Annotated in this window: 45 protein-coding genes and 3 pseudogenes; 33 read left to right on the plus strand and 15 right to left on the minus strand. The window is 60.7% G+C overall.

Annotated features, from left to right (window positions below; genetic code table 11):
* From AC0L2Y_RS27385 to AC0L2Y_RS27440, 12 genes are all read left to right on the plus strand, one after another.
* On the plus strand, positions 1–903 hold a 903-nt coding region (locus AC0L2Y_RS27385; RefSeq protein WP_473560766.1), incomplete at its 5' end, for a type VI secretion system baseplate subunit TssF.
* Positions 867–1,928 (plus strand): type VI secretion system baseplate subunit TssG, encoded by a 1,062-nt coding sequence (tssG, locus tag AC0L2Y_RS27390; RefSeq protein ID WP_473560768.1) that lies wholly within the window; start codon positions 867–869, stop codon positions 1,926–1,928. The genes AC0L2Y_RS27385 and tssG, both read left to right, overlap by 37 nt.
* The gene (tagH, locus tag AC0L2Y_RS27395) at positions 1,925–3,400 is read left to right on the plus strand and encodes a type VI secretion system-associated FHA domain protein TagH (RefSeq protein WP_473560769.1); all 1,476 of its coding nucleotides are present in this window, start codon (positions 1,925–1,927) and stop codon (positions 3,398–3,400) included. The genes tssG and tagH (AC0L2Y_RS27395) overlap by 4 nt, the downstream gene beginning before the upstream one ends.
* Before the next feature lie 3 nt (positions 3,401–3,403).
* A complete protein-coding gene (tssJ, locus tag AC0L2Y_RS27400; protein WP_473560770.1) occupies positions 3,404–3,859 on the plus strand; it encodes a type VI secretion system lipoprotein TssJ in 456 nt (151 codons plus the stop codon).
* 39 nt (positions 3,860–3,898) lie between these two features.
* Positions 3,899–5,233: a type VI secretion system baseplate subunit TssK gene (gene tssK, locus AC0L2Y_RS27405; RefSeq protein WP_473560771.1), complete on the plus strand. Its 1,335-nt coding sequence runs from the start codon at positions 3,899–3,901 to the stop codon at positions 5,231–5,233.
* 4 nt (positions 5,234–5,237) lie between these two features.
* Entirely contained in the window at positions 5,238–6,560 is a 1,323-nt protein-coding gene (gene icmH / locus AC0L2Y_RS27410; RefSeq protein WP_473560772.1) for a type IVB secretion system protein IcmH/DotU, read from the plus strand.
* Position 6,561: 1 nt separating this feature from the next.
* Positions 6,562–10,098, plus strand: coding sequence for a type VI secretion system membrane subunit TssM (tssM, locus tag AC0L2Y_RS27415; protein ID WP_473560774.1), 3,537 nt, complete (start codon positions 6,562–6,564; stop codon positions 10,096–10,098).
* Positions 10,080–10,622, plus strand: a complete 543-nt coding sequence (gene tagF / locus AC0L2Y_RS27420; protein WP_473560775.1) for a type VI secretion system-associated protein TagF — start codon at positions 10,080–10,082, stop codon at positions 10,620–10,622. Before tssM (AC0L2Y_RS27415) ends, tagF begins: the two co-directional genes overlap by 19 nt.
* Positions 10,622–11,728 (plus strand): DUF2169 family type VI secretion system accessory protein, encoded by a 1,107-nt coding sequence (locus tag AC0L2Y_RS27425; protein ID WP_473560778.1) that lies wholly within the window; start codon positions 10,622–10,624, stop codon positions 11,726–11,728. Before tagF ends, AC0L2Y_RS27425 begins: the two co-directional genes overlap by 1 nt.
* Positions 11,725–12,750: a beta-ketoacyl synthase N-terminal-like domain-containing protein gene (locus AC0L2Y_RS27430; RefSeq protein ID WP_473560780.1), complete on the plus strand. Its 1,026-nt coding sequence runs from the start codon at positions 11,725–11,727 to the stop codon at positions 12,748–12,750. Before AC0L2Y_RS27425 ends, AC0L2Y_RS27430 begins: the two co-directional genes overlap by 4 nt.
* Complete coding sequence (locus tag AC0L2Y_RS27435; protein WP_473560781.1) at positions 12,747–13,766, plus strand: PAAR-like domain-containing protein; 1,020 nt, start codon at positions 12,747–12,749, stop codon at positions 13,764–13,766. Before AC0L2Y_RS27430 ends, AC0L2Y_RS27435 begins: the two co-directional genes overlap by 4 nt.
* Positions 13,767–13,796: 30 nt before the next feature.
* Positions 13,797–14,693, plus strand: coding sequence for a hypothetical protein (locus AC0L2Y_RS27440; RefSeq protein WP_473560783.1), 897 nt, complete (start codon positions 13,797–13,799; stop codon positions 14,691–14,693).
* Here the strand turns inward: AC0L2Y_RS27440 and AC0L2Y_RS27445 are convergent.
* From AC0L2Y_RS27445 to AC0L2Y_RS27455, 3 genes are read right to left on the minus strand one after another with little or no spacing between them, the layout of a single operon-like run.
* Positions 14,681–15,028, minus strand: coding sequence for a hypothetical protein (locus AC0L2Y_RS27445; protein WP_473560784.1), 348 nt, complete (start codon positions 15,026–15,028; stop codon positions 14,681–14,683). The two genes, AC0L2Y_RS27440 and AC0L2Y_RS27445, sit on opposite strands and share 13 nt — an antisense overlap.
* Positions 15,028–15,453: a DUF6484 domain-containing protein gene (locus AC0L2Y_RS27450; protein ID WP_473560786.1), complete on the minus strand. Its 426-nt coding sequence runs from the start codon at positions 15,451–15,453 to the stop codon at positions 15,028–15,030. The genes AC0L2Y_RS27445 and AC0L2Y_RS27450 overlap by 1 nt, the downstream gene beginning before the upstream one ends.
* A 14-nt stretch (positions 15,454–15,467) precedes the next feature.
* Positions 15,468–17,798, minus strand: coding sequence for a type VI secretion system Vgr family protein (locus AC0L2Y_RS27455; RefSeq protein WP_473560788.1), 2,331 nt, complete (start codon positions 17,796–17,798; stop codon positions 15,468–15,470).
* A gap of 280 nt (positions 17,799–18,078) precedes the next feature.
* Here AC0L2Y_RS27455 and tagH (AC0L2Y_RS27460) point away from each other — a divergent pair, with 280 nt between their 5' ends.
* The 3 genes from tagH (AC0L2Y_RS27460) (at position 18,079) to tssM (AC0L2Y_RS27470) (ending at position 24,518) form a co-directional block, all read left to right on the plus strand.
* Entirely contained in the window at positions 18,079–19,134 is a 1,056-nt protein-coding gene (tagH, locus tag AC0L2Y_RS27460; RefSeq protein ID WP_473560790.1) for a type VI secretion system-associated FHA domain protein TagH, read from the plus strand.
* Positions 19,135–19,591: 457 nt separating this feature from the next.
* Positions 19,592–20,932 (plus strand): type VI secretion system protein TssL, long form, encoded by a 1,341-nt coding sequence (gene tssL / locus AC0L2Y_RS27465; protein ID WP_473560833.1) that lies wholly within the window; start codon positions 19,592–19,594, stop codon positions 20,930–20,932.
* A 22-nt stretch (positions 20,933–20,954) separates the two neighbouring features.
* Positions 20,955–24,518, plus strand: a complete 3,564-nt coding sequence (gene tssM, locus AC0L2Y_RS27470; protein ID WP_473560791.1) for a type VI secretion system membrane subunit TssM — start codon at positions 20,955–20,957, stop codon at positions 24,516–24,518.
* A 111-nt stretch (positions 24,519–24,629) separates the two neighbouring features.
* Here the strand turns inward: tssM (AC0L2Y_RS27470) and AC0L2Y_RS27475 are convergent.
* Positions 24,630–24,926: pseudogene (locus AC0L2Y_RS27475) on the minus strand (RES family NAD+ phosphorylase); the annotation flags it as partial.
* Positions 24,923–25,528 carry a DNA-binding protein gene (locus AC0L2Y_RS27480; protein ID WP_473560792.1) on the minus strand — a complete coding sequence of 202 codons (606 nt, stop codon included), beginning with the start codon at positions 25,526–25,528 and terminating at the stop codon, positions 24,923–24,925. The gene AC0L2Y_RS27480 and the pseudogene AC0L2Y_RS27475, both read right to left, overlap by 4 nt.
* A 338-nt stretch (positions 25,529–25,866) precedes the next feature.
* Here AC0L2Y_RS27480 and AC0L2Y_RS27485 point away from each other — a divergent pair, with 338 nt between their 5' ends.
* The 4 genes from AC0L2Y_RS27485 (at position 25,867) to AC0L2Y_RS27500 (ending at position 32,059) form a co-directional block, all read left to right on the plus strand.
* Positions 25,867–26,640 carry a PP2C family protein-serine/threonine phosphatase gene (locus AC0L2Y_RS27485; protein WP_473560793.1) on the plus strand — a complete coding sequence of 258 codons (774 nt, stop codon included), beginning with the start codon at positions 25,867–25,869 and terminating at the stop codon, positions 26,638–26,640.
* A 5-nt stretch (positions 26,641–26,645) separates the two neighbouring features.
* Positions 26,646–29,210: a serine/threonine-protein kinase gene (locus tag AC0L2Y_RS27490; protein WP_473560794.1), complete on the plus strand. Its 2,565-nt coding sequence runs from the start codon at positions 26,646–26,648 to the stop codon at positions 29,208–29,210.
* A gap of 108 nt (positions 29,211–29,318) precedes the next feature.
* On the plus strand, positions 29,319–29,729 hold the full coding sequence (locus tag AC0L2Y_RS27495; RefSeq protein WP_473560795.1) for a DUF1036 domain-containing protein: 411 nt from the start codon (positions 29,319–29,321) through the stop codon (positions 29,727–29,729).
* On the plus strand, positions 29,726–32,059 hold the full coding sequence (locus tag AC0L2Y_RS27500) for a M23 family metallopeptidase (protein WP_473560796.1): 2,334 nt from the start codon (positions 29,726–29,728) through the stop codon (positions 32,057–32,059). Before AC0L2Y_RS27495 ends, AC0L2Y_RS27500 begins: the two co-directional genes overlap by 4 nt.
* Before the next feature lie 207 nt (positions 32,060–32,266).
* On the opposite strand, the gene AC0L2Y_RS27505 is transcribed toward AC0L2Y_RS27500, so the two are convergent.
* Entirely contained in the window at positions 32,267–32,767 is a 501-nt protein-coding gene (locus AC0L2Y_RS27505; protein WP_473560797.1) for an OmpA family protein, read from the minus strand.
* Here AC0L2Y_RS27505 and AC0L2Y_RS27510 point away from each other — a divergent pair.
* Complete coding sequence (locus AC0L2Y_RS27510; RefSeq protein WP_473560798.1) at positions 32,766–32,927, plus strand: hypothetical protein; 162 nt, start codon at positions 32,766–32,768, stop codon at positions 32,925–32,927. The genes AC0L2Y_RS27505 and AC0L2Y_RS27510 overlap by 2 nt on opposite strands.
* Before the next feature lie 63 nt (positions 32,928–32,990).
* Positions 32,991–33,584 (plus strand): DUF6931 family protein, encoded by a 594-nt coding sequence (locus AC0L2Y_RS27515; RefSeq protein WP_473560801.1) that lies wholly within the window; start codon positions 32,991–32,993, stop codon positions 33,582–33,584.
* Between the two features lie 800 nt (positions 33,585–34,384).
* On the opposite strand, the gene AC0L2Y_RS27520 is transcribed toward AC0L2Y_RS27515, so the two are convergent.
* The 5 genes from AC0L2Y_RS27520 to AC0L2Y_RS27540 form a co-directional block, all read right to left on the minus strand.
* Positions 34,385–34,594, minus strand: a complete 210-nt coding sequence (locus tag AC0L2Y_RS27520; RefSeq protein ID WP_473560803.1) for a hypothetical protein — start codon at positions 34,592–34,594, stop codon at positions 34,385–34,387.
* A gap of 538 nt (positions 34,595–35,132) precedes the next feature.
* Positions 35,133–35,489 carry a hypothetical protein gene (locus AC0L2Y_RS27525; RefSeq protein WP_473556558.1) on the minus strand — a complete coding sequence of 119 codons (357 nt, stop codon included), beginning with the start codon at positions 35,487–35,489 and terminating at the stop codon, positions 35,133–35,135.
* A gap of 643 nt (positions 35,490–36,132) precedes the next feature.
* On the minus strand, positions 36,133–36,690 hold the full coding sequence (locus AC0L2Y_RS27530; protein WP_473560805.1) for a dihydrofolate reductase family protein: 558 nt from the start codon (positions 36,688–36,690) through the stop codon (positions 36,133–36,135).
* Between the two features lie 440 nt (positions 36,691–37,130).
* Complete coding sequence (locus AC0L2Y_RS27535; RefSeq protein ID WP_473560807.1) at positions 37,131–38,384, minus strand: caspase family protein; 1,254 nt, start codon at positions 38,382–38,384, stop codon at positions 37,131–37,133.
* Positions 38,385–38,395: 11 nt separating this feature from the next.
* The gene (locus AC0L2Y_RS27540) at positions 38,396–39,505 is read right to left on the minus strand and encodes an OmpA family protein (RefSeq protein WP_473560809.1); all 1,110 of its coding nucleotides are present in this window, start codon (positions 39,503–39,505) and stop codon (positions 38,396–38,398) included.
* 533 nt (positions 39,506–40,038) lie between these two features.
* Between AC0L2Y_RS27540 and AC0L2Y_RS27545 the strand changes: the two genes are divergently transcribed.
* The 5 genes from AC0L2Y_RS27545 to AC0L2Y_RS27565 all read left to right on the plus strand — a co-directional run bounded on the left by AC0L2Y_RS27545 (position 40,039) and on the right by AC0L2Y_RS27565 (position 44,434).
* Positions 40,039–40,965 (plus strand): NAD(P)/FAD-dependent oxidoreductase, encoded by a 927-nt coding sequence (locus AC0L2Y_RS27545; RefSeq protein WP_473560811.1) that lies wholly within the window; start codon positions 40,039–40,041, stop codon positions 40,963–40,965.
* A gap of 106 nt (positions 40,966–41,071) precedes the next feature.
* Positions 41,072–41,392 (plus strand): hypothetical protein, encoded by a 321-nt coding sequence (locus AC0L2Y_RS27550; protein WP_473560812.1) that lies wholly within the window; start codon positions 41,072–41,074, stop codon positions 41,390–41,392.
* 568 nt (positions 41,393–41,960) lie between these two features.
* A complete protein-coding gene (locus AC0L2Y_RS27555; protein WP_473560813.1) occupies positions 41,961–42,644 on the plus strand; it encodes a PAS domain-containing protein in 684 nt (227 codons plus the stop codon).
* Positions 42,530–43,750, plus strand: coding sequence for a PAS domain S-box protein (locus AC0L2Y_RS27560; RefSeq protein WP_473560814.1), 1,221 nt, complete (start codon positions 42,530–42,532; stop codon positions 43,748–43,750). Before AC0L2Y_RS27555 ends, AC0L2Y_RS27560 begins: the two co-directional genes overlap by 115 nt.
* Before the next feature lie 399 nt (positions 43,751–44,149).
* On the plus strand, positions 44,150–44,434 hold the full coding sequence (locus AC0L2Y_RS27565) for a DUF982 domain-containing protein (RefSeq protein ID WP_473560815.1): 285 nt from the start codon (positions 44,150–44,152) through the stop codon (positions 44,432–44,434).
* A gap of 500 nt (positions 44,435–44,934) precedes the next feature.
* Here the strand turns inward: AC0L2Y_RS27565 and AC0L2Y_RS27570 are convergent, their stop codons facing one another.
* Positions 44,935–45,276, minus strand: coding sequence for a low affinity iron permease family protein (locus AC0L2Y_RS27570; RefSeq protein ID WP_473560816.1), 342 nt, complete (start codon positions 45,274–45,276; stop codon positions 44,935–44,937).
* Positions 45,277–45,728: 452 nt separating this feature from the next.
* On the opposite strand from AC0L2Y_RS27570, the pseudogene AC0L2Y_RS27575 reads away from it, so the two are divergent.
* The 4 genes and pseudogenes from AC0L2Y_RS27575 to AC0L2Y_RS27590 form a co-directional block, all read left to right on the plus strand.
* Positions 45,729–45,890, plus strand: a pseudogene (locus AC0L2Y_RS27575) (DUF2269 family protein); the annotation flags it as partial.
* Between the two features lie 269 nt (positions 45,891–46,159).
* Entirely contained in the window at positions 46,160–46,888 is a 729-nt protein-coding gene (locus AC0L2Y_RS27580) for a hypothetical protein (protein ID WP_473560817.1), read from the plus strand.
* Positions 46,885–47,280 carry a phage holin family protein gene (locus tag AC0L2Y_RS27585; RefSeq protein WP_473560818.1) on the plus strand — a complete coding sequence of 132 codons (396 nt, stop codon included), beginning with the start codon at positions 46,885–46,887 and terminating at the stop codon, positions 47,278–47,280. The genes AC0L2Y_RS27580 and AC0L2Y_RS27585 overlap by 4 nt, the downstream gene beginning before the upstream one ends.
* Positions 47,277–48,191, plus strand: a complete 915-nt coding sequence (locus AC0L2Y_RS27590; protein WP_473560819.1) for a hypothetical protein — start codon at positions 47,277–47,279, stop codon at positions 48,189–48,191. Before AC0L2Y_RS27585 ends, AC0L2Y_RS27590 begins: the two co-directional genes overlap by 4 nt.
* Before the next feature lie 176 nt (positions 48,192–48,367).
* Here the strand turns inward: AC0L2Y_RS27590 and AC0L2Y_RS27595 are convergent, their stop codons facing one another.
* A complete protein-coding gene (locus AC0L2Y_RS27595; RefSeq protein WP_473560821.1) occupies positions 48,368–49,180 on the minus strand; it encodes a hypothetical protein in 813 nt (270 codons plus the stop codon).
* A complete protein-coding gene (locus AC0L2Y_RS27600) occupies positions 49,164–49,967 on the minus strand; it encodes a M20/M25/M40 family metallo-hydrolase (protein WP_473560823.1) in 804 nt (267 codons plus the stop codon). The genes AC0L2Y_RS27595 and AC0L2Y_RS27600 overlap by 17 nt, the downstream gene beginning before the upstream one ends.
* Positions 49,968–50,250: 283 nt before the next feature.
* Between AC0L2Y_RS27600 and AC0L2Y_RS27605 the strand changes: the two genes are divergently transcribed.
* The 3 genes and pseudogenes from AC0L2Y_RS27605 (at position 50,251) to AC0L2Y_RS27615 (ending at position 51,951) form a co-directional block, all read left to right on the plus strand.
* On the plus strand, positions 50,251–50,643 hold the full coding sequence (locus AC0L2Y_RS27605) for a GFA family protein (RefSeq protein WP_473560825.1): 393 nt from the start codon (positions 50,251–50,253) through the stop codon (positions 50,641–50,643).
* Positions 50,644–51,221: 578 nt separating this feature from the next.
* Positions 51,222–51,527, plus strand: a pseudogene (locus AC0L2Y_RS27610) (alpha/beta fold hydrolase); the annotation flags it as partial.
* On the plus strand, positions 51,451–51,951 hold the full coding sequence (locus AC0L2Y_RS27615; RefSeq protein ID WP_473560835.1) for an alpha/beta fold hydrolase: 501 nt from the start codon (positions 51,451–51,453) through the stop codon (positions 51,949–51,951). The pseudogene AC0L2Y_RS27610 and the gene AC0L2Y_RS27615, both read left to right, overlap by 77 nt.
* Positions 51,952–52,361: 410 nt before the next feature.
* On the opposite strand, the gene AC0L2Y_RS27620 is transcribed toward AC0L2Y_RS27615, so the two are convergent.
* The gene (locus AC0L2Y_RS27620) at positions 52,362–52,847 is read right to left on the minus strand and encodes a YciE/YciF ferroxidase family protein (RefSeq protein WP_473560827.1); all 486 of its coding nucleotides are present in this window, start codon (positions 52,845–52,847) and stop codon (positions 52,362–52,364) included.
* Positions 52,848–53,668 lie beyond the last annotated feature (821 nt).

Genomic DNA, 53,668 nt, shown 5'->3' on the forward strand with positions numbered 1-53,668 from the left:
CCCCCCCCCCCCCCCCCCCCCAGCGCGGGCTGGGCTCCCCCGCCCCCCCCCCCCGGCGCGGTTAACTTAAATATTTTGGGGGGGGCGGGCGCCCCCCCCCCCCACAGCGAGGGGAGCGACGCCGCAATCCCGGAGCTCTTCAGCCTGGGACAGAACCGCGGCAGCGGTTGGGTTTATTCCACCGAACGGCGCCCACGCCGCCCGACGGAGGAGGAACGGCGCGACGGCCTCACCCGCACTTCATACACCGGCGACGACGTTTTCCTGGCGATTTCACGTCCGGCGGAAAGTCCAGCGAACCGGCCGCTGAAGCGCGTCGACATCGTGGCGCTCTGCACCAACCGCGATCTGCCGATTCTTGACGACAACCCTACCTTGACTCTGGAAGCCGGCGATCCGGTCGAAACGATCCGGCTTCTCGGCGCATTGCGCCCGCCTCGCCCAGCCATCCCCGCAGCGCTGCCGGCGGGCGCGGCGGGTGAATCGCGAGCCGACAATCTCGCCTGGCGGCTTGTGGCGCAGCTCGCGCTCAACTTTCTAAGCCTTGCAAAGGAAGGTCGCGGCGTCGATCCGCTGCATGCGCTGCTTGAGCTTTACGCCGACAGGGGAGACCCGAGCCTCGCCCGCAATGTGCACTCGATCGTGCGCATCGACTCCCGGTCGGTCATCGAACGGCTGCAGATCGATGGGCCGATGTGCTTCGGACGAGGCACCGAGGTGACATTGCATGTCGATCAATCGGTTCTGGCGGGGCAGAGCACCTTGCTGCTTTCGGCCTTGCTGGCACGGCTGTTTGCCCGTCATGCCGGAATAAACGGCTTTGTGCGAACCCGCACATGGCTGCTGCAAAAGCAGGAGGATGTGCCATGGCCGATGACGCCCGGCAATCGCTACCTGATCTAGACAAGCCTGGCCGGTCAGAAGTGCTGTCGGATGCATTCGACTTCTTCGAGTTGTTGCGGCGACTCGAACGAAGAGGCGGGCTGTTCGGCTATTCCGGCCCGCCGGAGCGCGAGCCCTCGCGGCTCGGGCAGCATGTCCGTCTCAGCTTTTCCGCCAAGGACCTGGCAGAATTCCGCGAAGCGACTGACAAAGCGCCCGCTCGGGTCACGGTCGCAAACATTGGTCTGATGGGACCTGAAGGTCCGATGCCCCTGCATTTGACGCGCTGGGTACTCGATCGCCTGTCGCAACGCTGGTTCACCGGCGCCGATGCGCAGCAGACCAGCGACACGACGTTCGTGGACTTCGTCAACATTCTTCAGAACCGCATGATTGCGCTGTATTACAGGGCGTGGGCGGACGCCCATCCGGCGGTTCAGGTCGAGCGCCCGGTAGGTGGGCGCGTTCGCGCCATGCTTGAAGCCATGGCGGGAATAGGGCTTCCCGGCACCCACAATCCCGAACTGGACGCCGTGAAGCTGCGCCAGGCCGCCTCGCTTGCCAATCAGGTCGACGGCCCCGAGCGGCTGACGCTGTTCCTGGCTGAGGCGTTCAAGGTGCCGGTCCAGATCAGGGAGTTCATCGCTGCCTGGATGACCATACCAGCCGCGCTCCAGACCCGCCTCGGCAAAGCCTACGCAGGGCTCGGTCGGGGAGCGACGATCGGTCCGCGCGTCTTCAACCGTCAAAGCAGGATCGAGCTTCGCGTCGGCCCGCTGGGCTATGAAGAATTCAAGGCGTTCCTGCCGGGCGGTCAACGCCTCAAATTGTTCAAGCAAGCCGTTAGCGACATGGTCGGCGAATCGCTCGACGTCGATCTGCGCATCGTGCTGGCGCGCGATGCCGTTCCGCCGCCGCGTATCGGAACCGTGCAACTCGCCCGGACCGCGTGGCTTGCGCGGCCCGCTGAAAGGGGCGATGCTGACGACATGCGGCTGCGGACATTAGTCGGCTGGCGGCAGGAAGGGGCGGAGGTCGCGGCATGAGTCTGCTGCTGACGCTGGAGCAAGGGCCACGCACCCAGGCGGTACGGCAGACCCGGCTTGACGAGGGGGAACTGGTGATCGGCCGCAGCGCGGACGCTGGCTGGCAGATCGACGATCCCGACATGTTCGTTTCACGCGCCCATTGCAAGATCACTGGTGGGCGCGACGGATATTTCGTCACCGATACGTCGAGCAGCGGATTGTTCATAGACGACTCCGACAGCCCGCTCGGCGCAGGCAAGTCGACGCGTCTTCGCAATGGCATGCGGCTGAGACTGGGCGATTACATCGTGCATGTCGATCTGCAGACGTCGAGCGCCCAAGCAACAGCAGCAGCCGCAGCGCTAGCTCCGGAGCGCTCACCGCCGGCGTCTCGGGCGCCGGTCAGCATCGGCCGTGACGATTTCTTTTCAGCCGCCGTGGAAGAGGAGCCGCAGCCGCCACGTCCAGCCGAGCTGCCGAACCCGTTCGAGCAGCCGATCCCGGGAGCGTTCGAGCGCGCCAATTCCAGACAGCGCAGCTCGCCTGCTTTCGACGACCCGTTCAGCCTCGATCCGGTCGCAACACCGGTGTCCAAAGGCACCGCAAACTATCCAGAACCAGCCAGCGTACCCAAGCAGACAGACCCATTTGGCCTCGAGTCGGAATCGTTCCCCAACGGCGCTACGGAGCCCGCGACGGCAAAGCTGCCGGAATTCAATGACGACTTCGGTTTTGGTCCAGCCGCGGCGCCCAACCCGGGAAGCGGCGCCGGCTCAACCGGGCAGCGGGAGCGCGACGCCCAGCCACTGCAAGCGGCCAATTCCTTGGACCTGCCAGTGCGAGCGGCAGATGTCCCTCCCCCAATGCGGGCAGGCGCAGCCGCCAGCCCCGCCCGCCAGCCGCCTGCGAGACAGCACGCCGACATGGCGCTTCGCACCGCATTCCTGCGCGGCATGGGCATCGCGGAAGCCGATTTTCCCGGGCGCGACGCCGTCGCCGAGATGGAGAAGTTCGGCCGCGAATATCGGCTTATGATGGAAGGATTGATGCAGCTGCTGCGCAAGCGCGCCGAAGAAAAAGGAAATGCCCGCGTTGCCCAGACAATGGTCGGAGCCTCCGAAGTCAATCCACTCAAGTTTCTGCCGACGGTCGACGACGCAATCGTGACGCTTATTGCCGAACGCAGCCCCGGGTTTCTCGCCGGCGAAGCGGCTATCGCGGATGCAGTTCGCGACCTCGCACAACATCACGTGCGCGCCTGGCGCGGCGTGCAGGCCGCCCTGCGGCGGATGGTCGACCGTTTTGAGCCGGCAGCCATCGAAGAAGAGCTGAAATCGAGTTCCGCGATCGGCACGCTGTTGTCGGGCGGGCGCGGCGCCAAGCTGTGGGAGCTCTACCAGAAACGCCATCGTGAAATAGCCGAGAGCGCAGAAAAGAGCTTTCTCGGCGAAATCGGCGCCGATTTTCGGGATGCATATGAGGAGGAGTAAGACATGATCGATCGACGCGAATTTATCGTTGCCTTGGGTGCGACCGGGCTGCTTACGGCCTGTCAAAGCGCCGGGCCGCCAAAACCGTCGGTCATCACCGTGAAGCTGACAGGAGCGGCCGGCATGAACCCTGGACCAGGTGGCGGCGACCGGCCAGTGACAGTGCTGGTCATGCGGCTGCGCAGCACCGGTAAGTTCAACTCCGCCGACTACTTTGCCTTGCAGGGGGATGCCGGCTCGGCACTGGCAGGCGATCTGATCGGGTCCGACCAGATTGCCGTCGGGCCTGGAAAAACCGCGACCAAGACCATTACAGTTGAACCGGATGCGACGTCCCTGGGCTTCGTTGCACTTATCCGTGAGCCTGGCGGGCGAAACTGGCGGACCACCAAATCGGTTTCGCCCGGATCAAACTTTACGGTCAATGTCACACTGGGCAGCGGCGGCATTTCCGCCTGACGGCCAAGGCAAGGGGAGCTCGATGCAGAGAGTAGCCGGATGAGCGATGCAAACAGGGTGCTGTGGTCCGAGGGCCTTTTTCTGCGGACCCAGCATTTCCAGCAGCAGGATCGTTTCTTTGAGGCGACTGTGCGCGGCGCGTTGCAGGCCGGCCAGCTGCATACGTTCGGCTTTCAGCAATTGACGCTGGATAAGGCATTGCTCGATGCCGGCCAGATCTCGATCCTGTCTGCACGAGGCATTTTCCCGGACGGAACCCCCTTCTCCATTCCGGATCTGATGGACGCGCCGCGTCCGCTGCCGGTCACCCCGGATACAGGCGCCGGCCCGGTGCTGGTCGCCTTGCCGCTCGAGCCGGCCGGCGGGGTTGGCTTCGATCCCGCGCATGCGCCACCCAGCGGTGCGCGCTATCATGGACGGATCGTTTCGGTGCGCGATGCCGTCCAGGGCGGTTCAGACCCCGAAGAAATCGAAATCGCCCGGCCGCAATCGCTGTTGCTTGCACCAGGCAAATCGGTCGGCGGCTATACCGCCCTGCCGATAGCCGACATCAAGGGGATTCGAGCCGATGGCGGCGTTTCGCTGGACGAGACGTTCCTGCCACCGGCCCTGGTTACCGGTGCAGTGGCCTGGTACCGGCAACTGCTTCTGGAAGTTGTCACAGGCCTCGACCAGATCGCCGAGGCGCATGGCAAGATGGTCATGGGCGGGCCCGGGCGCAGCGTCGAAGACCTGTTGATGCTCAACCTCGCCAACGCGGCGCGTCCGCGACTGGCCCATATGCTGGCGCAGGATGTTTTCCATCCGGCCGAACTTTACCTGGAACTGGTCGGGCTTGCCGGTTCGATGGCGACCTACGGCTCGAGCGCGCGACGACTGGGCGAGCTGCCGGCTTACGATCACATGGCGCCGGGCCCACCGTTTTCGGCGCTGGCGGATGCGTTGCGCTCACTGATCCTGAGCCTGCGCTATATCGAGCCGAAATCGCGCGCGCTGCCCGTCATGCGCCATTCGACGAACGTTTGGAAAATCCGCATCGACAATCCGAAGCTGCTGCTGGCCAGCCGGATCGTTATCCGGGTCGGCTCGGAACTGTCGGAGGACGCGCTACGCAAGATATTCGTCAACCAGGCGACCGTAGGCTCGGCGGATGAGTTCGAGGGCCTGTGGAAGTCCCGCCTGCCCGGCATCCCGCTGAAACCGCTTCATTCGCAACCGCGCGAGATTCCTTACGACGGCGATCGGCTGTGCCTCGAGCTCGATCAGAAAAGCGAGCACTGGGCATCGCTGCTCGGTGCCCCAGGCTTCGTCATTGGCGTTTCGGGTGTACTGCCGAGCGAACCGCAGGTGGACTGCTATTCGGTGAACAGGTGAAACCATGAGCCGGGATGATCCTTTCGGACTGTCGGAGGATCGCGAACGCACTCGCATCAGGCTGACCGGCACGCCGATGCCGCGGCCGATGGCGGCATCCTTGCCGGGCGGGCCGGTTAAACGCTCGCGCACCCACCCGAACGGCCTTGTCAACGCCTTCGCGCCCCTGCTCGAGTTTGCGCCTGAGCTTGAAAGCGCGCTGCCACCGGAGAATCCGGAAGTGTTGCGCACCCGGCTGCTCGAAGAACTGGTTCGGGCACGTGACACGGCAATGGCGGCGGGGTCATCGATGGAGCGTGCCGATCAGGCAGCCTGGGTGGTGGCGGCCTTGCTCGACGATCTGGCCCTGAACACGCCCTGGGGCGGGGCCAGCGCATGGCCGCGTCAGCCGCTTGTGGTCATGTTGCGCGGCGATGTCGACGCCGGCACGCAGTTCTTCACACGGCTCGACGAACTGGAACGCCATCCGAACCGAGACCGCGAATTGCTGGAACTTCAGTATGACTGCCTGGCACTCGGTTTTCGCGGCAAGTATCGCGTGCCCGGCCGGTCGGGCGATCGCTCGCTCAATGCCGTTCGTGTGGCCGCGGCACGTTTCCTGCGCGATGCCGACGCCGAGAATGCGCCGCTGTCGCCAAACTGGAAAGGCGTCATCGCATCCGACGAGCCGCAGCGCTTCATCGTTCCGATCTGGGTGATGGCCTTGGCGGCGGCGGTCATCGCCACCGCGACCTATGTCGGGCTCTCGATGGGACTAAGCAGCCAGGCGGTGGAGCTTTCAGCGCTGGTCCGCGCCTTGCCGCCGCCGACCCGCGGCGACATCAGCCGCGTGTCGCCAGCCGTCGATGTCCCGCCGCCGGAGACCGTGGATTTCGCGCTGCTGCCCGAATTTGAGGTCGGCGCGCCGGGCAATCTCAGATCGGCTCTCAGCGGCACGGAGAGCGTTTCGCTGGCCAAGCTGGTCATCCAGGCCTCCAATCCTGAACTGTTCCAGTCATCGCGGCCAACACTGACGGAAGGATTCGAGCCGCTGATCGGCTCGATCGCCAAGGTGATCCTGGCCAATCGGGACCTGATCGGCAACATCACCGTGGTCGGACATACGGACGGCGTGCCTCTGCAAAGAACCAATCCGCTGTCGACCAACCAGCGACTTTCCGAGGCTCGCGCCCAGACCATTGCCGACATGCTGGTGCAAAACGGAGTGCCGCAGGAACGCGTCCATGCCGAGGGCCGGGCAGCCACGGATCCAGTGGCCGATGACGGCACGCGCGAGGGCCGGGCCCTGAACCGGCGCGTTGAGGTGCTGGTCGAAAAGAGGCTGTGAGATGTTCATCCTGCGCTTCCTCTGGGCGGTCCTGACATCGCGCTGGCTGTGGACACTGATTGGCATCACGCTGCTTTCCTTTGTGATCTGGGTATTCGGGCCGATCGTCAGGGTCGGCCCCTACGACCCTTTCGCCTCCGACAATGTGCGCATCGTCATCATCGCGCTGCTGGTCATCTTCTGGCTGATCTGGCTGATCGCTGCCCAGCGTCGGGCGATCCGTGCCAACCGTATGTTCGTCGCCGAAATCGCCGCGCCGGCGGTAGAGAAGCCACTCAGCCCCGGCGAAGAGAATGTCGCTGCCGTCGGAGCCAAGTTCGGCGAGGTCATGGCCGAGTTGAAGCGCCGCAAACTGGGCGGTCGCAAGTTCCTGCGCGAGATGCCCTGGTACGTGATCGTCGGACCGCCGGCCACCGGCAAGACCACAGCCTTGCGCCAGTCGGGGCTGAATTTTCCGATCGACCTGACCGACGACCTGCAAGGGGTCGGCGGCACGCGCAATTGCGACTGGTTCTTTTCGGAGAGCGCCGTTCTGATCGACACTGCAGGCCGCTATGTCCAACAGGAGAGCCAACCCGACGTCGACGCGGTGGAGTGGCTGGGCTTCCTCGACCTTTTGAAGAAGCACCGGGGCCGTCGCGCGCTCAACGGTGTGATCGTCGCGCTTTCGATCGATGTGCTTTCGGAGGGCGACGACGCCATCAAGGCGCATGGCCGCAAGATCCGCCGTCGGCTGGCCGAGCTCAACGACCGCCTTGAAATCCGCCTTCCGGTCTATCTGATGTTGACCAAAGCCGACCTGATCAAGGGGTTCGAGCCTTTCTTCGGCGGTTTGTCGACGCCTGCGCGCGAGCAGGTCTGGGGGACTACGTTCGCACTCGACGCGCATGTCGATGCAAAGACCATCGAGCGGGAAATCGCGACGTTAGCAACCGAGCTCGAGCGGCGGCTGGTGCCGCGGCTGGAAGACGAAGACAAGCTTGCTGCCCGCGCAGAAATCTTCAGGTTTCCCGCCCAACTCGCCAGCCTGTCCGAGCCGATCCAGGTACTGATCGAGGCGATGTTCGGGGAAAGCCGGTATGAGGAGGCCGCCTGGCTGCGTGGCCTTTATCTGACGTCTGCGACCCAGGAAGGGGCGCCCATCGATCGGCTGACCGCGGCGCTGTCTGCCTCCTTCGGCCTTCCGCCGCGCCGGGCATTGGCCGCGCCGCGTGTCGAAAAACGCAGCTTCTTCCTGAAGAACCTGCTTACAGAAGTCATCTTCAAGGAAGCCGGCCTCGGCACCTTCGATCCGCTGGCGCAACGCCGCCGCGCCTGGATGTGGCGTGGCGCGGCCGCCGCATGTGCCGCAGCCGCCCTGCTGGTCAGCGGCTTGTTCACCTGGTCCTATTACGACAACCGCAACGCGATCACGGCCCAGGCAAGCCAGTTCGAGGCGCTGCAGACGCCGCTGACCTCGGCGGCGGCAAACCCGGCATCCGTAGAACAGCCTGCGATCGATGGCGCCCTCAGTGCGATGGATGAAGTCGCAAATGCCCGCACCCCGCCGCCTGGCGCGGCACAGGATTTGCTGGGGCCATCAGCCTCGGCGGAACTGGTGCGGGCGCAGACCGACACTTACGATCATGCTTTGCGCAACGTTCTCGAGCCGCACATGGTGGCGCTGCTCGAGGCGACGATGTGGCGGCAGATCCGCGATCCGGACTTCATGCTTGGCGCATTGAAGACCTATCGCATGATGACCGGCCTTTCTCAGATGGATCCAGACTTCGCCCAGAGCTGGTGGGTCAACAGTCTGCCTGAATTCGCCGCGGCTGCCCCCTTTCCGACAGCTGACGCCGAACAGCACCAGCTTGCCGCGATCCGTCGCATGGCGGTTGACGCCAGTTATATCGCTCCGGACCAGGCCCTGGTTGCGGAGGCACTGAAAACCGTCTGCACGATTTCCTTGCCGGCGCGTGCCTATAAACAATTGCTGGCCGACCCGGCGGTGACTGCGCTCAAGGAATGGATTCCTGCCAACTTCGCCGGCCCCAACGGCGCCAAGGTCTTTGCGCGGCGTTCCGACAAGACGCTTAGGGTCGGCATTTCGGGAGCGTTTACCTATGCCGGCTTCCATGACGCCATTCTCGACCGGGTCGAGGATGTCGCTGCCCAGGCAGCACTCGACCGGGCGGTGTTCGCCGGCGGTTGCTCGGAAAATTCCGAAACCTCGGTGTCAGCGCTATCAGAGGATATTCTAAAGCTTTATTACGACGACTACATCGCGCAATGGGACAGCTTCCTGCGCGACATGAGGCTGGCGCCATTGACCGATCTCAACGTCGCCAGTGAGAACCTCAAAGACCTTTCAAGTGCCGACTCCGCGCTGAAGCGCCTGGTCACCGCGGTGGTCCAAGAGACCGAGCTTACGCGATCCGATGAAGCGCCGGCAAACGACAAGGCAGCGGCGGCAGGTGGCTCGAAACTGCTTGGCAAGCTGGGCAAGCTTGGCAAGATCGTAAAAACCGGAGCAAAGCTTTTGCCGCGTGCCGGCTCCGCCGACGAGGTGGATCTTACCGGCAGTCTGGTGGCCGAGCATTTCAAGCCGCTCAAGGGTGCCATCGCCGAGGTCGACGGCCAGCCGCCGGCGCTCGACGCCGCCATTGTCGCGCTCACCGCACTGTCCAACGTGCTGCAGACGGTGACAGCCAATCCCGATCCTCAGGACGCCATCAAGAAGCAGGGCGGCCTCGCCGAACTGACTGGAGCGGTTGCCAGGCAGGCGCAGATCCTGCCCGACCCGATCGATGATTGGTTGGGCGGTATTGCCGGCGATACCAGCGGCCTGACGCAGAAGGCGGTCACCTCGGAGCTCAACGCCATCTGGCGCGCCGATATCCTGCCGTTCTGCCAGGCAGCACTCAACAACCGCTATCCTTTCAGCCCTGACAGCGCCGTCGACGTCAATGTCCGCGACTTCGCCCGCCTGTTCGGACCGGCAGGGCTGATCGACACCTTCATCAACGACCATCTGATCAGCTATGTCGACACGTCAGCGCAGCCATGGAAATGGCGCGCCGATTTCGGCCTCGACCCGTCGGCACTGGCCGCGTTCGAACAGGCAAGGCGAATCCGCGATGATCTTTTTCCGGGCGGTACAGGCCCGCTGATGAGCTTCACGCTCGAACCGAAGGACCTGTCGCCCAATGTCGCGCGCGTGACGCTCAACCTCGATGGCCAGAACCTCGTCTACTATAACAATGCAACAAGGCCGCAGCCGATGACGTGGCCCGGCAAGGACGGCACAGGCGTCATCTCGCTTGCCTTCCAGCCGATCGATGGCTCGCCCGAGATCTTGCTGAACGAGACCGGCAGCTGGGCGTGGCTGAGAATGTTGCGCAGCGGTCGCTTCACCGGCACCTCGCTGTCGGACGTCTACAGCCTGCGCCTGGGCACCAAAGGCATGTACGCCGATTTCCAACTCAAGGCGGCAAGCGTCGAGAACCCCTACAATCTTCAGATGTTCAAGAAGTTCTCATGTCCGCCCCAGATATGATCCTGGCCGGCTTTTACGGCAAGATGCCCGCTACCGGCGATTTTGTCACGCGGCGACTGCCAGGTGATTTTGTTCGCGCCTGGGACCGCTGGCTGGCGCAGCATGTCGTCCCGCTTATTGGCTCGGAATCCTGGCCGCGCGGCACGGCGCTGCGGTTCCTGACCGGTCCGGATTTTTTTGGCGCATCAGCAGGCGTCATCGTGCAGAGCGCCGACAGAGTTGGCAGGCAGTTTCCGTTGAGCGTCGTCGCGCTGCTTTCCGAGGCTCCCGTCGAGCTTGCCTTTGGCGATGCGTGGTTTGCAGAGATCGAAAAGGTGGCCATCGCAGCCCAAGGCGGCAAGCTGACGCCGGACGAATTGGATGGCGCGCTTGCTGCGCTGCCGGTGCCGCAGGTTGAGCCGGGCGAAGAGCTCATCAGCGATATGGTGATGTGGACAGCGCGTTCGGACATATTCGATATTGATCCGCTGTCTCCGCAACTGACGCTGGAGCAGATCTTCGTCACAAGCTGGGAGACCGGCTGATGGAGATCTGGAACCAGATGGGCTATCCGCACCAATTCACCATGGGCATGGACAAGGCCGGTCATGAGTGGATCGTCGTGGTGGTGAAGGGCACGTTCGACTTTCCCGCGATGCCTGGCGGGCCGGTGCGAAAATCGGCGGAGCAAGTGCCACTCGTCTTTGCCGACATCCAGACGGGAGAGCCCGGCTACTCGGCCACACTTTGGGAAACCGACTTCGCTTTTCGCAAGCTGCGTTGTGATGTGATCGCCAATGGCTTTGCGTACGCGCCGGGGGGGCGCCCAGCTGAACGTGTACCGGTCGGCATCAAGGTCGGCAATTGGTCGAAATTGTTCGAAGTCGTCGGCCACCGCGAGTGGCGCGCCATCGGACCGGTATTTACCTCCACCGCCCCGCAGCCATTCCTGAAACTTCCTATCTCATATGACGTCGCCTGGGGCGGCGTCGACAGACTAGACCCGGAGGACAGACTCCCCGCCAGCTACAGGTACAATCCGGTCGGATCGGGCTGGTCGCGAACTAAAAATCAGCGTCTCATTCCCGGCCTGCGGCTGCCCAACACGCAAGCTGTCGGCGAAGAAATCCGTTCGCCGTTCGGCGACTACAAGCCGATGAGTTTTGGCCCGATGGGACGCGGCTGGCCCGGACGGATCGAATATGGCGGCACCTACGATCAGGACTGGATCGACAACGTTTTTCCCTTCCTCCCCCCAGACTTCGACGAGCGGTACTTCCAGATGGCGCCTCCGGACCAGCAGATCGATCTGCCGAGAGGCGGCGAGCAGGTGCAACTGGTGAACCTGACGCCTGAGGGGCGGGTCAGCTTTCGGCTGCCCAGCACTGGGTTGCAGATGACGCTATTCAAGGGCGGCGAAAAGTCATACGACGGCATCGCTCAATCAGACACAATTCTTTTCGATCCAGAGAACAGACGCTTTTCACTGGTGTGGCGCGTGTCGCAGCGCATACAGCGCACCATTCTGGATTTCTCCGAATGCTGGATCGGCCCGCCGACCAGAGGAATGCTGAGGGCTCGCCTAACCGGCAAGCGCTACATCCGTACGTTCGATCTGCCGCCAAAGGACGACGAGGCCGACGCGGCATGAACGCAAGCCTAGAGATTGCCTCCGTGGGCATGGTTACGGCTGTCGGCCTCGACGCGCCGTCCTCTTGTGCGGCAATGCGAGCCAGACTGGATGGGTTCCAAGAGACGCGATTCCTCGGTCTCTCAGGGGATTGGCTAGTCGGCGCTCCGGTACCTCTTCCGCGTAATTGGATTGGAGAAAAGCGCATGGCTCATCTGCTGGCCGGCGCGATCTGTGAGGCCATAGCCGGTTTCCCCGACGCCCGCGATCAGTCCACAGTCATTTTGTGCCTCCCGGAACCGGAGCGAGCCGGAATACCCATTAACGATACTGCTAAGCTCATCAGCCGAGTGTCGCTCGCCGCTGAAATTGATCTAGCTGGGCGCACGCGTGTGGTTGCGCACGGGCGCCCCTCTGGCCACGCCGCGCTTGACCATGCTCGAAGGATGCTCGCGTCCGACGAAGCCCAATGCGTGATCATCGCAGGCGCGGACAGCTATCTCACAGCAGGTGCGGTCGGGCACTATCTCGCCGAACACAGATTGCTGACGGCTGACAATCCGAATGGCTTCATCCCCGGCGAGGCAGCGGGAGCCGTCGTTTGTGTGAGATCATCAACGAATGGATTTCGTTTGTATGGTCTTGGCCTCTCTCGCGAGACTGCCTCGATCTATAACTCAAACGACCTCGCCTTGCGCGCCGAGGGAATGACTTTTGCGTATCGCGCCGCCCTCGGCGAAACCGGCATTGAAATGAACCAGGTTGGTTACTGCATATCTGACCTCATTGGCGAACAGTATTGGTTCAAGCAGACAGCCCTAACTTCAATCAGATTGCTGCGAGGCCGCCACGAGTTCCAAGACCTTTGGTCTCCCGCAGAATCACTTGGCAACATTGGTGCGGCGGCCGTTCCGATCATGATTGGAATGGGTTGGACTGCAGCGACTAAGGGCTATGCGGCCGGTACCCCGGTTCTTATCGAGGCCTCTTCCGATGCAGGTGCCTGCGGAGCCGCTGTTTTTGCCGCAAAGAGAGTAGCATGACAGTGTATGCCAACGGACTTGAGATCGCGTGCAAGGCGCAGACGAACCAAGTCGTTGCGGCGTTTCCTTATGTTTGCTTCACGCCTCCGCAGACGCCAGCAACTCCGCCAGGCGTGCCGGTTCCCTACCCGACGTTCGGCATGGACGACGACACCGACAACGGCACCAGCACTGTCAAGATCGGCGGGACAACCGTCACCCAGAAGAACAAATCCTACTACACCAAATGCACGGGCAATGAGGCGGGTTGCGCCCCGAAGAAAAACATCATCACCTCGGTCAATCGCGGCAAGGAATATGCTCACGCATGGTCGGGGAACGTCAAGATGGATGGAGAGCCGATAAGTCGTTTTTCAGACATCTCGAGCAACGATCACTCTTCGCCGAATGCAGGAGGCCCACCCTATCCGAAGATCGGCCGCATGACGATGACGCCGGAGAACTGTGCTAAGATTCTCGCCGACTTTAAGCTTTCCATTCACAAGCACAGGGACAGCACCTGTAAAGAGACCGAAAACTCGGAACATTTTATGGAGAATCAATTTCTGCAGGAGGAGAGCGCGCGAGGCGGAATTGGCGGAACATTCGACCAGTTCAAAAATTATAATGAAGGCGATGCACCGTGCATCTGCATGGACGCCTATAAGAAAAAGAAAGGCGTCGAGAAGAAAAATTGGCCAACCGAGGGCACGGACCATCATGCTAAGTCGGCTGACGTACGGGCGTTCATAAAGGATTGCAAATCGACACCGACAATTGGAAAGGCGCTTCGGGCATGCTGCGAAGCCGTAGTCGACAACCATGGTCCGACCGCGGGACTGCGGCAAGGCGATAAGAACGATCAGGACAAAGCAGAGCAGATCATGCACTGCCTGGAAACGGTTTTCATTGAGCATCTCGTTGAGAAGATCAACGAACGGCGGGCCGAAGAGGGGAAACGGGGTACCACGGCGGAAACAGTCCGTGAGATGAAGATCGGCCGCGAAGTTAATCCGACCGTGGGCAAGATGTGGTAGTAGCGACAACAAGTGAAGTGCGAAAATGTAATGGCAAGATTAGATCCTGAAGACGTTCGCGCCGAAACGGTTCAAGCCTGGATCATCGATGATCAGTACATTCGCGTCATGTGCCAGCTTACAAATAGTGCCATGTCGTCAGCGCAGGCGCGAGTTTACGAGATCCGACTCGGCCGACCGGATCAAAGCCGGATGATTTTTCATTATGATGATCTCATGCCGTCTTTCTGGTCTGACAATGGTCCGTTCTGGATGGCGCTCGAGTCCGGCTCGCGAGTGCATTCTAGTCTCGGTCAACTAGACGACGTGACGGGGGGCAAGAGCGGTACAGAAGTGTCGCTCAGACGCTTATGGGGATTAGGCAAGGACTTGGTTCTGGCAGTTGGCAAAGGCGGCACCTATCGATTCGATGGACAGATGTGGAACTCGGAGAAGCTGCCTACTCCCCACATCCTCTTAGATGTTCACGGTTCGGCGCCGGATCGAATCTTTGCCGTCGGAAATCGAGGTGTGCTGGTCGAGTTTGACGGTCAGAAATGGGCCGCCCACGATACCGCCCTGCACAACCGGCTGCACGCGGTCTGCGCAGGCAGCGACGGTGCAATCTATGCAGGCGGCGACGACGGGACCTGCTTCCGGCTTAGTGGCGAGGAGCGCACCGACTACGCTGCGGGGGAGTCAACTTTTTACAGCATATGTGAATTCCAGGGGAAGCGCTATTGGGGCGATGACGAGTACGGCGTGTTCCTTCAACAAGGCAACGGACTCATCCCATTCAAGGAAATAGAATTCGCTTACTACATGACCTCCAGCGACAATTATATGGTTGTTACAAGCGGCAGTGAGATGTTCCTTTTTGATGGCACTAGTTGGCAAAAATATGAGTACCGACATGATGGAGCGGATTGGAGGTTCTACTTAGTTTGAAGTGACGCATTCATCGCTATGAAGGTCCTCACTTTTTCTAAATCTAGTTCGTTTACCGGTATTGCCTGCTTGGCTTCTAGCATCCGCACCACAAAAAGCTCGCCGGCTTCAGGAAATTCCTGGTAGAGGGCGGCGGCTATCTTCCTCCCCTCCTCACCCGATACTCTTAGCCCGTCCAAATGGGCTTCCAGCCTCGCTACCAACCTAGCGAGCCGCTCTTCATCCATGTCAGGATTTTCGGCCGGATGCAGTAGATGGTGGTCATAGACGGTCCACAAAAAAGCAGCCATCTCGGCATGCTGTCGGACAATTTCGGGCAGGACCGGCGCTTTCATCAGTTCAAATTCACCGAACCGCCACGAATGCGGTTTGCAGCACTCGCGTGGCTGACAAGATACGTGCCGCGGATGGTGATGCGGCCGTCCTTCTCCATGATGATGGTCGCCTTGCCGCAGCGCAGTTCGATCCGCTCGTCCGCAGTGATGCGGACGCTTTGGCCGTCTCGTACCACCTGCGGCGAGGTAGATTTGCGCGACGGTTCCACGATGCGGCCCAAAATCAGCGGCCGTCCCGGATCGCCCTGCTGAAACAAGAGCGCCACTTCTGCGCCGATCATTTCCGAGCTAAGCTCAACGAGGCTGAGCGCCGGAATGGCAGTCTCCTTCTGATTGCCGAGAAAAACCACCAGCGGCCCGTCCTCGCCAAAACCGAGGAAGACGCCGATCACCACCCCTTCTATGCGCTCTAAGATCTTTGTCATATCAAGCCCTCCGCTCAATTCTGTTTTATTTCCGAGCCTTTCATCGTGATGTCGCTTGACGCTTTCATGTTGATCTTTCCCGAAGCTCTGACGGATATGTCCTTGCCCTCGATCGAAATCGTGCCATCCTTTTTCATTGCGATTGCCGCCGAGCCGCACTTTATCACGATCGAATCGCCGGCTTCGATCAGCAAATCTTTGCCGATTTTGATGACCCCGTCCTCGCCTACCTCAACCGCGCTGCCTTTGGCTATCTTGAGCGCCCGGGAACCACCGACTTCGGTCGCATCGTCCTCAGCAATCTTGGCCGATCGCCCAGCCCCAATATCGGTGCCTTGATCCTTCGCGATCTTGATCGTCTGGCCGGCGCCTATTTGGACGCTCTGGGCAGCAGCGATCTTCCAGCTGTCCGCTGCCCCGATGTCGTGGCTCTGCGCCGAACCTACGGTGACCGCCCGCGTCGCACCGATGGTGTTCGTCTGCGCCGCGCCCACGGTTCTGGTCTCGGTGGCACCCACGGAGTCGACACGCGCCGCACCCACGGTGATGGTCTGGATGATCGCCACCGTCTGGGTGTGATTGGCGCCAATCGTTTCGGTAGAGTTGGATCCAATATTGATCGTCTCGTTCGAACCGACGGTTAGCGAGCGGTTCACACCTACCGTCTCGGTGTCGTTGTTGCCAATATTCGTTGTCTGGTCGACGCCGACTTTGACCGTCTTGTTGTTGCCGACGTCCTCGTCGAGATTGTGGCCGACGGAGTGTTTGGCGTCGTGGTCGATGCGGTCGGACTGATCGTGCTGAACCAGCTTGTTACGGTCGTGCTTGATCAGAAGGTGATGGTCTTTCTGCGCCTGGAAGTTGACCAGCTCGGAGCCGGCCTTGTCCTCGAACATCAGCTCGTTGTAGCCACCGCCACCTTTCGATGAATCGGATTTCCAGCCGGATTGCGTAGCGTTACCGGGCAGACCGTAAGGCGGCATCTGCGCGGCGTTGTAGACCCTGCCGGTAATGATCGGAAGGTCCGGATCTCCTTCGATGAAGTCGACGATGACCTCCTGCCCGATGCGCGGTATCTGAATAAAACCCCAGCCGCTCCCGGCCCAGGTCTGCGAAACCCGCACGAAGCAGGAACTGTTCTGGTCCTTCTTGCCCAACCGGTCCCAATGAAACTGGACCTTCACCCGCGCATACTTGTCGGTGAATATCTCCTCGCCGGACGGACCGACCACCGTCGCCGTCTGGGGACCGCGCATGATCGGCCGTGTCGTGACCCGCGGCGGACGATAGGGCAGGGCCGTGGGTGCCACGCCAAGGACCACCTTGAAGTTCTCGCTGTCGACGTCGGCATGGGGTCTGTAGCCAGGGTCAAAGAGCCTGTATTCGGCACTGACCACCAGATACTCCTGGTTCTGGTCCTCGCGCGGAAAGCCGTCCAGCTTGAACGTGCAGCCTGAGTACAGGCCGCGCACTGTTCCAACCGCGGCGATGCGCTGGTGCACCGCCTGGATTTCCTCGCGCCGGATCGCCGCCAGGCTGTCGCCGCGGCCCACTTCCAGATGCGCGCCGGGTTGCCGATAATTCTCCCCCGCGGCCAACTTGTGACTGAACGGCTGGGCCGACTTGGCCATCAGGTCGGCGCCCGGTTTCTTGAAATCATAATCGGTATGGACATAGGAGCCCGGCCGCACCGAGCTGCCCGGGATCCATTCGGTGATATATTCGATATCACGCCGAGAGCCCTGCCCCTCAAAGTGGTAAGGCACTTTTTCATAGCCCGGCGCTGGCTTCAGCTTGCTCATCGCATCGGCGAGCACAAGGGTGTGCTTGCCCTCGCCATGCTCGAAGAAATACAGGATGCCTTCGTGCTCGAGCAGCCGCTGCACGAAGTCGAGATCGGTCTCGTCGTACTGGACGCAGTACTCGCGCGGCGGATAGGACCCTTGCAGGCGCTTCTCGTATCTTGCCGTGCTGTATTTGGAAAATACCTCTTCAACGATTTCGATGACGCTCATGTTCTGAAAAATGCGGCAGTCCGTCGTATTGCCGAGAAACCAGAGCCATGGCCGGACGACTGCTTCGTAGTAGGCCAGCCGGTCCTCGATCCGGGTAAGGCGAAAGTCCGACACGATGCCGCTGAACCAGCGCTGGGGGTCGGCTTCACCTTCGATGGAGACGGGGCCACCCAGCATCTTCAGCGGATCGATATCGGGGCTGGGGCTTACGAACCCGACCGTGTAGGCCAGACAACGGCTGATCTCATCTCGCCCGACGAGATGTGTGAAGGTCAGCAGCTCAGCGCCAACTGGCGTTTGCACCACCGTGGCGCGTTGTTCACTCGGCATGGGTCGTGCCCCTCCTGGGCCGGCAGCCAGCGCGGCGGATTTGAGGATCCTGTTCAGGAACTCGAAATCACATCAGACCTCGATGGTTGCCAGTCCATGTCAAGCGTACCACAAGTTTGTTGTGCTGGCCAAAGCGGACCATCAAAGGTTGGCCTAGTCTGCAGAGTCGGGAGTTCGCTCTTTCCATTGCGCCACGTGATGCGAATTTGGGGTTAGCCACTCTAAAAACATGGAGTATCGTGTCGGCAAGGCCGCCAGCGATCACACAGGCGATTTTCGCATGTTAATCAGTCTGCAGATCAGCAATGTCGATGCCCTGCCCACTGGCGTGGCGCCTGGCTACCGATCGCGTAATCGCACCTTCAAAATCGGCCGCGAACATTGCGACTGGATCTTGCCTGATCCTGACAAGTTCATCTCAGGCCGGCATTGCCAAATCCGATACGAGGCGGGCGCGTTTTGGCTGCACGACATTTCGCGCAATGGCACTTTCGTCAATGGATCGAGCCAACGCGTCACCGGTCCGCGCCGGCTAGACCACGGCGACAGGCTCCTGGTCGGCCGCTACGTCATCTTTGTATCGATTGACGACGAGCATGCGACGCCAAGTCATCCGGAGGCCGACCGAGGTTCGACGCAACGACACATGCCGGTCGCGGCCGATCGGCTGCTTGGTTCCGGAGGCGAGCCTCTTTTCAGTTCGGCAGAGCGATGGCTCGGGCAAGCACCGCCATCGACATCATCACTGCCTAGGGCCGTCCCCTCGACGACAGACGAGGTGCTGCGGGAAATTGCAATCGGCGCAGGCATCTCGCCGGAACTGTTTCAATTGCGTGATCCGCATGAAGTCGCTGCCGAAATCGGCGCAGTGCTTCGCACGGTGGTCGAGCAACTGGCCATGCTGCTGAAGGCACGTGCGGCTGCAAAGACATTGGCCAAGAGCCCACACCGAACGATGATAAGCTCCGCTGAAAACAATCCCCTCAAATTTGTCCCGGGGACCGACGACATACTCGAAATCATGTTCGCACGGCGCAGGGCCGGCTATCTCGATGCCAGGCGCAGCGTCGAGGACGCGTTCCGCGATCTCAAGGCGCACGAATTTGCCACCTATGCCGCCATGCAAGCAGCGCTCTCGCGACTGCTTGACGACCTGTCTCCGGAAGCGATCGGCAAAAAGCTCCCGCCGACATCGTTTACCTCGAAGAAGGCCCAAGCATGGGACGCTTTTGTCGGGACGTGGAGGAGCATGGAGGAAGCACACGAAAACGGCATGCTGGATATATTCTTGGCCTATTTCAGCGAGGCGTATGCCAAAGCCGACAAGCACAAATAGACCTGCGCAACATACTGCGCCGCTGTAGCTGACGAAGAAAAGAGCGTCGGCGCACCGCATCATGTTCCAATCGACAACATCTGGGACTACGATCACATACGACAGTTCGCCAAGCGGGTAAGCCTGATTGACCTGGGGGTCTGCGGCAAATGTCACATTGCGGCGCCATACTTTCTTGTAGCTCCGGACCGCCTTGCCGGAAGGACCATTGCCTGCCCTATCCGGCCAGGAAAGATCTGGCGCCTCTCGCACGTGAGCGCGGACACTGCACGGCAGCGGCACATCGGCGATGAGCTCGAAGGACGATCCTTTCGGCCCGGTCGGCAAGACCGTCATCCGCACCAATCCACGACGCGGGCAGAATGCGAAACCAGCCGCAAACGAACCGATTGCGAAGACCATCGCGCCCTCGGATGTCAAGGAATCGACAGTTTTCGATCCTGACATAGGTCGGCATATGCCGCCGGACTGGACATCCGGAACCATTCTTTATCAGGGAGCATCGTCCGGTGCAGCGGCCAGAGCCGAGGCGGCCGGGTCAAGGCCGACCATTCAGCAGGAGGTGCTGCTTGGCGCCGCAGACACGGTAAAATATTCGACGGCAAATCCAATCCTCGCTGCGTCAGCGCCGTTGCTCGTCCTGTTCGGGCATCTCAGGCTCGTGCCGGTCGAAAGACAGGCGGCGCCATTGGCCGAACATATCGCCGATGCGATCGAGAGGTTCGACTGGACGCTGGAGAAGTCAGGGGTTCCCGAAGAGGATGCGCGGATCGCGAAGTTTGCCCTTTGTGAAACGGCCGACGATCTTGTGGGCAACCTACCTTGGGCCGGCGAGGACACCTGGGCACAGCACAGTATGCTGTCGCGGTTCTTTCACATCGAGCCCACCGGCGCCGGCTTTTACGAAGCACTGAACAAGGTGCTGGCCAATCCTGAGCCACACTTCGACCTGCTCGAGCTGATGCATGTGTGCCTATCCCTGGGATTTGAGGGCCAGTATCGTGGCCTGGCACGCGACGATACCAGTCTCGAACGTGTGCGGCGCGACGTCTACGAGACGCTTCGCTACTTCAGGGCCCGTGCCGGAGAGGACATCTCCCCCCGCTGGCAAGGCATGGCCGCTATGATGGTGCCGTCTTCGACCCGCCTGCCGCTCTGGGGTGTTGCTGCAGCAGCGTCAGCCCTGCTGACGGCCACGTTCTTCACGGTGCGGGCGTTCATGACCGATGAAGGCGATGCTGCAGCCAGACAATTGCTGGCGCTCAATCCCTCGACGCCTGTGACGATCGAGCGCGCCAGTGTGATACCCCCACTTGCCAAACCGGTGACAGCCGCCTCGCCTGCCGTGACCAGCCAGATCGACCGCATCCGCTCAGCACTGTCCACGCAAGTCGAGCGCGGCGGGATGACCATCGGCACAAAAGGCGACTTCATTGTAGTGGAGATCAACAATCAAATGTTGTTTCAGCCCGGCAAGTCCGAAGTGAAGCCCGAGTTTCTGCCACTGGCCGGACAGATTGCCGCAGCCCTCGAGCACGAGCCAGGGCCAATCACGATCGTTGGCCACACGGATAATGTGAAACTACGGAAATCAAGCACGTTCAAATCGAACTTTGACCTTTCGGTCGCTCGCGCGAAGGCTGTTGAAACAATGATCGCCGCGAAGCTTAGCGATCCCTCGCGAGTAATCGCCGAAGGCAAGGGCGAAGATGAGCCAATTGCCGACAATGCGACGTCCGAGGGCCGCGCCAAGAACCGCCGTGTCGACGTGATGATCCCCAAGGAGGAAACGCTGTGAACACCGCCGGCGGGAAACGCCAATGATGCGTTGGCTGCCGCGGATATTCAGCACGGCCGCGTTGGGTGGTTTTGCGGCGGCGATCTGGTTTGCTGGACCTTTGATCCGCTTCGCCGATATCCGGCCGCTGGGACCCGTCTGGTTGCGCGCGACAATCATCGGCACGATCGTGGCGGCCGCGGCCCTCGTTTACGGAGTGCGCGTCTGGCAGGTGAGAAAGGCGGAAAAAGCGCTCGAGACCGCCGTTGCCCGCAACGACGGGGGCAATGACGATTCACCGGTGCTCGAGGCAGGCATGAGTGAGGCCATCGCAGCACTCAAGCGCTCGAGCGGCAAGCGCAATTTCCTTTACGACATTCCCTGGTACATCGTCATTGGCCCGCCGGGCGCCGGCAAGACGACGGCACTGGTCAATTCGGGTCTGAATTTTCCGCTTGCCGGTTCAGGAGACGCCCAGCCGGTGGCCGGTGTTGGCGGCACCCGCTCCTGCGACTGGTGGTTTACCGAAAAGGCTGTGCTGATCGACACGGCGGGACGCTACACCACGCAGGATTCCAATGCTGAAAGCGACAGCAAGAGCTGGCTTGCGTTTTTGTCATTGCTCAAGAAACACCGCACCAGACAACCGATCAACGGGGTTATCCTGGCCATCAGCCTTGCCGATCTCATCAGCCTCGATGACCAGCAGCTTGACGCCCATGTCGTTGAAATACGCAGTCGCCTGAGGGAGATCCACGAGACGCTGAAAATCCAGTTTCCGGTGTATCTGCTTTTCACCAAGGCCGATCTTGTTGCCGGCTTCATGGATTATTTCGGCAGTTTCGATGAGCCGCGCAGGTGCAAGGTCTGGGGCGCGACATTCCAGACCACAGACCGCAATAAGAACATGGCCGGTGAGGCTTCGGCCGAATTCGATGCACTGGCGAACCGCTTGGCGGACGAGATGCCTGATCGCCTGCAGGAAGAGCCTGATCCGGTCTCGCGCATATCGATCTTTGGCTTTCCGGCCCAGTTTTACGCGCTGAAGGGCCGAATTGCCAATTTCGTGACCAGCCTGTTCGATCCGGTCCGCAGCCAGGTGAACGTCAGCTTGCGTGGGCTCTACTTCTCGTCGGGGACCCAAGAGGGAACGCCTATCGATCAGGTGTTGGGCGCAATCGGCCGCAGTTTCGGCAACAATTCCCGCCCCCACCTGTCCGGGACCGGCAAGAGTTTCTTTTTGCACGATCTGCTGACTGATGTCATTTTCGCCGAATCCGGGTGGGTTTCCTATGACCCAGCGACCGAGAGGCGGGCAGCGGCCCTCAGGTATGGCGGCTTTGGCATCATAGCCTTGATCACTGCAGCGGCCCTTGGCGCGCTCGGGATGAGCTTCATGGCCAACCGCTCGCTGATCGCCTCCACTACGCAGGCGATGAGCCAATATCGCGAGACAGCCGACGCCCTGCTCAAAACCACGACGGTCACCGATGTCGACCTTGAAAACGTTATCGGCCCGCTCGACCAGTTGCGCAGCATGCCGGCCGGTTTCGAAACCCGTGACTTACCGACACCGATCGAGGAAATGGTCGGCCTTAGCCAGCGGGAAAGGCTTCTTTCGGCATCGACAACAGCCTACCGGCAAGCACTGGAACGAATGTTGCGGTCGCGTCTGCTTGTTCAGGCCGAGCGGACCGTCCAGACGACGATGGCTGAGCCCGCCGCGCTCTACGAACCGCTCAAGATCTACCTGATGCTTGGCGGCAAAGCACCCAAGGTCGATGACGCATTGATCATCTCCTGGATGAAGCAGGATTGGGAACAGAACCGGTATCCAGGCGAGAGCAACCGCGAAGGACGCGCGCAGCTCGAAAAGCACCTGCGCGCCATGCTTGCGTTGGACGATGCCTATGATCCGGTTTTCGAACTCAACCAGCCGCTTGTGGAAGCCGCCCAACGTTCACTCGGGCGCATGAGCCTTACCGATCGTGCGTCCGCATTGATCAAGTCGGCGGTGTACGCGGCTGCGCTGGACGATTTTTCTGTTTCGCAAAAAGGCGGGCCGGAAGCGCAGCTTGTGTTCGAGCGCGTCGATGGCGGCGATCTGTCGAAGCTCCGTGTTCCCGGTCTCTACACCCATGCCGGATTCAACAACTTTTATCTCGGACAGCTTTCGCGCATTGCGCAGACACTCGTCGACGACCAGTGGGTCCTGGGCGGTGGCGGCGAGCAAGGCGGGATCGATCAGGAGTTGCTCAAGCTCGGCCCCGAACTTCTCGATCGCTACGGCAAGGAGTTCGCAGCCGCGTGGAACAGCGTTCTCGATGGTTTGAAATTCAAAGCCATGCTGAACGACAAGCCGCACTATGTCGCGCTTTCCGCCGTTGCCTCACCAAGCTCGCCGATCGAACAGCTTTTTGCCGCGATTGCCGAGGAAACAGCCTTGGCGCGCAACCCTGTCTCCGGTGAAGACTCGGGCAATGGGACGCAAGCCGGCACCGTCATGCGCCAGTCCCGGGGCGCTGCGGACATGGCCAAGGGCCTGGCTCGCATCGGCATTCAAATTAGCTCCGCAAAGTCGCAAAGCCGTGCCGGTATGGGGTCGGCGAAATTTCAAACCCAGAGCCCTGGGGCAAACATCGAAGCTCAGTTCAGGTCCTTCCAGGCTCTGGTAAGCGGGCCTTTTGGACACCGACCGATCGATGCGCTGACCCAGAATTTTCGCGATATCCAACAGAGCCTGCAACTGGCAACCGAGGTCCCTTCGCAGACGGAACGTGTCAACGCCAACCTTCAGCTGCAGATAGCCACCCTTCGCGCCAATGCGTCGCGTCTGCCCAAGCAACTCGGCAGAATGGTCAACGCAACTGCAGACGAATTTGAGGGCAACGCGGCTGAAATTTCGTTGACGAATCTGAACGAGATGCTCGACCAGGCCGTCACGCAGCCCTGCGAGGAGGCGGTCAACGGCCGCTACCCGTTTGCCGGCGATGGTACCGAGGATATTGCGATGGCGGACTTTGCCAAGTTGTTCTCTCCGGGCGGCCTGATGGATCGGTTCTTCGCACAAAACCTCGCTTCCTTGATCGACATGAGCGGCCAGGACTGGAGCTGGAAACAGAATGCGCGCTTTGGGCGCGACCTGTCGAAGTCGACGCTGAAAAACTTTCAGGCGGCTGCGGAAATCCGCAACGCCTTTTTCCCCTCGGGCGGATCAATGCCCTCGGTCAACCTGACCTTTACTCCGTTCTCGCTGAATGGCGATGCAGATGCTGCGGTGCTCGACGTCGATGGCCAGATCGTCCAGAGCAACCAGGCGGGTAACACGCCAAGCACGGTGTCCTGGCCGAGCGGCGCGGCCTCGGCGTCCGCCAGTCTGAGACTGATACCGGAAATGCCGGGCCGCGAATCCGTTATCAGCTTCGACGGGCCGTGGTCGCTGAAGCGGTTGCTGGACAAGGCGACGATCACCAGCAAAGACGGCACTATTGAGGCGCGCTTCGTGATCGGTGGACGCGACGTCAGCTATACGATCCAGACCGGTCCCGGACCCAGCCCCTTCTTCCTTCCCGCACTTTCAGCATTCAGCTGTCCGAAGGCGTTTTGAGAGATTTGAGCCTCGCCGAGGGCAAGTAGGATCGCGAAATCTAGATGTTTGATCCCAGGCTTTGATGGGGCATTCTTGTCCTCCGAATCAAGGGATGCGCTATGGGCCAGCCATGCCGACCATGAGGCGTTGCGGATAGCGTAGCAGTGTTTCGGCCAACGCCCCGCGAAGCGTCAGCCCGGCATAAAGGACCCCGAACCGTCAGTCCGCGCTGTCAAAACGGTTCGTCGGTGGCACGCCCCGTCCCGGTCCGAAAAAAATCGGGTCGAGCCAAGATCGGTGAATACGGTGCAGCACCTGGCCGGCCTCTATTTTGTCAATAGGAAGCGAGATATCGTCAAGCCAATCGGGAGGAGGAGGCGCCAGGCCGGGTGGACCGCGGCGCGCGGCCCGATCCACGCAAATCATGCAAACCCATCCACAGCCTCACTGCGTAGAATGCGCAGAACTGAATCCGCCTCGCCGGCCCTCAACGCCTCAAGTGGCGTGCGCCCTCCGAGAACCGAGTCGGGGGCGAGCAAGAAGTCCAGCGCCATCCACGATCCGGCCGAAGTGTAGGCCCGCACAACGTCCGCGATGCCGGCGAGCACATCCGTTTCGTCAAATTGGCAAGCAGGATAGCGCCAGTCGCTCCCCTGCCGAACGGCAAGCAACGACCCGGCTCGCCGGCGCTTGTCCACCGCCTGACGCGAGATGCCGAGCGGCCGTCCGGCATCCTCGGCCGACAGGGTGCCGCCCGCACGCTCAATCAGGATTTCGCGGTGTTCGACGTTTCTTGCCAGGGCCGGGACGAGTGGATCGAGTTCTATGACGGCTGGCCCGACGACGTCAGACTGGCTGAGAAGCCGGGCGAGCGAACCGGTATCGGTCGGGGCCGACAACGCGTCAGAGAGAACCTTTGGCGACGCAGTGGCTGCTATGCGCTCAAGCGCCGATGTGGCGCGTCGAAGAAACACTGTCTGCAGACTATCAGATCCGATATTATTTGGGTTTGGCGCTGTCCGAGCCATGGTGACCTCGCTGGTTGACATCAGGAATATATAGATGTTGCCTCCGTCAACCAGATGTCACGGGGCTGCCTGGTTGGTTGTAAGATGAGCTAAAATACTTCGGCACCGGCACCTTGTGACTGACGGAATCGCAGCGTGCGCAGTTGACCAGGCAAACGGGGCGCTATCGCGCCCTTAAGTAATCCCTTGAGCTCTTTCTGGTGGTGACCTCGCCAGAACGGTCACGCGCTCAACGCTAGATTTCGATATTTTAATATTCGGGCCTGTGGCAAAGTGGCACCTGCTAGCGCCTGGAGAGTGCGCTGCAGAGGACGCTTTGAGAAGCGCTTGGTGGCAAGTTGAGCGATGTCGCCCTTTCCTTTGAAAGCTTCGGCGTGAGCCACAATGGCTGTGTCCGTGAGCACAATGAAGACAACTATCTGGTCGAGCCGCGAACCGGCCTGTGGGTGGTGGCCGACGGAATGGGTGGGCACGAAGCCGGAGAGGTTGCTTCAGCCAGCATCGTCGATCATCTGGCCACGATCGGCATTGCCAGTTCCGCTCCGGATCTTCGTGCACGCTTCGAGGACAGGCTGAGCCGTGCCAACGCCGAGATCCGCCGGATCTCCGAGTCCCGCGGCATAACCATCGGCTCCACCGTTGCCGCCCTATTGGCGAGGGATGGGCGATTTGCGTGCCTATGGGCGGGCGACAGCAGGGTTTATCTGATCCGCAACGGCTCGATCTCACAGATCTCGAAGGACCACACCGAAGTTCAGGAACTTCTCGACCGCGGCATGATCAGCGCAGCCGAGGCGCTGACCTGGCCGCGCCGCAATGTCATCACGCATGCGGTAGGCGTCAGCGACGAAATCGTCATCGATTTCCAGCAAGGCGAAATCGTGGCGGGAGACATCTTTGTGTTGTGCACCGATGGGCTGACGGCGCATCTGACCGATGCCGAGATCGGCGCCACGGTTGTGACTGCGACACCTCAGGCGGCCTGTGAGGCTCTGCTGAAAACGGTGCTGGAGCGAGGCGGGACAGACAATGTCACGATTGTGCTGGTAAAATTCGCAAACAGAAGCAATGGGCACCCCCCCTACCCTGATCTGTCCAGAGCGGAGGGTTGAGGCCGATGAGCGCCGACGACAAGACGCGAATATCACCGCAGCTGGCCAACACCGCCGTCGGTACGCAGCTTAGCGGCATCTACGAACTTGACGAGCGGATCGCATTCGGCGGCATGGGTGAGGTCTACCGCGGGCACAACATTCAGACTGGCGACCATGTCGCGATCAAGATCGTCCTGCCCGAATTTGCCCGCGACCCGACGATCTTGTCCTTGTTCCGCAAGGAAGCGTCGATCCTCAATCACCTCTCGCATGATGCGGTCGTGAGATATCACGTCTTCACCATCGACCCCGGAATCGGTCGTCCTTACCTTGCGATGGAATTTGTCGACGGCGAGTCGCTTTACGACATCATCCGGCGTGGCCCGATGCCGACTGAAGAGGTACGCAAGCTCTGCCATCGCCTCACGTCGGGTCTGAGCGCCGTGCATGAGGCGGGAGCAATTCACCGCGACCTCTCTCCGGACAACATCATCTTGCCAGGCGGGCGGGTTGACCGCGCCAAGATCATCGATTTCGGTATCGCGCGATCGGCTACCGTCGGCGGTGAGACCCTGATCGGCGGAAAATTCGCGGGAAAGTACAACTACGTTTCCCCCGAACAGCTTGGGCTATACAGCGGCGACGTCAGCGAGCAGTCCGACATCTACAGCCTGGGGCTAGTGCTGGTTGCCGCCCTGCGCGGCAAGCCGATCGACATGAGCGGGTCTCAATTCGAGATCATCGAAAAGCGCCGGACCGTGCCCGACCTGTCCGACATCGACGACGCTCTTCGCGGCATCGTTGAAGCCATGCTGCAGCCGGATCCGCGAGACCGCCCGGTGAGCATGGCGGAAATCGCCAGGATGACGCGTGACGAGGACGACGGGACAACGCCGCCGACGTTCACCCCAAACCGCGACAGGCCGAGTCTGCCACGAGCGGGGCAAACGCTTGCGCCCGATCCGAAGGCCCCGTCCCCCCCATCCAACGTCTTGGGCCATGACGCGCCGTTGGCAGGCTCGGGCGGGCAGCGCTTTGTCCCGCATGTCCGGCCAGCGCTGTTGTCCGAACCGCGGGCCTCACCGGTCGCCGCGCGGCCACGTGCGGTCGTGGGCGCTGTTCCTGGAAAATCCACAAAGACGCGGACCATCGCAATCTCTGCCTTCGCTACATTGGCTCTCGCCTCAGTTGCGGGCCTTTATTTCAGCGGCTTTACAACGCCCACCGCGCCGAGCACCAGTAAGACCTCGCTTTCCGCGCCAGAGCCACTACAGCCTGCACCACAAGCAACAATGCCTGTCCCCGAAGCATCAACGCCAGAGGCGGAGGCATCGAAGCCGCTGGCGACGGACAATGTTGCGGACACCCCTGAGCCGCCACAGGAAGTTCCAGCCCCAAAGCCGCAAACGGAGACCGCGTTAGCACCAGCCGAAAATCAGGCGGAGGCCGCCGCGGCTCGAACGCCACCGCCGGCAGCGTCGCCCAAGATGCTCCCGAAACCCGAGGAAACGTCGACGCCGTCAGCAAGTGCGGCGCAACCACCGGCCGAAAACGCCACGCCATCAACCGAAACGCCCTCGCCACCTGCCAAGCTTGCTCCTGCCCTCCCGCCGGTCGAAAAAGCTCCGACGCCGCCCGAACCAGACGCCGCGGCGAGCCAAAAGCCTGAACAGCAGGCAAGCCAGCAGGCAGAGGCGAAACCGGCCGAACCGGCTACAGACCAGGCAGATGCGACGAACGCAAAGGAAGAGCAGGCCGACCTCCCGCCGGCCAAACACCAGGCAAGCCGGCCGGCGAAGGCGATACCCGCAGCGCCCGTTTCCAAGCCGGCTGCACGCCAGGCGGATGCGACGAGGGCAAAGGAGCAGCAGGCCGACCTGCCGGCGGTGAGAGAACCAGACCAGGCCGTGGTCGCCCTGAACCTGCCTAAGCCAGAAGTTGCCCCGGTAATCGACGATATAGCGCAGCGCGTCTCGTGGGTTCGCGACTTCAGTGGTGGCGACTGTTTCTACGCCGCAGTGACCTCGATAACCGACAAGACCGCTGCCATCGAAGGATTTGGAACCGCGGTTCAGCCCTTCGAGCAGATGCTGGCTGATTTCCAGGCAAAGTTCCACGTTGAGCCGGACATCAACGTGCGCCTCATTGAGCCGAGCCAGTGCGAAGTCACCAACTTCCTGCGCTTTCTGGGGCAGACTGCTGGCGAAAAGCCGCAGCTTGTTCTCGATCGAACATCGGTGCCGAACGGTACGCAGATCAGCGGTACGTTGGTGACGCGTGGCGGGCTCATTTCCAGCGTGCTGCTGATCGACCACAAAGGCATGATGTTCAACCTCGACGACCGCATGGTCGTGCAATCGGACAAGGCTACCTTCAGCATCCCGATCGGTCTCGGCGCCGCCGACAGGGCTGCAGGCAAGGCCGTGCCGCAGATCATCATGGTGATTACCGGGCCTCAGGATATCCAGGCGGCTGCGTTCTCCACGCCAGTGCCAGCCTCACGGCTGTTGCCCAAAATTCTCGAGGAAATCGAGGCCAACGGATCCAAGTTCTCGGCCAGTGCCAAGTATTTCCGGCTCGGCGGGTAGCATGGGCGTCCGATGGAACTCCGTAGCTCGCGTTTGCCCCGCTCGTCTTCCGACCTGCCCTTAAAGCAGTGTGGTCGGCTTCGAACCTTGCTTGCCTCGAGGGGCCGGATGAGGCTTGCGGTCGTTTTGGCCGCCGCGTTGCTGGCCGTGCTCTCATGCAACGAAGCGCGCGCCGAATTCACGGTGTGCAATCAGACGCTCGACGTCGTCAACCTCGCCGTCGGCCAGGAGGTCGACAATGCCGACCAGACCGATGGCTGGTGGACCATCGGCGCAAATCAGTGCGTGAACGTCATCCGCGAGGAACTGACGAACCGCTACATCTACCTCTACGCCACTGACGTTTTCGGCCACGCCATCCTGACTGGATCGACCGAAATGTGCATTGAGCGGCGACGTTTCTCGATACGCGGCATCGACGAATGCTGGCAGCGCGGCCATATTGCCGCGCGATTTGTTGAAGTCGATACGCTTGAACAGGTGCGCTGGACGTTTTTCCTGACCGGAAGCAGTCCGTGACGCACGCTATCGACACCAGCTTCAAGGAGAAGAAGCAAGCACGCGCTGCCCTTCGCCGGCGCACATTTTGGCGCAGGCTTCTTGCCGGCTTCGCCACGGTTTTCCTGTGTTCGATTGCCGCCGGCTTCTACCTCACCGCAGACTATTGGTCGTTTGGCGACGAAGACGAGGAGCTGCATGCGGTCGAAGGAGCCGACGATGTGCCGGCTGATGCCTCTGTTTATGTACCTGCCATTATCGGCCTGGCGGGGGACCCGATGTGGATCACGCTCGCACCCGATTCCGGCGCTGCAACGAAAGGCCGCGTTGTTCCGCGTCCGGCCGAACTCGACCAAGCAGGGGTTTCGCCACAGATCGAGATTTTGTCCGACGTCATGCTCAGCGCCAGCGAGAAATTCATGACGACCATACCGTCGACGCAGGAGGATTTTGCATTTTTCCAGGCGCAACGAAAGACGGCTCCCGCAGCCTCTAGCGATCTGCAGAACAATCTTCAGCCATTTCCTGCCCCGGATGAGCCCGCGCCTGCGGCCGATCAATTGGCCGAAGCCGACGACCCGGAGGCCGGCTGGGGCGAAACAATCGATGCAGGCGACGCAGCTCTTCCCGCGTTCCACAAGACCCAGATCGAAAACAACACCAGCCTCGCAACTGTCACGAACGAATATCAGCGGTTTGAGGCGACGGAAGACACGTTTGTGAAGATCCTCAATGATCGCAGTCTGGATAGCGTTGCGCTCGATGCACATTTCTCCGCCGACGACGCCAAGCAGGCAGGCGAGGCGCTGAAGGCGCTCTTCGGCCGAGGCGGCCTGGAACCGGGCTATGTCGTGGCCATGCGTGGATACCGGCCGAACCGTCAGACGACAACGATGTCCCTCATGCAGGTGTCGATCTACGCCAAGAACGTCTTTGTCGGTACGCTGACGCGCAATGCCGCGGGCGTGTTCGTATCGGGCGTCGATCCTTGGGTACGTGAAGATCTGTTCAACTACTCGGGCGCGCCGGCGGAAGGCGCCCACAAAAGGCAGTATCGCCTGCTCGACGCGATCTATTCGACCGCGGCACGCAACAGCGTTCCAACCGGCGTGATCGGCGAAGCCATAATGTATCTGTCGAGAGGACAGGATCTGGACGCCTTCGCAAGCGAGGACCAGCGTCTTGTGCTGATCTATTCGCAGACGCCGCGCGGCAAGGACGAAGGCGCCGGGCGCGTACTGTATGTTGGTGTCCAGGGCACGACAAAAAGCCTCGACTGTTTCGTCTTCCAGCAGGGCGATGGCCAGTTTGCATGCGTGACAGGCGACGATCAGGTCCGATCGCTGACGGTCACCAACGGCATGGTCACACCGGTCAACGGGGTCTTGACCTCGACCTTCGGGCCCCGCAAACATCCAATTCTAGGCACCGTTCGCATCCACAAGGGCGTCGACTGGGCGGCGCCGGTTGGCACGCCGATCGCAGCCGCCTTCGATGGCGAAATCAGCTTCCAGGGCGATGGGGGCGGCTACGGCAATCTGGTCAAGATTTCGCACGGAAGCGGGCGCGAGACGCGCTATGCGCATATGCAGAAATTTGCAATCGTGGGCGGTGTCGGCACCAAGGTGAAGGCAGGCGACATCATCGGTTACATCGGCACCACCGGACTTTCGACCGGACCACACCTGCATTTCGAACTCTACCAGAATGGCGCGGCGATCGACCCGCTGGGCACAGTTACCGCGGTCGCGTCGGATCTTTCCGCCGTGGAAACGCTAACCGATCGCATCGTCCATGTCGAAAGTGGCGGCAGTGCCCGTGCCAAGAACCCGAATTCTTCGGCGACCGGCGCCGGCCAGTTCATCACCAAAACCTGGATCCGGATGATGAATACATACCGCCCTGAACTGGCACGCACGCTCTCAACCGCCGACCTGCTTGCGCTGCGCTATGACGCCACGATCTCGCGCGAGATGGTTCGCAATCTGGCGCGAGAGGGCGAAGCCTATCTTCGGGCGCGCGGCCATCAGATCACAGCCGGTCGGCTCTATCTGTGCCATTTCCTCGGCATGGAGGGCGCGCATCAGGTGCTGTCGGCGTCGGGTTCGGCGCAACTGAGCGCCGTGCTCGGATCAGCCGTCATTCAGGCCAATCCCTTTCTCACCGGCAAGACCGCCAGCTATGTCGTGGACTGGGCCGAAAGGAAGATGGGTCGAAAGCTTAGCCCAGCCACGACCGCGGCGAACCAGCAGACGACGACCACCACTGAGGTCCGACAGACATCACCTGAGTTCGCAAAGTACAAACAGGTGATCACGGCGATGCTGAGTTCCGTTCAGAATGCGCTTTGAACCAGGGCATGGCGTCGGCAAGTCGCAGCGGCTTCGAAAGACGCAGACCGACTGGCGATTTCCCGACCAAGATGCTGCACTACGGCCGGTATGGTGGGCGGCGTGCTGCAGGACTGAGTGCAGGCGTTGAAACGACTGCCCTGCCCCCGCAATGCCGCTGTGGTTCGAAACTGCCGCGCAGTTTCCGGCGGCATGCGCCAGCGTTCCCTACTCGGTCTTTATGCGCATTTCCACACGGCGATTGACAGCATCGTACGGGTTGGGGCTGCGCGGATGCGCTTCGCCCAGGCCGATCGGGTTAATGCGGGCAGCTTCAATGCCGCTTGATGTCAGGAAGGACGTCACAGATTGCGCCCGTCGCTGGGAGAGCCGCTCATTGTAGTTTGCCGGTCCGGATGCGTCGGTGTAGCCTTCGACGACGAAGTGGAAACTGCTCAGCCGGTTGTCCTTCAGGGCCTTGGCAAACTCCGCAAGCTCGGCGCGCGCGGTCGCGTCGAGTTCGGCCGAATCGAGTCCGAAATTGATCAGCATGTCGAGACTGGATTTGTCGGCGGGTCCGTCTTTTGCCTTGGTCCTGCTCTTGCACTGCTCCTCGGTGCCGACACAAATTCCACGCGTCTTGCCAAGATCGGCCGCGCCGGCAAAAAACTTCACGATATCTTCTGATTTCTGGACGGGGTCGGCGTAAACATGGGTCGAGAAAACCATGACCGCCAACACCAAGGGTGAACTGGCCCACCGCATCGCGGTTACTCCTGTTGAGCATCCGATATTAACCAACCCTGAACATACCAAATTCCGAAGCAATTGTCTGCGGGAAATACCGAGCCGCGGCTGTGTCACCGGTCATCACCCCGCCGCAAGTTGAGACTTGACCCGCGCCGCGCTGCGGGCTTGAGTGCCGACAGGTTCTCGATGAAAGCGTGGCGTCATGGCCAACGGGCTCCGATTCAAAACGGCACGAGATCTTTTCATGGCTTGTCCTGCGGCTGCCCGGGACATGCGAACCCTTCCAACCGAACAGCGTCCGATCGAGTTTTGCCGCGGCCTCCTCGCCGGGCGCGTTCCCGAAGAGGCAATCACGTTTTGTGCCTACCTGCTGCCGGATCGGGCTGCGGTCTGGTGGGCTCATGAATGCCTTGGGCATTTGGGCGAGCTGCTCGATGAAACCGATCAAAGATTACTCGCACTCGTCAGCAACTGGGTCAGCGAACCGGGCAGCGCCCACAATCGCGCCGCGCTGGGCCAGGCTGCGGCAGTGCCGCCTACAACCCCGGGCGCCTGGATCGCGTTGGCCGCGGTACGGCGTAGCAATGGCCTTGGGACTGGCGGATCCGCCGGCCGCACAGCAGTGCCTCCGGCCTTACAGCCGTTGCCTGCCGCTCATGCCGTCAATGCCGGAGTTCTGGCAGGGCTCGCGCGTGTTGCACTCGCGGACCGTTTTGCCGTTCTATCGGCCTTTGTCGAAATGGGCTTACAGATGGCCGAGATCGAGGCGCTGCGCCAATCAGCCGACGCATACTAGCCTCGCATATTTTCTGTCAGGGCTGAAGGCGAGAGGGAACAACTGCCTGGCGCGAGAGTCCAAAGGACTCGGGATTGGCTGGACCTGCACAGGGCCGAGGGTGGAGCTCAGAGATGACGGTTGATCGAATTCTCATCCGCCGGTTAGCTACCGTTTTCCGCCTCTTCCTCTGCGTGGTGAGGGCGGCGTCAGGTGGATTTTGCGGGCCACCAGTCTCAGCCCTGGGAGATGAGGTCTAGCAATGTTGCTGTCCCTGCTCGCCGCGAGCTTGGTGTTCTCTGGGCAGCGTTGCCATGACGGGCACATTTGAAATTAATTCGATGTATTAAACCGTACGGAAGGCTCGTCAGCCAGTTCCTGCTCTCGCTGGTCAAGCGCCACTAGCAACGCGGCAAAGTGCTCCGGCATTTCTTGATCGACTTCCAACCCTGGCCGCTTGCGCAAAACCTGACGATTGCCTTCTGAACTGATCAATCGTCCGAAGGCTGTCCGTGCTCTTCGCGGTGGCGGCATCAGCTAGACCCACACTTTGTGCCGAAAGTATACATATCGAGGCGAAACTCGCTCATTCCCAAAGCGTCCAACACAGCGAAACAATTCTTGGTAGAAATTCTGAGCGGAGTTGGTCACATCAGCCCCCGTTCTGATCGAATGAGCGCAGAGCCCCTCCTTCTTGGGATCAGGCATGAATGACGCAAAAGCGCACCACGAGCTCCCACTGGAGGCCACGATTGGTCCACTTCAATGAGTTCCTTGCTGCTGCCTGTGCGTTGCAGACGTGGTAACGTTAGACTGGGTGCTTACCGCTCTGACGAAGACCGGAGGAGACCAGGTCGCTCTTTGTCGACCCGATCAATTTCATCAAGCAAAGACTTGTGCTCATCCGGAAGCCCCTCTTCTACCGGAAGATTTAGCGCCTTGCGAAGGTAGTCGCGGATGGCTTCTGACGTGATCCACCGTCGCATGAGATCGGCGATAACCTTCTGTTTCTTTTCGTCGGACTCAACCATGGCCGGCCCTCCATGCGAGTAGGTCCGAACCTCCCGATGATCCGATTTGTTCCCTAGCTATCCTTTGGTGTCGAGCAGGACGGCCCTTCCACCATGTGTCGCCAGATCCATCAGAATTTCACATAGTTCGAGGTCCGTCTCCTCTGCGTGTGGGCACAGGGCACGGAGTGCCGCTACGGCCGTTCTAAGGGACACCACGTTGCCGTCCGACGCGGCCTTAACGGCTGCGGCAATAGCTTCAGGCGTAATGCCTCCCGGCGCAGTATCCATGATAGCCGACCCCTCGATGCCCTGAGGCATCTTGCCGGGAACTTGGGAGAGATCAACGGACGATTTCGTGTGGAATCGAAGGTCTGGCAGAAATTCTTTGAGCCGGTGATCGGATAACTCGCTCGCGTGGTGACCAGCTTGTATCCCTTCACATTTCGCCGGTGGGCACAGCCTTGCTATATACCCTTGGCAGTGTCCTCGATCAGTTCGGCTATTAAGGTGCGGACCCGTAGGTCGGACCTATCCCCTATGTTTCCCACATCTTTGGTCACCATCCCCGGCGAAGTACGGACACCGCCCCGCTCACCTTAACGTTGACCATAAAGGTTCTTCTAAGCGCCTTCTCCAATTCCCGCTTCCTGTAGATCTGGAAACGAATCGACGGGGTTAAAGCTTTGACCTGCCGGCGTGGCGCGGCGTCTATGTCGACAGCCACCTCGCCTGCCACGTCAGCCTTGGCCGCCTCCAGCGATGCAATCACGACGTCGTTTAGCCAAGCCTTTGCTTGCTCGCTGAAGTCCGCCATGGGGGCATCTCGCTTCCCCATCTCCGCGCCGCCGACGGGCTCCTCCTGCTGACGGCGAGCTTCCTTCCCGCGCTCAAGGGCTTCTTTAAACTTTGCCATCCCTGTTGCTCCGATTTGTCATCAGGCCACCCCCGTCAGATCGGCTATGGCGCCCTCCCATTCACTAGAACGCGCGTAGTCGGGGTACGTTGCGTTGGGGAGCCTTTGGGTTCGCCGCTATTCTCATCCGGCTCGCTCAGAAGTCTTCCACGGAAGGGCAATTGTTGCCGGCGGGGGCGCCGTAGCCGGCATCGTTAAGGGCGTTTAAGCTGAAGATTGCGATGGTGGGCATTCGTCACCTCAAGCCGATCTGTCGATTTGCAACCCCGCCGCGACGCCCCAGGCTCCCGAGCTTCGAACACCGCCGGTAGCTCTCCCGCGCATAGCTCGAGCACCAGCCCTCGTTCCAGTTCCGCGAGCGGGTATGGCGCGGGCACTTTCGGTGCAGACCGTCGAGCCTAGCGCGTCCTTCAACATCCGCTACATATAAGCCTCTTAGAAGGGTTCGTGGTACCCCATCCGGTGAGCACCGCGGCGCCTGTGTCACGTTAGCGGACAGGACGAAGTTCCGGGCGGGGTGGGAAGCCGCCATTGCTCACAAGGCCTAGCCTGATCAACCGAGCTCCCATGGCAGAAGCAGCGGCGAGAAGGCTTCCTATTGACCCGCAGGCCCGCGAGTTGGGTGCGGAGAGGCTGCGCTGGGTCAGCGCGCGCGCCGGTAATGCATGGCGACCGCGCCGCTGCGGAGCGGCTTGGCGGAGATCAGCTCGAGCCGTCGCGTGCTGGGCAGCCCGCTCTGGTAGAGGGTCGGGCCGTGGCCCGCGATCCTGGGGTGCACGAGTAGCTTGTACTCGTCGATTAGATCCAGCCGGTCCAGCTCGGTCGCGAGCTTGCCGCTACCGAGGAGCACGCCGGCCGGGGTCGCGTCCTTGAGCCTCTGCACGCCCGTGCGCAGTTCGCCCCCGATGTGGTGGCTGTTGGTCCACGGGAAGGCCTTTCGCGTCGATGACACTACGTACTTCGGCTTGGCCTCCAGCTTGACCGCCCACTCGTGTATCGCCGGCGGCGCCTCCTCGTCGCCGCGGGCGACTGCCGGCCAGTAGCTCTCCATCATCTCGTAGGTGACGCGACCCCACAGCATTGCTCCGCCCTCATCCATAAGGCGCGTGAAGAAGGCGTGCGTCTCGTCGTCGGCAATTCCCTCCTGGTGGTCGACGCAGCCGTCCAGGGTGACGTTGATGCTGAAAGTCAATAGTCCCATGCGGCGAGTCTAAGCCATACAATGGAGAACATGAAGGCCGATTGCTCGCGGTTGATGTTGAACTTCCGCAATGGGTCGGCACACGAAGTAAGGCCCGTGCCCACTTCTCCTCGTCGCTCCAGTATCGACGCCGCTCCGGCCCGGAAAACACCGTGATCTGCCCCATCGACCGCTCCTAAGTGCGCCCTTAAGAACACACTTAAGACCGGTCGCTCACCTCATCGACAAGGCGGGGCCCGCCGGATAGGTACGCTTCGTGCAGAAAGGAATGTTGTCCATCTCGATCATGATGGTGCGCGCCGACACGCTGTTGTGGAGCTCATCCGTGGCTCTCGATCGCTCGATCGGCCATTTCCTGATTTCCGCACACGACGAATGTCTAGGCGGGGATTGGCCCATCGCCTGTTTGACGGGGAATTTTCGAACCGAAGGTCCAGATCTTACTTGCAGCCGCCTTGCGCCCACTTGGCCAGCGCGACCTTGAAGCGCGTGCCGAGCGGATGTTGCAGGCGCAGCACGGAGACATCGTTGGCGGCGAAATTCTTCGCCTGCTCGCACAGCCGTACCTCATTCCACTCGTGGCAGCCATTGCAGTGCTTGCCCTGCCATACCGATTTGTCGAGCCCTTCCACGGGAGTGAAGAGAGGCTTGCCCGTGATCAGCTCGGCGATACTCTTGCCGTCGATCTTTGGATCTCCAAAATCGACAGGTCGGTCGAAAAAGATCGGATCATCCGAAGCCAGTTTCGGGATTTTCTGACGCAGGACATTAAGCGCAAGCTGTGCCTCATCGTCGCCCGACGAATTTGCGGTGGCGGTGCGCCCATCCGAGCGGCCTTCCGTTTGTCGGGGCGCGGTCGCTTCGCCGACGATCAACGGCGCATTGAGATCGACTCTGTGCAAAACGACATCGGTGGTCAGCGAGACATTGATCCATGGGCGCTGCTTGCCGGCGGTTGCTTTGAAGACGTCGGCGGTGACCATGTTCATCGCGTCGGTGATGGAGACATTCGAAGACCCGATATGGGCAAGCAACGCGGACGTGAACGGCGAATGTTCGCTCGATCCGTCATAGGCGACCTGATTGGGACTGGTGGAAAACGCGACCAGCGTGCCCGCGCCGCCATTCTCGATCGGAATTTCGGCTAGCCCGCTTCTCGCTCCCTTGACCCCGGCTGCTTTTGCCAACACTTCGGCCAGGGGATTGTCGCGACAGGCGTCGAGGAAAATCAGTCTTATGCTGGTCTCGCGCGACATTTGCCGCAAAACGAACTCGACAGGCACCGCCTCGAAATCAAGCGAGGTCTCGTCTTCCAATGCGGCATCGACCGGAAGCAGGTAGTTGCTGCCTGAAACCTGCAAACCATGGCCGGCGTAAAAGAAAAGGGCAATGTCGGCGCCGCGAACCTGCTTTGCGAACTGCGCAATCGTCGTTTGGGTCTGCAATTTGGTCAGATCAAAACCAGATACGACTTCGAAGTCCAACTTCGCGAGGCGGTCGGCAACAGCCTGCGCGTCGCGGACCGGGTTGGTCAGCGCCGGCGCATGCTGGTACTGGGAGTTGCCAAGGACCAAAGCAACACGGCGTTCCGCACTGGCTGCCGTCAATGTCAATAATAGCGAGAGCGTCACCAGCCCGATCGCGCGCAGGGCCCTGCCGAAACAGGCAATCAGATCGAAGCCCCACCGGAACAATTGGTCCTTCCTCAGTTGACGAGCTTGGTGGCGGAAAACTCGATCCGCCGGTTGAGCGCCTTGTTCTTCGGCGTATCGTTAGCCGCAACGGGCCGCTCCTCGCCATACCCGCTTGCCGTGATCTGCGTTCGTGCAATACCCGCGGCAATGATGGCATCGGCAACGGCCTGGGCCCTGCGTTCCGACAGCAGCTTGTTGGCGGCAGGCGGACCATCGGAATCGGTATGGCCGGAAACCTCTACCTTCAGGCCGGGGCACTTGCCGACTACGCCAACCACCTCCGCCAGCAGCGGGCGGCTTTGGTTGTCGAGCCGCGCGCTCGCCGACCGAAAATAGATGGCCCCAGTGCGGGAGAGCACCGCGAACCGGTTGAGACACTCCTCGTCGCTGAAGTTCGCTTTCGCGGCATCGGTGGCGACGGGTCCGACGTCGGCAGTGCTTGCCGCGACTGTCTGCACGGCCGCGGGCTTGCTGCCGCTGGCGTTGAACACGAAATCGAACGATACCGAAGCGGTCGGAACAATGTTCGTCACATTCGCGGCCTGCTGCAGTTTTTCGACATTCGGCAGCAGTCCGAAGTCCTCGACATGCACGGCAACAGGCGCCTCGGAAGCGACGGAGACCATGCTGTCGCTGATCATGGTCACTACGACATTGGCCTCGAGATCCTTGTCGACCCCGTGCAGGTTGAGGCGAAATGGCAGCACTGCCTTCACCCTTCGCTTGGTCGCGAGGTCTGCAAATGCGGCAGGGTCCACTTTTGCGGTCAGTTCGGCGGACGGATACTTGAATGTCTCAAAGAAAAGGAACCGCATGCGGACATTGCGAAGGTCGACACCCGTATCGACGGAGTTAAGATCAAAGGTGATCTTGGCCTCACCCGTCGAAGAAAGAGTGCCGGCTATGTTCCTGATCTTGTTGGTTTCGACGATCGTATTCTTCTTGACCGACTGGTAGGTGAGCACGGAGGCCGTCGGGTCGAGTGTCCAGTTCGTCTGTGCATTGGCGCTTTCCAGCCCAGGTAACAACAGCACCGATAGGACAACGATTAAGCCAAGGGTGTTTAGGGCGAAGCAGCTTCTCGAGCCCGTTTTCCACCAGTCTCCGACGACTTCGAACATGGAACCCCCACAGGACAACAGACTTCCGTGTCGCAACCACGACCATGCCGTGCCGACAAGAGCATAGAACAATTGTCGAGGGTTGGCGAGCACCGGCGAATCGACCGCAATGGTGTAAATCCGCTCTGGTCGCGAGGCTGCGGAAGTCCGGCAAAATGGTGATGGGCAAACACTGGCTACGCAGCATTCTTGTTGGCGGATATTGGAGCTGATTGAAGAACTCGCTACAGCACCTGCCGCCGTCTTTGGCGGCCGGTTACGGTGGACCAGCCCAAGTGAGGGAAAAGCCCGCCTGCTCCATCCTGCCTCTGCCGCGGACGCCTACTCCCTAGCCCTTTGTCGACCCTATTCTGTCGGTCTCCATCCCCATTCCGCGCTGAAGGTGGCTTCCCCTTGGCAGCTCATCATCTCCGTAGCTGAACTGTCCGGCGAATTGGGAGCTCCACATTTGTAACCAAATGGCCTGCTCCGCGTTCCTTCGACGGGGTTCGGCTGTGCCCTCGCGATCCAGCCTTGTGATTCAGGATTTCTGAATGGCCAACCGGGACACGAACAGGCATGAAGGAAGCTTCGACTGCCTGATCGTAGGTGGCGGGCCAGCCGGCCTAACGGCTGCGACTTACCTTGGAAGATTTCGCAGGCGAGTAATCGTCGTCGACGCAGATGAAAGCCGTGCAAAGTGGATTCCCTTGACGCGCAACTGCCCAGGCTTCCCAGACGGCATCACCGGCCCTGAGCTGCTTGACCGCCTCGAACTGCAGGCTCCTCGATACGGCGCAAGCTTGGTCCGCGACAGGATCGTATCCATTCGCAAAACGAAGGCTGGATTTTTGGCGGCCGCTTCATCTCCCATTCGTGCCCGCTCGGTGCTCCTTGCAACCGGCGTTGTTGACATTCTCCCAGCTCTTCCGAGCGCTACCGACATGATCCAAGCTGGCGTCTTGCGATTGTGCCCGATCTGCGACGGCTATGAAGCAATCGATAAACGGGTGGCCGTCATCGGACCGGCCGAACACGCGATAAAAAAGGCGTTGTTCATGCGCACTTTCACTCAGGATCTGACCGTGCTGATTACCGATCCATCCGAGCCCTCCCCGCAAGAGCGTACCAAACTCAAGAGGGCCGGGATCAAGATCGGCCTATGCAGACCCAATTCCGTTTGCGCCCCGGGCCGGGAGGCGGTGGTGGAACTCATCGACGGCGGTACGCTCTCGTTTGAGACCATCTACCCTGCGATGGGCTCGACCATCCGCTCGCAGCTTGCAGTCGACCTTGGTGCATGCTGTGACAAAGTGGGTAATCTGGTCGTGGATTCGCGCCAGCGCACCGCAGTCCGTGGACTTTATGCAGCCGGAGATGTGGTCAACGAGATCAATCAGCTTGCCGTAGCATTCGGCCACGCAGCGGTCGCTGCAACGGACATGCACAACTATCTTGCAAATGGCGACGCCGAGCATTGATTTCAGGGCGAACACGGCCCACGGTGACACCAAGCGCACGGCGCCCGGCGCCGACGCCGAAAGCAAAGCATGAGGAACGAAGAGGCACGGCAACCGTTCGTGATCATTGAGTTTCATCATGTATCTTTTTCAAATCCTGCTACCTCGCGCGGACAATTCCGGCAGACCGTTCCCCAAACAGGAATTCGCCCGGCTCAAGGAAGAACTGGCCCAGCAGTTCGCCGGCGTCACGGCCTTTTTGCAGGCACCTGCCGAAGGGCTGTGGCGGCAGGGCGGCCAGTGCAGCAATGATGTAATCGTCATCTTCGAGGTGATGACGGAGGAGATTGATCTGCGAGCCTGGCGAACGCGCCGTGCGGACCTTGAGCGACGTTTTCGTCAGGACGAGGTGATCATCCGTTACTCATCGATCGGCGTCGGTCTGTGACGGAACCTCTGTAGTAAGGCCCGCGTCCTCGGAGGGACGAAAGACGCGGGCCTCGACCGGCTTCACCGATCCTGCAGCCATAAGGAGTGAACTTGCTGCCAGCACCGAACCTTCGGGTGGCTCGGTTGTTCCCGCTAGTGGAATAAAAAGCCCGCCGACAGATGAAGCATGGCGGGACTGATCGAAGGCTGTTTCACCAAGCTGGGGCTTGGGGGTCGGGTTTGCGAGGTGCGCACTAACCATTGCCTAGACTTAGGCTCATCATCTGAGATCCGTCTACCAATCGACGGTTGGAGAGAGGGGACGAAGGTCGCATAGCGGGATGGACGTGCTCATCCTGTGGGGCGCTGTCGGCGCCGAAGCATGCGAGCGCGATAGCAGCGAGGATCCAGAATTTTAGCGTTCCGACGTGTGAGCGGCTCCCGTCACGCCTTATGATTCTGCCCAGCAAAACCGAGTTCATAGCTGGTAGCCATCGGCCGCGGCGAAGGCGGAATTGTTGGGAGGATTCTTGGAACCAATTTCCACTCGCCGCATTACGGCCGACTAGGCAACGATGGGTTTGGGGATGAATGAAGTACCGCAGGCGAACGTTGTCGCCTTCAAGCTCCCGGAAACAACCGAGAAGGGACTTCGGCACTTCGATTATCAAGATTTTTTCGAGAACGGCTCCATAGCGCTCCGCCTGATGAGTGCAGACGGCATCATCCTTCATGCCAACAAGGCAGAGCTGGACCTTGTCGGTTATCTTGCACGGCAGTATATCGGCCGCCACATTGCCGAATTCTATCCCGACGGAGAGGTGATCGAGGATATTCTGGCGCGCCTCGCTCGTGGCGAGAAGGTCGCGCGATATCCGGCGCGATTGAGAGCCCGTGACGGGTCGATCAAGCAGGTGGAAATCACGTCGTGCGGCCAGCAAGACGGCAAGCTGGTCAACACCAGATGCTTCACTGTCGATGTCACCGACCTCGAGCGGCCACGCACGGAGCTAAGGCGGCAGGACAGCACCTATCACCAGATTCTCGACGGCCTTCCGGTTGCGATCTATACCACCGATCAGCACGGCACTATCACCTCCTACAACCGCGCTGCCGCCGAACTAGCCGGCACGGAGCCAGAAATCGGCAAGGACAAATGGTGCGTGACGTTCAAGCTGTTCACTTCCGATGGCAACGAATGCCCCACGACGAGTGCCCAATGGCGATTGCGCTCAAGGAAAACCGGCCGGTCCGCAATCAGCAGGCCATAGCGCAGCGTCCGGACGGGTCGTTTTTTCCGTTCCTGCCCTTTCCAACTCCGATACGGGATGAGGACGGCAATCTGATCGGCGCCGTCAACATGCTGCTCGACCTTACCGAGCGCCACCGTGCTGAAGAGGCCAGGTTCCATTTGTCAGCCATTGTGGAATCCTCGTTCGACGCCATCGTCAGCAAGGATCTGAACACCGTAATCAAGAGCTGGAACCATGGCGCCGAACGGCTGTTCGGCTACACTGCCGAAGAAGCGATAGGCAGGGCGGTGACCATGCTGATCCCGGCCGCTCACCAGGACGAGGAGCCCCGCATCCTAGAATGCATTCGTCGCGGCGAGCGGGTCGAAACGTACGAAACCATTCGTCAGCGTAAGGACGGCAGCCTGGTTCCGGTCTCGCTTACGGTTTCACCTGTGCGCAATGCGACTGGGCAGATCGTCGGTGCATCGAATATTGCCCGGGACATCACGTCGGCGAGGGAAAACGAGCATCGCATTCGCATGCTGATGCGTGAGGTCAACCATCGCGTCAAGAACCAGTATTCGGTCATCCTTTCGATGATCCGCGAGACTAACAAGCGGGCCCAAACCCCCGCCGACTTCGAACGAGAGGTCCGCGAGCGGATCATGGCCCTGTCGCGCTCGCACGATCTGCTCGTGATGGGCGACTGGAAAGGCGTCACTGTTTTCGAACTCCTGTTATCGCAGGCGAAATCCTTCGGCAATGAGGAGCGAATTTCGATGTCCGGACCATCCATCATGCTTAGCCCAAATGCAGTCCAATATCTCGGCATTGCCTTTTACGAACTCGCGACCAATTCGGCCAAACATGGTGTGCTTTCAGGGGACGAGGGCCAAATTTCCGTCACCTGGAACACCACGGGTTCCGGTCCCTCGAGACTCTTCAACCTCGCCTGGGCCGAAACTGATGGTCCTCATGTCCAGACCGTCGGACAGGGCGGCTTTGGAACCGTGGTGCTGAAGCGAGTTGCTCCCGAGGCAGTCGGAGGGACAGGAAATCTCCAATACGGCCCGCATGGAATCACCTGGAGGTTGGAAGCGCCGTTGGCCGCCGTCGAGACGTCGCTTGTAAGCGAACTGTAAAGGACTATCAGTTTCGAGCGGTTAGTGGGAACGCGGGAAACATCTTGCCACTGGCATGCGGAATCAGGATTGGCCGGCCGGCTCATGCTCACCCGTAAAGGTGGCTCGCTAATCGTACGCCCCGTTGACTCAAATTTCGCAGGAAACACTAAATCGACTCTCAGCCGCGCTCAGGCTGGCGCTGATGCGGGGCTCATGGACGTTGCGCCGTTCAAAGGCTTTGACCCCGCCGGCCTAGGTTTGTGCCAACGCGTGCTTCAACGGCTCGCACCGACGAAACGCCTACCCCTCGCCCTTGGACGGCGACGTCTCGCATCTCGTATTTTGACTTTGTGGAGGGGCATGCAACCTCCGCCCTCTCTTCGCGTTTAGCCCCGTTCAATCCTGGCGAGCGAGAAAATGCCGGCGTTCATTCCGATTACGATTTACCTGAATTGCAAGCCGATGGTGGTTGCATCAATATCCGACGCTGCGAGAGCGCTTGAACAACCATGGCCATACACGGGCAAGCCGCGGCGGCTCGAAGCCGTCCGAATGATCAAGGAGTGCTTGGCCGGTCATTGCAATCAACAAGCTGCGACCGATGCCTTCAAGGCGGCCGCAATCGAACAGGGACTTTTTACGCAAGGGCGTCCGAGCGCAGGCCTTACAACATTCGACGCGGTTGTTAGAGACATGGTGTGAGCTCATACCGCTCTCGCCATTTGGACCGCAAGTAGGCTTCGCCGGCATCGCTATGCCGACGCCTTCCGCGGCGTCGACCTTCCCTCGGGAATGCGGCAGCGGTCGACGGCGGTGTGCTTCCACATAGCGCGGTCAAATCGGGGAGACCTGCCTAGCTTGGAAGTGCTTCCGCCACCTCCGCGAAAAGATGCACTCCCACGGAATACGACAGGCCGCAATGATTCCGACCCGGGCAGTCCTCCAGTCCTCGAGCTCCCCCTAGCTGCAAGTCCGGCGAACCGGCTCGCGTCCATCCCGGTTTTGCAACGGCCAGTTTTCTTGCCGACTACCACAGTGCGCATGCGTTAGATTAGCCACCCTTCGCTTATAAGCTTAGCGCTGCTGCGCATCTGTCGGGCTTGGCCGCCGCTGGCCGGACCTTGAGCGACCGCCTCGGGCCGGACTCAGCTTGCGCATGATGGCTTTTGAGCAGCGCTCACGCATCAGAGACTCCCCCGTGCTTAGTTTCTCGATCGGCCGCCGCCGCTTCCAATTTCGAGCCGCGCCAAATGGGCCTTAATTTCCTCAGGCTCGGCGTGCTCCAGCCCGACGACATTGTTCCTCGTTTCCTTCAATGCAACGATAATTTCATCGAGCTTGGCATGGATGGCAGCAGTGTCGCGATAACCCTGGATCAGAACAACGCCGGTAATCACAATCGCAGCTACTGAAAGCGCATAGGTGATTACGTTTGTTAGGCCGAAAGGGACCATCGCAGTGCAGGCTATCATGGCCACGATGATCAGATAAAAGCCGGGCGGCCGGGACAGAAAGTCAGCCATTACAAAGAGAAATCGGTTCATGTGAATCCCGAAACAAATGATGTAATCCGATTGGGGCTCGATTTTGGGTGCTCGTCAATGCGGTCCGCAATGCAGGCGGCCTCGCCTACGAGCCAGCGCAATGAGGCGCCGCCTCTGGTTGCGGCTTGCCGGCCAGCTCTTTTTCAAAACGAGTGTTTTGAGAAACGGCAGCTCGACATGAGGAGCAAAGCTCCGCGGCCGGAACCAGCCTCGTGCAGGTTACTTAGTCAACTGCTTCCACTGTACTTTGTGCCTGGAGGCGGGGATTACCGGCTTGCCGGGATCGGCTGGAACTCAGCGGCCCTTCAGGACGGCCCCGTCCATGTTCTCATTCTGCTTACGGCCGGGTAGATCCCGGACCTTGGTTCCCTTGTGAAGAGGAGCTTTTAGGTCAGGACAATCGGGATGTGGCCATTCTTCACAGGAAAAGGGCTGGTCGCCAGCGGTGCCATAAAATGCGCAAGCTGGCATCTCAAGCCGCCGCTGCAGGCGCGTCGTTGCCGCTGCGCTATCATCGGCTCTTCTGGCTGTGGTTCGCGTTCGGCTTCCCCGCCTTCGCTGCGGTATTCGGGATTTTCTGGCTGATGACCACTCGGCCAGCAATAGAGTGGTAGGTCGCAGGCAGGTCCCACTGCGATAATGCCCAGTCAAACCACTGCGGAAAAATTCCGGCCCATGCAGCGCGAATCTGCAGGGATGGACCTGCGCCTCAACCTGTAAATCGCACCTGAGTCCAGTCTCGTATCATTTCCAAACCGGGCGCTCACCGCCATCGGCACAGGACAAGATCCCGTCTTGAGGCTGGTTAGGCGTCGCTTACAAAAAAGATGACGCCTGCGGGAACACGGGAAGCACAGGCAAGTTCGGTGCGCAGTGGAGGAGATTGCGCCATGAACAATGTTATTTATCTCATCGGCCTCGTCGTCGTCGTGCTTGCGATCCTCTCCTTCCTCGGATTCCACTAGGAGACACCATGCAGGACCAGGACGATCAGGGCCGTCAGACGGCCGATTTCGAGACCGCCAGAAGCGAACTTTCGGAAAGACTACGACGGGAAAAGCAGACCGCGACGGAAGCGCTCCACGATGCGCGTGACGAGATCACCAGGAAAGCCGGTGATTACGCATCGGAAGCAAAGCAAGCATTGTTCAACAAGGCGGAGGGAACGCAGCGCGACGTGAGCGCCAATCTGAAAGCCTTCAGCGGCGCATTGCGCGCGGCAAGCGAGCATCTTGCCAATAATGATCAACGGACCGCTTCGAAATTCGCCCTTGACGCCGCAGGCGGGCTCGAGCGGCTTTCCTCGTCCCTGAAGGATAAACCCTTCGACGAAGTGCTTGGCGAAATCCAGTCATTCGGCCGCGAAAATTCGGGGGCGCTGATCGCCGGTTCGGTATTGGCAGGCCTGGCGTTGGGGCGGTTCATCAAGAGCTCGCCATCCTCTGCCGAAGCCGGAGCACCGGGCCAGTCGGGAACAGGCCGAGCGACCGAGACGGGTCCTAGTTCGGATGAGTTCGGAGGGCGATCGGCAGAGGCAGTTGAGCCCGCCCCGCTAGGATCCGATCAGTCCGGCGATGACTGGGCCAATGCAAGCCTGGAGCGAAACCCATGACCGACAATCAGGACACTCGCAGCCTGACAACCCTTGTCAGCGATCTGGCACAGCAGGTCACAACACTGCTTCAAACCGAAAGCAGGCTGTTGCGGGCTGAAATGTCGGAAAAGGTAAGCAAGGCCGGCGCCGGCGCCGTGGAGGTGATTGGAGGCGCCATTTGCCTGCTCGCCGCCCTGATGGTGCTTTTGCAGGCGCTGGTGATTGCCCTGGCGAGCGCCGGGCTGGGAGCCGGATGGTCCTCGCTGCTCGTCGGCATCTTGGTAGCACTACTGGGCGTCATACTCTTGCGCTCCGGCAAGGCAAGCATGGCTCCCTCAGAGTTGACCCCCGACCGGACACAAGACCAACTTAAACGCGACGCACGCGTGATCAAGGACCAGATAAGATGATCGACAAATCCGCAGCCGAACTCGAACGCGATGCCGACATTGCCCGTGCCAAGATAACGGACACGGCGGACTCGATCCGGAGCAAGATGACACCAGGTCAGCTGATCGACGAATTCACCGGGATGTTCAGCGACGAGGGATCCGCCATGCTCAGCAATCTTAAGACTCAGGTCAGGGACAATCCGTTGCCGCTTACATTGGTCGGCGCGGGCCTGGCCTGGCTAATGCTTGGCAAGGGCACGTCGGTAGACAGTTCAGCACTTGGTGCCTATTCCCCCAGCAGGGAACCTGACGGCACCCGAAACTTCTCTGACCAGAGGGGCTTGGGCGGGGCCTGGCAGGATTCACGCGGCGATGAGTACGGTGCCGAGGGCGAAGATTCCGCCGGCTCCATGCTCTCCGATGCCGCTCGTTCGGTTGCTTCCGTAGCAGGCGGTGCGACTGAGGCTGTGGCGGACGTTGCGAGCGGCGCGAAAGAAAGGTTAGGAAGCACGGTTGGGCAGTTCGGCTCGGCAGCCACCGATATATCGGGGCGGGTGCGGCAGTCGGCGCAGGACCTGTTCCAGCGCGAACCTCTGGCCATGGCCGCGGTGGGCCTTGCCGTGGGCACCGCCATCGGCGTGATGCTGCCGCACACAGCCACGGAAGACGCGCAACTCGGCCCATACCGCGACAAGCTTCGTGACAGTGCCGATGAAGTCTTTGAGGAAGGCGTGGAGCAAGCCAAGCAGGTCGCCGCCGAAGCATATGAGACTGTAAAGGAAGAGGCTGACCGACCGGGTTCCAGCGGCGACGCCGAGACGTTGGTCGATCGCGTCGAGAAAGTCGTGAAAAAGACGGCAAGCAAAACCGAGGAAGCCATTCGCGATCGTTTGCCGGAGTCGGACGAGCCTCCCAAAACTTCGTCATAGCGCTACCGCCGGTTCGTGGCGCGCTGGCGAAGCTGTTCTTGAGAATCTCTTCACGGCGACGGCATGCCTCGGGATTGATCCGGCTGCAACCTCGGCTTTGCCGATTTGCTCCTGGCGAGGTATCGAGTTTTGCTTCCGCTACGCGTGCTTTGCGAGAAGTGCCGCACAAACATCGCTCACGACTTGCGGCAGGACATCGAAGCATAGCCGATGTGAAGCCGCTCGAGCGGGGTATGGTAGTCTCGTCCCCACGGGCCGATATTGATGGTGGGAATGTTGGCCAGCCCGCCTGACTTCGGCCAGCGAATGCCGTCGCGCCACATCGGCGTGTTGCGGGCGACGACATTGAGACCGGATTCGGTAGCCTCCCCAAAGAAGCTCATATCCGAGATGCCGGCGAAATAATCCGCACAGCCGATCGCCGAGCCATAGCGGGCGGTTGCGCCGGCTGCGATCTCGAAGGCAATCGCGCGCAACCTCGCCGCTGCCGGCCTGTCCGAAAGGTTCGTCGGCAGATAGGGTATCGAGCCGAAGCCGGTGACGATTGCCGGTCCCGGCAAGCGGCTCAATCGCCATGCCTCTTCGGTAACCAGCCGGCATTGCTCGGGCAGCGGGAGATCGCCCGCGGCAAGAGACGCGCCGACGGTGCCAAGCCTTGATCTTGCTTCCGCATCGAGACAGTCCAGCAGTGCCTCGTAACGATGCAGGGGAATTGTTTCGACCAGATCGATCGCGGCGCTGCCGTGCTGGCAATGCCGCCGCTGCTTCAGCTCCGCAAGGCAGGCAAAAGCAGCATCGGCGCAAAGCCGGTCAAAGCGATCAAGCACCTCGTCCGGGCTCCGTCGATAGCTCAGCGCGTTAAAGCTGGCGAACGCCGTAGCCGGCGTTGTTACGTCATAGCGGGACTTGCCGTCGCGAATATTGAGCAAGCTCGGCGGTGTGCCCGGAACGGACTCGGCATTGTCGGTAAGCTCAGAGGCCCATTCCACCCGGGCGGCTATGGCAGCGGCAACGGTCGCGGCATTCAGCCCATTTCAGGGGAAAACCGCTATGCGCGGGAACGCCGACGACATGGGCCGTCAGAAGCAGCTTGCCGACCGTTCCAAGCGCGATGACGCGACCCTTGCTGCCGTCGCCGTCGTCGGCGATCGCATCGAGATTGATTGCCGCCAGAATATCGAGCCCGCCCTCGCCTGCAATCGCCGGCAGCGCCTGTGCCGCCTTGCGCGCTCCGGCAGAATTGTTCTCTTCGTCGGGGACGGCGATGAACAAAAGATTTCCCGCCGCGTTAGTGCTCTCGGCGAATGCGGCACAGACCGCCAGCCCGGCGGCGAGACCGGTCTTCATGTCGAGCAGGCCGCGCCCTGCGAGAAAATCTCCCGACGCGAAATCGTCCCGCGCCCGCCTTGCGGCAGGCGCATCTGCCGAGGCCAAGGTTTTGCCCAGCGCCTGCGTGAGTTGTTGCGGCCGAGTTGCCATGTCCTCCAGCTCGCCATAGTCGCTCGTCGTAACAGTGTCGTAGTGGCCGGTCAGCATGACAGTTGCGTGGCCAATACCGCGGACCAGCATCGCCACGCAGTGGCGCCCATCCCCCGGCTCGACTTCTATGGTCCAGATTTCCGCCCGGCGAAATGCCGTCTCGTGGCGCAACGCGTCGGCTAGCCATGGGCCGAACGAGGCTTCGCCATCGGTCCCGGTGACGCTTTTCCGTTCCGTTAGCGCGATGGCCCACCGTCTGGTCCGGCCGGCCAGGCCGCTCCTTGCCCCACTATTCATCGTTCTCCTCGACGCACGTGAAAGAGCCTGGGCTTAGTGCCTCCGGCAACCTTCTCAAGGGCGGCCCGGGGTGGGCGGAGTTGACGGCTGGAACCAACCCTCCTTGCCACTCGTTGCCCGGCAAAGGAGATTACGCCATGCGCCTTCCCAAGGCACCCCAACCAGAAGAGCCGCCATTAGACGCGCCAATGTGGACGCCGGATATCGATGTGCTCCCGTATGAGACTTCTGTTCCGAATCCAGACGAGAGCGGCGATCTCTCTGTGCGAGCGGTGTCGATATGATGGACGAGCAAGTTCGCACAGGTGGCTGCCTTTGCGGTGCTGCCAGCATCCGGCTCAAAGGGCAGCCGACGAGGGTTGCTATATGCCACTGCCATGACTGCAGGCGAACGAGCGGGAGCGCCTTCGTCTGCTTCGCGGTTTGGCCCAGATCGAGCTACGAAGGCACTGGCAATCTCCACACCTTTGCCGGGCGAAGCTTCTGCCCAACCTGTGGTTCGCGCCTCGTAAGCCTTCGGGACGACGAGGCCGAGGTGATGATCGGCAGTCTGGATCAAGCTCCGAGCAATCTTATACCAGATTATGAGCTGTGGATCGGGCGACGGGAGTCATGGCTGTTGAACCTGGAATGGGCCGAGCAGTTCGAGCACGATTGGGAGCCCAGGAGAAACTGAGGCGCCCCAATGGAGACGGCGTTGTCTGAGCCGGCCTAGCAGCCCGATCCACCGGTCAGACATTCCTAACAGCGCGTTACGGTGCTGCGCCTGTCATCATCGAGACCTTTCAGCGCACCGGCGTTAAAGCCCTAACTAGCGTCTCATTTCAAAGTTCGGGCGAGCGGAAACCAGCAGAACCTCCCTCGAGGAACAACGGACCATCAGGCGGGTTGGGGCAGCCAAACTGGGAGAGCAAAGATGGACTCGGCAAGCCACGCGCCGACACGCGCGGCAGTTCGGCAACAGCATCAAGGCGTTTCCAGAGCGGTCACGACTGTCTACTTTGCGCGCGGCGGCTGCTAGTGGCCCAACACACGAACAGGACAACAGCAGCCGCCGTCCTGTTTGGCGCCGGGTTGGCCAGCCTGGCGCTGTACAACAGCGCTCGCGCGAGACGCGCGCTTTGCCCGGACGGGTCGGGGTGCTTTATCGGGGTGACGGGACTGCGCCTGCACCTCCTTGAGCAGGGCAGCGGAACGCCGTTGACCCTGCTGCACGGAAACGGCTCGTCGGCCGAGGATTTCAAGACCAGCGGCATGCTCGACGAAGCGGCCGGCAAATACCGCGTTCTCGCCTTTGACCGGCCCGGCTTCGGCAAGAGCACGCGGCCGCGAGGCAAACGGTGGACGGCGGCCGCGCAAGCCGATCTCATTCATGCCGCCGTCGCGCAGGTTGGGATCGAAAGATATCTCGTTCTGGGCCATTCCTGGCCGCGCGTCGGTGGCTCTCCAACTCGCGCACAGGCACCCAGCATCAGTTGCCGGAATCGTCCTTGTCTCAGGTTATTACCATCCGCCGCCGCGCCTGGGCCTTGCACTGGCGGCGCTACCGGCCTTGCCTATCGTCGGTGGAGTTTTCCGCCACACCTTGCTGCCGCTGCTTGTGCAGCTCGCCTGGCCGCTTGCGATGGGCAAAATATTTCGCCCCGGCATCATCTCTGCGGCGTTCGCTTCGTCGGCAAAGGACATCGCCAGCCGGCCCTCACAATTGCGGTCAATCGCGGCCGAATCGGGATTGATGCTGGCCGCCGCGCTGACTGGCGGGCGCTTCACCCGCTACGATGATCTGTCGCTGCCTGTCGGCATTATCGCTGGGGCCGGCGACCGGTTATTCGATGCGAAAGCCGAGGCTCTTGGACTACAATCCGAGATTCCTGGTTCGTTTGTGCATATCATCCCCCAGGCCGGCCACATGGTCCACCACACCGCACCGCTAGCCGTTCTCGCCATGGTGGACAGGGTCGCTGCAGCGGCCAGCATGAAGTAGGCCGGCACTGGCACATGATCCCGAAGTTGAACCCGGTTTTCAGAAAAGATCATGCGCAGAGCAAGATAGAACCCCGTCCCGACCCTATCGGGTGGCGAATCCGATGATATACCTCCCGGCGAGTAGGCATTCAGCGAACCGCATCCTGTGCATCCATCCATGCCGGTTCCGCGTACGCCTCCGGCGAAGGCCGGCGAAGGCCGCCTTGCGGGAGGATGGCACGGTAGCGAGGCTGCGCTCTTAAGGTCGCCCTTACGAGCGTAGTTAGCAGCACAGCATGACCTAATCGGTCGGCAACCACCGCGTCGACGGCTCGGTGGTTGCGGTGTACATGCGCGCCTGGATTGGGAAATACAACCCAGCTCCTATCCGTCTGCCGGGGGCCGCGGTCGGGTCGATTCGATCCGAACTTATGCGGCCTGCTGCATCGCCCGTTCGTTGACGCCTGTTTCGCCTAGTCGGGTGAGCGCCTCATCGGTTGCTTTTTCTTCCTTGAGCGTCTGTTCGAGTAGCGGGACGGCGTCTTTCAGACCAAGTAACCCGGCCCATGCGACAAGAGTCCAGTAGCGCGCTATTTCATAATGTTCGACGGACTGGGCTGCAGCCGCGCGACCCGCATCCAATGCCGGAGCCTCGTCGAATTCTTCCAAAATCTCCTCTCCTTCTTCGATGATGCCGTCGATCGCCGGGCACGTTTTCCCTTGGGCTCTCTTGCCAAAGGCGTCGAAAACCTGCTGCAGGCGCTCGATCTGACCTTCCGTCTCGTCACGATGTTTTTCGAACGCCGCCTTCAGCTCTTCGGACTCCGCGCCCTTTGCCATTTTCCGGAGCGCCGTGAGAATCTTGCGTTCGGCGTAGTAGATGTCTTTCAGACCATCATAGAAAAGGTCTTCCAAACCCTTGGAGCTGCCTGAAGGTTTGCTGTCATGGTGTCGAAGCTAACAGGGTTAGGAAGTTTCTTCGAGATCTCTACAAGACCAGCCCTTCAATCTCCTGATGCGGGCCAGGAGAATTGCCGGGTCATACGGCTTGGCGATACGAGGGCCATTCTCGCAGAGGTTACTGGCTGCTTTGGCAGTCGCTCCATGGCCGACGACGGCACCACCTTGATGTCTTCGCTATTCTCCCGGACCACGCGGCAAGCTGAAAACCATTCGTGCCGCCTGGCAGACAAAATGGTGTCTACATAGACGCTGGAATGCACCCCTGCCTCTTGCCTAGCAAGGCGTCTTTTGCCTCGATAAAAAACTCGGTAGCCTCGATGTCGAAGGTAGTCCGCGATGCCCGATCGAGTGGTCACGTCACCATTAACTACCAAAAACGTGTCAGGCTTTGACCTAGTCAAATCTTCCATCCAACTGCAACGGTCAACTATCGTTCGTATTCCCGACCACCTCTTGCAAATCGCCTGCTCGTACAGACTTTGTCCGGGTGCGTGGGAAGGTGCCATCCTGCCTCTTAGAGAGACGACGAACGGGCTGAGAAACAATTTGACGTTAAAAGACGCAGCATCGAAGAGACCGCCCTCAGGAAGAAAGTGGCCGGTCGCAGAGGTTGCGGTAAAAAAAGCCGGCAGATGTGGAGGTCTTCGCGAACAGCTTAGCGAACGATCATTCGGTGCGTGATGCTTTGGGACATGAGATCGTGTCCCAGGGAGTGGTGTAGCTGGCGGCATTGGTCGCCGTGCTCTCCGGCATGGGCCGGGCTGATCAGCGCG

The sequence above is a fragment of the Mesorhizobium sp. WSM4830 genome, from assembly GCF_055811495.1.

Excerpts from the sequence above, each read along its gene's own strand:
- AC0L2Y_RS27605 (WP_473560825.1), top strand. The coding sequence starts at position 50,251 with ATGGACGAGCAAGTTCGCACAGGTGGCTGCCTTTGCGGTGCTGCCAGC.
- AC0L2Y_RS27555 (WP_473560813.1), top strand. The coding sequence starts at position 41,961 with ATGAATGAAGTACCGCAGGCGAACGTTGTCGCCTTCAAGCTCCCGGAA.
- AC0L2Y_RS27545 (WP_473560811.1), top strand. The coding sequence starts at position 40,039 with ATGGCCAACCGGGACACGAACAGGCATGAAGGAAGCTTCGACTGCCTG.
- AC0L2Y_RS27435 (WP_473560781.1), top strand. The coding sequence starts at position 12,747 with ATGACAGTGTATGCCAACGGACTTGAGATCGCGTGCAAGGCGCAGACG.
- AC0L2Y_RS27490 (WP_473560794.1), top strand. The coding sequence starts at position 26,646 with ATGAGCGCCGACGACAAGACGCGAATATCACCGCAGCTGGCCAACACC.
- tssM (WP_473560774.1), top strand. The coding sequence starts at position 6,562 with ATGTTCATCCTGCGCTTCCTCTGGGCGGTCCTGACATCGCGCTGGCTG.
- AC0L2Y_RS27445 (WP_473560784.1), bottom strand. The coding sequence starts at position 15,028 with ATGAAAGCGCCGGTCCTGCCCGAAATTGTCCGACAGCATGCCGAGATG.
- AC0L2Y_RS27520 (WP_473560803.1), bottom strand. The coding sequence starts at position 34,594 with ATGGTTGAGTCCGACGAAAAGAAACAGAAGGTTATCGCCGATCTCATG.
- tssM (WP_473560791.1), top strand. The coding sequence starts at position 20,955 with ATGATGCGTTGGCTGCCGCGGATATTCAGCACGGCCGCGTTGGGTGGT.
- AC0L2Y_RS27540 (WP_473560809.1), bottom strand. The coding sequence starts at position 39,505 with ATGTTCGAAGTCGTCGGAGACTGGTGGAAAACGGGCTCGAGAAGCTGC.
- AC0L2Y_RS27530 (WP_473560805.1), bottom strand. The coding sequence starts at position 36,690 with ATGGGACTATTGACTTTCAGCATCAACGTCACCCTGGACGGCTGCGTC.
- AC0L2Y_RS27525 (WP_473556558.1), bottom strand. The coding sequence starts at position 35,489 with ATGGCAAAGTTTAAAGAAGCCCTTGAGCGCGGGAAGGAAGCTCGCCGT.
- AC0L2Y_RS27570 (WP_473560816.1), bottom strand. The coding sequence starts at position 45,276 with ATGAACCGATTTCTCTTTGTAATGGCTGACTTTCTGTCCCGGCCGCCC.
- tagH (WP_473560790.1), top strand. The coding sequence starts at position 18,079 with ATGTTAATCAGTCTGCAGATCAGCAATGTCGATGCCCTGCCCACTGGC.
- tssJ (WP_473560770.1), top strand. The coding sequence starts at position 3,404 with ATGATCGATCGACGCGAATTTATCGTTGCCTTGGGTGCGACCGGGCTG.
- AC0L2Y_RS27430 (WP_473560780.1), top strand. The coding sequence starts at position 11,725 with ATGAACGCAAGCCTAGAGATTGCCTCCGTGGGCATGGTTACGGCTGTC.
- AC0L2Y_RS27455 (WP_473560788.1), bottom strand. The coding sequence starts at position 17,798 with ATGCCGAGTGAACAACGCGCCACGGTGGTGCAAACGCCAGTTGGCGCT.
- AC0L2Y_RS27600 (WP_473560823.1), bottom strand. The coding sequence starts at position 49,967 with ATGAATAGTGGGGCAAGGAGCGGCCTGGCCGGCCGGACCAGACGGTGG.
- tssL (WP_473560833.1), top strand. The coding sequence starts at position 19,592 with ATGCCGCCGGACTGGACATCCGGAACCATTCTTTATCAGGGAGCATCG.
- AC0L2Y_RS27480 (WP_473560792.1), bottom strand. The coding sequence starts at position 25,528 with ATGGCTCGGACAGCGCCAAACCCAAATAATATCGGATCTGATAGTCTG.
- AC0L2Y_RS27505 (WP_473560797.1), bottom strand. The coding sequence starts at position 32,767 with ATGGTTTTCTCGACCCATGTTTACGCCGACCCCGTCCAGAAATCAGAA.
- AC0L2Y_RS27440 (WP_473560783.1), top strand. The coding sequence starts at position 13,797 with ATGGCAAGATTAGATCCTGAAGACGTTCGCGCCGAAACGGTTCAAGCC.
- AC0L2Y_RS27590 (WP_473560819.1), top strand. The coding sequence starts at position 47,277 with ATGATCGACAAATCCGCAGCCGAACTCGAACGCGATGCCGACATTGCC.
- tagH (WP_473560769.1), top strand. The coding sequence starts at position 1,925 with ATGAGTCTGCTGCTGACGCTGGAGCAAGGGCCACGCACCCAGGCGGTA.
- AC0L2Y_RS27560 (WP_473560814.1), top strand. The coding sequence starts at position 42,530 with ATGGTGCGTGACGTTCAAGCTGTTCACTTCCGATGGCAACGAATGCCC.
- AC0L2Y_RS27585 (WP_473560818.1), top strand. The coding sequence starts at position 46,885 with ATGACCGACAATCAGGACACTCGCAGCCTGACAACCCTTGTCAGCGAT.
- AC0L2Y_RS27510 (WP_473560798.1), top strand. The coding sequence starts at position 32,766 with ATGACCGCCAACACCAAGGGTGAACTGGCCCACCGCATCGCGGTTACT.
- AC0L2Y_RS27565 (WP_473560815.1), top strand. The coding sequence starts at position 44,150 with ATGCCGGCGTTCATTCCGATTACGATTTACCTGAATTGCAAGCCGATG.
- tssG (WP_473560768.1), top strand. The coding sequence starts at position 867 with ATGGCCGATGACGCCCGGCAATCGCTACCTGATCTAGACAAGCCTGGC.
- tagF (WP_473560775.1), top strand. The coding sequence starts at position 10,080 with ATGTCCGCCCCAGATATGATCCTGGCCGGCTTTTACGGCAAGATGCCC.
- AC0L2Y_RS27515 (WP_473560801.1), top strand. The coding sequence starts at position 32,991 with ATGGCCAACGGGCTCCGATTCAAAACGGCACGAGATCTTTTCATGGCT.
- icmH (WP_473560772.1), top strand. The coding sequence starts at position 5,238 with ATGAGCCGGGATGATCCTTTCGGACTGTCGGAGGATCGCGAACGCACT.
- AC0L2Y_RS27425 (WP_473560778.1), top strand. The coding sequence starts at position 10,622 with ATGGAGATCTGGAACCAGATGGGCTATCCGCACCAATTCACCATGGGC.
- tssK (WP_473560771.1), top strand. The coding sequence starts at position 3,899 with ATGAGCGATGCAAACAGGGTGCTGTGGTCCGAGGGCCTTTTTCTGCGG.
- AC0L2Y_RS27495 (WP_473560795.1), top strand. The coding sequence starts at position 29,319 with ATGAGGCTTGCGGTCGTTTTGGCCGCCGCGTTGCTGGCCGTGCTCTCA.
- AC0L2Y_RS27450 (WP_473560786.1), bottom strand. The coding sequence starts at position 15,453 with ATGACAAAGATCTTAGAGCGCATAGAAGGGGTGGTGATCGGCGTCTTC.